The organism is Microvirga lupini (genome assembly GCF_014191055.1).
Lineage (GTDB): Bacteria > Pseudomonadota > Alphaproteobacteria > Rhizobiales > Beijerinckiaceae > Microvirga > Microvirga lupini_A.
Genome location: NZ_JACHWB010000001.1, coordinates 946594 through 1003365 on the forward strand (window position 1 = coordinate 946594; position 56772 = coordinate 1003365).

48 protein-coding genes and 1 tRNA gene (2 of these 49 cut by a window edge) are annotated in these 56772 nt (G+C 63.7%); 23 read left to right on the top strand and 26 right to left on the bottom strand.

The genetic code is table 11. The annotated features are described in order from the left end of the window. On the bottom strand, positions 1-1703 hold the 5' portion of the coding sequence (locus FHR70_RS04800) for a calcium-binding protein (RefSeq protein ID WP_183447599.1). It extends 289 nt beyond the left edge of the window; 1703 of the gene's 1992 nt are visible here — the first part of the coding sequence; its start codon is at positions 1701-1703; its stop codon lies beyond the left edge, outside the window. Between the two features lie 344 nt (positions 1704-2047). Between FHR70_RS04800 and FHR70_RS04805 the strand changes: the two genes are divergently transcribed. Next, positions 2048-2521 (top strand): DUF992 domain-containing protein, encoded by a 474-nt coding sequence (locus tag FHR70_RS04805; protein WP_183447601.1) that lies wholly within the window; start codon positions 2048-2050, stop codon positions 2519-2521. Between the two features lie 49 nt (positions 2522-2570). Here the strand turns inward: FHR70_RS04805 and FHR70_RS04810 are convergent, their stop codons facing one another. Beyond that, positions 2571-5090: a calcium-binding protein gene (locus FHR70_RS04810; RefSeq protein ID WP_183447603.1), complete on the bottom strand. Its 2520-nt coding sequence runs from the start codon at positions 5088-5090 to the stop codon at positions 2571-2573. A 260-nt stretch (positions 5091-5350) separates the two neighbouring features. On the opposite strand from FHR70_RS04810, the gene FHR70_RS04815 reads away from it, so the two are divergent. Both FHR70_RS04815 and FHR70_RS04820 read left to right on the top strand, forming a co-directional pair. Then, positions 5351-7390: an elongation factor G gene (locus FHR70_RS04815; RefSeq protein ID WP_183447605.1), complete on the top strand. Its 2040-nt coding sequence runs from the start codon at positions 5351-5353 to the stop codon at positions 7388-7390. A 144-nt stretch (positions 7391-7534) separates the two neighbouring features. Beyond that, a complete protein-coding gene (locus FHR70_RS04820) occupies positions 7535-9271 on the top strand; it encodes an AMP-binding protein (RefSeq protein ID WP_183448510.1) in 1737 nt (578 codons plus the stop codon). 277 nt (positions 9272-9548) lie between these two features. On the opposite strand, the gene FHR70_RS04825 is transcribed toward FHR70_RS04820, so the two are convergent. From FHR70_RS04825 to FHR70_RS04835, 3 genes are all read right to left on the bottom strand, one after another. Beyond that, a complete protein-coding gene (locus FHR70_RS04825) occupies positions 9549-10439 on the bottom strand; it encodes a LysR substrate-binding domain-containing protein (protein WP_183447607.1) in 891 nt (296 codons plus the stop codon). A 228-nt stretch (positions 10440-10667) separates the two neighbouring features. Further along, positions 10668-11630 (bottom strand): thioredoxin-disulfide reductase, encoded by a 963-nt coding sequence (trxB, locus tag FHR70_RS04830; protein ID WP_183447609.1) that lies wholly within the window; start codon positions 11628-11630, stop codon positions 10668-10670. Further along, a complete protein-coding gene (locus tag FHR70_RS04835; RefSeq protein WP_183447611.1) occupies positions 11630-12643 on the bottom strand; it encodes a mitochondrial fission ELM1 family protein in 1014 nt (337 codons plus the stop codon). The genes trxB and FHR70_RS04835 overlap by 1 nt, the downstream gene beginning before the upstream one ends. Positions 12644-12817: 174 nt before the next feature. Here FHR70_RS04835 and FHR70_RS04840 point away from each other — a divergent pair, with 174 nt between their 5' ends. Continuing rightward, on the top strand, positions 12818-13303 hold the full coding sequence (locus tag FHR70_RS04840) for a winged helix-turn-helix transcriptional regulator (protein WP_183448512.1): 486 nt from the start codon (positions 12818-12820) through the stop codon (positions 13301-13303). An 11-nt stretch (positions 13304-13314) separates the two neighbouring features. On the opposite strand, the gene FHR70_RS04845 is transcribed toward FHR70_RS04840, so the two are convergent. The 3 genes from FHR70_RS04845 to carB all read right to left on the bottom strand — a co-directional run bounded on the left by FHR70_RS04845 (position 13315) and on the right by carB (position 17906). After that, entirely contained in the window at positions 13315-13818 is a 504-nt protein-coding gene (locus tag FHR70_RS04845; protein ID WP_183447613.1) for a twin-arginine translocation signal domain-containing protein, read from the bottom strand. Between the two features lie 34 nt (positions 13819-13852). Then, complete coding sequence (gene greA / locus FHR70_RS04850) at positions 13853-14329, bottom strand: transcription elongation factor GreA (RefSeq protein ID WP_173945637.1); 477 nt, start codon at positions 14327-14329, stop codon at positions 13853-13855. A gap of 106 nt (positions 14330-14435) precedes the next feature. After that, entirely contained in the window at positions 14436-17906 is a 3471-nt protein-coding gene (gene carB / locus FHR70_RS04855; protein WP_183447622.1) for a carbamoyl-phosphate synthase large subunit, read from the bottom strand. Positions 17907-18112: 206 nt separating this feature from the next. Between carB and FHR70_RS04860 the strand changes: the two genes are divergently transcribed. The 3 genes from FHR70_RS04860 (at position 18113) to FHR70_RS04870 (ending at position 20746) form a co-directional block, all read left to right on the top strand. Next, positions 18113-18898, top strand: a complete 786-nt coding sequence (locus tag FHR70_RS04860; protein ID WP_183447624.1) for an SDR family NAD(P)-dependent oxidoreductase — start codon at positions 18113-18115, stop codon at positions 18896-18898. 31 nt (positions 18899-18929) lie between these two features. Then, positions 18930-19325: a GtrA family protein gene (locus tag FHR70_RS04865; RefSeq protein WP_183447626.1), complete on the top strand. Its 396-nt coding sequence runs from the start codon at positions 18930-18932 to the stop codon at positions 19323-19325. A gap of 179 nt (positions 19326-19504) precedes the next feature. Next, entirely contained in the window at positions 19505-20746 is a 1242-nt protein-coding gene (locus FHR70_RS04870) for an MFS transporter (protein WP_425487845.1), read from the top strand. On the opposite strand, the gene FHR70_RS04875 is transcribed toward FHR70_RS04870, so the two are convergent. Both FHR70_RS04875 and FHR70_RS04880 read right to left on the bottom strand, forming a co-directional pair. Then, positions 20707-21432: a class I SAM-dependent methyltransferase gene (locus FHR70_RS04875; RefSeq protein WP_183447630.1), complete on the bottom strand. Its 726-nt coding sequence runs from the start codon at positions 21430-21432 to the stop codon at positions 20707-20709. The two genes, FHR70_RS04870 and FHR70_RS04875, sit on opposite strands and share 40 nt — an antisense overlap. Positions 21433-21455: 23 nt before the next feature. Then, entirely contained in the window at positions 21456-21917 is a 462-nt protein-coding gene (locus FHR70_RS04880) for a MarR family winged helix-turn-helix transcriptional regulator (RefSeq protein WP_183447632.1), read from the bottom strand. Between the two features lie 152 nt (positions 21918-22069). On the opposite strand from FHR70_RS04880, the gene FHR70_RS04885 reads away from it, so the two are divergent. Further along, the gene (locus FHR70_RS04885; RefSeq protein WP_183447634.1) at positions 22070-22489 is read left to right on the top strand and encodes an organic hydroperoxide resistance protein; all 420 of its coding nucleotides are present in this window, start codon (positions 22070-22072) and stop codon (positions 22487-22489) included. Positions 22490-22553: 64 nt separating this feature from the next. Here the strand turns inward: FHR70_RS04885 and FHR70_RS04890 are convergent, their stop codons facing one another. The 3 genes from FHR70_RS04890 to carA form a co-directional block, all read right to left on the bottom strand. Further along, positions 22554-23102, bottom strand: a complete 549-nt coding sequence (locus FHR70_RS04890; protein ID WP_183447636.1) for a cupin domain-containing protein — start codon at positions 23100-23102, stop codon at positions 22554-22556. Between the two features lie 74 nt (positions 23103-23176). Further along, entirely contained in the window at positions 23177-23551 is a 375-nt protein-coding gene (locus tag FHR70_RS04895) for a hypothetical protein (protein ID WP_183447638.1), read from the bottom strand. A gap of 124 nt (positions 23552-23675) precedes the next feature. Continuing rightward, on the bottom strand, positions 23676-24875 hold the full coding sequence (gene carA / locus FHR70_RS04900) for a glutamine-hydrolyzing carbamoyl-phosphate synthase small subunit (RefSeq protein WP_183447645.1): 1200 nt from the start codon (positions 24873-24875) through the stop codon (positions 23676-23678). Positions 24876-25018: 143 nt separating this feature from the next. Between carA and FHR70_RS04905 the strand changes: the two genes are divergently transcribed. Then, on the top strand, positions 25019-25477 hold the full coding sequence (locus tag FHR70_RS04905; RefSeq protein ID WP_183447647.1) for a GatB/YqeY domain-containing protein: 459 nt from the start codon (positions 25019-25021) through the stop codon (positions 25475-25477). Position 25478: 1 nt separating this feature from the next. Here the strand turns inward: FHR70_RS04905 and FHR70_RS04910 are convergent, their stop codons facing one another. After that, positions 25479-26057 carry a cysteine hydrolase family protein gene (locus FHR70_RS04910; protein WP_183447649.1) on the bottom strand — a complete coding sequence of 193 codons (579 nt, stop codon included), beginning with the start codon at positions 26055-26057 and terminating at the stop codon, positions 25479-25481. A gap of 116 nt (positions 26058-26173) precedes the next feature. Here FHR70_RS04910 and FHR70_RS04915 point away from each other — a divergent pair, with 116 nt between their 5' ends. Then, entirely contained in the window at positions 26174-26608 is a 435-nt protein-coding gene (locus FHR70_RS04915) for an Lrp/AsnC family transcriptional regulator (RefSeq protein WP_183447651.1), read from the top strand. Between the two features lie 572 nt (positions 26609-27180). Here the strand turns inward: FHR70_RS04915 and FHR70_RS04920 are convergent. Next, the gene (locus tag FHR70_RS04920) at positions 27181-27948 is read right to left on the bottom strand and encodes an invasion associated locus B family protein (RefSeq protein ID WP_183447653.1); all 768 of its coding nucleotides are present in this window, start codon (positions 27946-27948) and stop codon (positions 27181-27183) included. 294 nt (positions 27949-28242) lie between these two features. Between FHR70_RS04920 and FHR70_RS04925 the strand changes: the two genes are divergently transcribed. Next, positions 28243-28485 carry a hypothetical protein gene (locus FHR70_RS04925; RefSeq protein WP_183447655.1) on the top strand — a complete coding sequence of 81 codons (243 nt, stop codon included), beginning with the start codon at positions 28243-28245 and terminating at the stop codon, positions 28483-28485. A 206-nt stretch (positions 28486-28691) separates the two neighbouring features. Beyond that, positions 28692-30851: a PAS domain-containing sensor histidine kinase gene (locus FHR70_RS04930; protein WP_183447657.1), complete on the top strand. Its 2160-nt coding sequence runs from the start codon at positions 28692-28694 to the stop codon at positions 30849-30851. A gap of 249 nt (positions 30852-31100) precedes the next feature. On the opposite strand, the gene FHR70_RS24275 is transcribed toward FHR70_RS04930, so the two are convergent. Continuing rightward, a complete protein-coding gene (locus FHR70_RS24275; protein ID WP_183447659.1) occupies positions 31101-33182 on the bottom strand; it encodes a M10 family metallopeptidase C-terminal domain-containing protein in 2082 nt (693 codons plus the stop codon). A gap of 308 nt (positions 33183-33490) precedes the next feature. Between FHR70_RS24275 and dnaG the strand changes: the two genes are divergently transcribed. Then, a complete protein-coding gene (gene dnaG, locus FHR70_RS04940) occupies positions 33491-35383 on the top strand; it encodes a DNA primase (RefSeq protein WP_183447661.1) in 1893 nt (630 codons plus the stop codon). A 195-nt stretch (positions 35384-35578) separates the two neighbouring features. Then, entirely contained in the window at positions 35579-37576 is a 1998-nt protein-coding gene (gene rpoD, locus FHR70_RS04945; protein ID WP_183447663.1) for an RNA polymerase sigma factor RpoD, read from the top strand. Positions 37577-37615: 39 nt separating this feature from the next. Here the strand turns inward: rpoD and FHR70_RS04950 are convergent, their stop codons facing one another. Next, positions 37616-38875, bottom strand: coding sequence for an MgtC/SapB family protein (locus FHR70_RS04950; RefSeq protein WP_183447665.1), 1260 nt, complete (start codon positions 38873-38875; stop codon positions 37616-37618). Between the two features lie 150 nt (positions 38876-39025). Here FHR70_RS04950 and FHR70_RS04955 point away from each other — a divergent pair, with 150 nt between their 5' ends. Beyond that, on the top strand, positions 39026-39424 hold the full coding sequence (locus tag FHR70_RS04955; protein ID WP_183447667.1) for a CidA/LrgA family protein: 399 nt from the start codon (positions 39026-39028) through the stop codon (positions 39422-39424). Continuing rightward, complete coding sequence (locus FHR70_RS04960; protein ID WP_183447669.1) at positions 39417-40139, top strand: LrgB family protein; 723 nt, start codon at positions 39417-39419, stop codon at positions 40137-40139. The genes FHR70_RS04955 and FHR70_RS04960 overlap by 8 nt, the downstream gene beginning before the upstream one ends. Here FHR70_RS04960 and FHR70_RS04965 read toward each other — a convergent pair whose 3' ends face one another. Beyond that, positions 40140-41192, bottom strand: a complete 1053-nt coding sequence (locus FHR70_RS04965) for a serine hydrolase domain-containing protein (RefSeq protein WP_246407796.1) — start codon at positions 41190-41192, stop codon at positions 40140-40142. 245 nt (positions 41193-41437) lie between these two features. Between FHR70_RS04965 and FHR70_RS04970 the strand changes: the two genes are divergently transcribed. Next, positions 41438-42712, top strand: a complete 1275-nt coding sequence (locus FHR70_RS04970; protein WP_183447672.1) for a dicarboxylate/amino acid:cation symporter — start codon at positions 41438-41440, stop codon at positions 42710-42712. A 69-nt stretch (positions 42713-42781) separates the two neighbouring features. Here FHR70_RS04970 and FHR70_RS04975 read toward each other — a convergent pair whose 3' ends face one another. Beyond that, on the bottom strand, positions 42782-43906 hold the full coding sequence (locus FHR70_RS04975; protein WP_183447674.1) for a CAP domain-containing protein: 1125 nt from the start codon (positions 43904-43906) through the stop codon (positions 42782-42784). Between the two features lie 293 nt (positions 43907-44199). Between FHR70_RS04975 and FHR70_RS04980 the strand changes: the two genes are divergently transcribed. After that, positions 44200-45399, top strand: coding sequence for an MFS transporter (locus FHR70_RS04980; RefSeq protein WP_246407879.1), 1200 nt, complete (start codon positions 44200-44202; stop codon positions 45397-45399). Positions 45400-45503: 104 nt separating this feature from the next. Here the strand turns inward: FHR70_RS04980 and FHR70_RS04985 are convergent, their stop codons facing one another. From FHR70_RS04985 to FHR70_RS05000, 4 genes are read right to left on the bottom strand one after another with little or no spacing between them, the layout of a single operon-like run. Continuing rightward, positions 45504-46268: an isocitrate lyase/PEP mutase family protein gene (locus FHR70_RS04985; RefSeq protein ID WP_183447677.1), complete on the bottom strand. Its 765-nt coding sequence runs from the start codon at positions 46266-46268 to the stop codon at positions 45504-45506. A gap of 8 nt (positions 46269-46276) precedes the next feature. After that, entirely contained in the window at positions 46277-47332 is a 1056-nt protein-coding gene (locus tag FHR70_RS04990; RefSeq protein ID WP_183448514.1) for a bifunctional transcriptional activator/DNA repair enzyme AdaA, read from the bottom strand. A gap of 56 nt (positions 47333-47388) precedes the next feature. Next, on the bottom strand, positions 47389-48732 hold the full coding sequence (locus FHR70_RS04995) for a cytochrome c peroxidase (RefSeq protein ID WP_183447679.1): 1344 nt from the start codon (positions 48730-48732) through the stop codon (positions 47389-47391). Positions 48733-48737: 5 nt separating this feature from the next. Beyond that, positions 48738-49598, bottom strand: coding sequence for a hypothetical protein (locus tag FHR70_RS05000; RefSeq protein ID WP_183447681.1), 861 nt, complete (start codon positions 49596-49598; stop codon positions 48738-48740). Between the two features lie 124 nt (positions 49599-49722). Between FHR70_RS05000 and FHR70_RS05005 the strand changes: the two genes are divergently transcribed. After that, positions 49723-50382 carry a Fe2+-dependent dioxygenase gene (locus tag FHR70_RS05005; protein WP_183447684.1) on the top strand — a complete coding sequence of 220 codons (660 nt, stop codon included), beginning with the start codon at positions 49723-49725 and terminating at the stop codon, positions 50380-50382. Positions 50383-50385: 3 nt separating this feature from the next. On the opposite strand, the gene FHR70_RS05010 is transcribed toward FHR70_RS05005, so the two are convergent. Then, positions 50386-51006: a TIGR02466 family protein gene (locus FHR70_RS05010; RefSeq protein ID WP_183447685.1), complete on the bottom strand. Its 621-nt coding sequence runs from the start codon at positions 51004-51006 to the stop codon at positions 50386-50388. Between the two features lie 127 nt (positions 51007-51133). On the opposite strand from FHR70_RS05010, the gene FHR70_RS05015 reads away from it, so the two are divergent. Next, on the top strand, positions 51134-52354 hold the full coding sequence (locus FHR70_RS05015) for an adenylate/guanylate cyclase domain-containing protein (protein ID WP_425487838.1): 1221 nt from the start codon (positions 51134-51136) through the stop codon (positions 52352-52354). Here FHR70_RS05015 and FHR70_RS05020 read toward each other — a convergent pair. Beyond that, complete coding sequence (locus FHR70_RS05020; RefSeq protein WP_183447687.1) at positions 52342-53328, bottom strand: glutathione S-transferase family protein; 987 nt, start codon at positions 53326-53328, stop codon at positions 52342-52344. The genes FHR70_RS05015 and FHR70_RS05020 overlap by 13 nt on opposite strands. A 228-nt stretch (positions 53329-53556) precedes the next feature. Between FHR70_RS05020 and FHR70_RS05025 the strand changes: the two genes are divergently transcribed. From FHR70_RS05025 to FHR70_RS05035, 3 genes are all read left to right on the top strand, one after another. After that, positions 53557-53632 (top strand) — tRNA-Ile (locus tag FHR70_RS05025). A gap of 208 nt (positions 53633-53840) precedes the next feature. Next, a complete protein-coding gene (locus FHR70_RS05030; protein ID WP_183447689.1) occupies positions 53841-54335 on the top strand; it encodes a GAF domain-containing protein in 495 nt (164 codons plus the stop codon). 14 nt (positions 54336-54349) lie between these two features. Next, the gene (locus FHR70_RS05035) at positions 54350-55417 is read left to right on the top strand and encodes a patatin-like phospholipase family protein (protein ID WP_183447691.1); all 1068 of its coding nucleotides are present in this window, start codon (positions 54350-54352) and stop codon (positions 55415-55417) included. Positions 55418-55489: 72 nt separating this feature from the next. On the opposite strand, the gene FHR70_RS05040 is transcribed toward FHR70_RS05035, so the two are convergent. Continuing rightward, positions 55490-56772 carry the 3' portion of an ABC transporter substrate-binding protein gene (locus tag FHR70_RS05040; RefSeq protein WP_246407880.1) on the bottom strand. It continues 421 nt past the right edge of the window, so 1283 of the gene's 1704 nt are visible here — the last part of the coding sequence; its start codon lies beyond the right edge, outside the window; it ends in the stop codon at positions 55490-55492.

Sequence of the window (56772 nt, forward strand, 5' to 3'; positions counted from 1 at the left end):
CTGTCGTCGAACGCGAATGTATCGCGCCCTGAGCCGCCGGTCAGACTGTCCTTGCCGAGGCCGCCGACGAGGCGGTCGTTGCCGGAGCTTGCCGAGAGCTTGTCGGCTCCTCGGTTTCCGGTCAGCGTGTTGTGTAAGCTGTTGCCGGTCAGCGTCACCCCGGCCGGCCCTGTTGCCGTCAGGTTCTCCACATTCGCCGTCAGGGTGAGGCTCATCGAAGTCAGGACCGTGTCGATGCCTGCGTTCGCCGCTTCCGTGACCTGATCCTGGCGGGTGTCGATCACGTAAGTGTCGTTGCCGCCGCCTCCCAGCATGATGTCGATGCCCGCACCTCCATCGAGCCGGTCGTTGCCGTCGCGTCCCATGAGTGTGTTGGATAAGGCATCGCCCGTGAGAATGTCGTCTCCCGCTCCGCCCGAAAGGGTATCGGACAGAAAGACGTTCCGGTTCATCGTGCCCGAGGCGAGGTCGATGGTGTAAGGGACGGTCCAGGATTGAGCCCCTTCATAGACCGTCACGGTGGCCGCTTTGGCGCCGGCGGTGGCATAGGTGTGGCTGAAGAATGCCATTCCACCTGACGGCGTCAGGTTGACGCTCGATCCGTCACCCCAATCGACCGTAACACTGAAGGCTGCGCCGACAGCGAGCGTTGTCTCTACATAGCGGCCCTCAGCGATGGCTGCGGCATAGGGATGATAGCGCAGGTCGACAAGGAAGATGTCGTTCTCACCATTCGTGTCGCCGGGCACCAGATTGCCGGCTTGGCTTGTGAACACCACAAAGTGCCCGTCCGCGCTGATCTGGGCATTAAAGCTTCCATTTCCTTCCGCCTGTTCTCCGGTCGCGGTGGTCGAGATGCGCGTGATGGCGCCGGTGACCAGATCTTTGCGGAAGACGTCTTCCGCGTTATTCGTATCGCCGGGCACCAGGTTGCTGGCCGCACTTTCGAACACCACGTAGCGCCCATCAGTGCTGATGTGGGGCGCGGAGCTTCCAGACCCTGCCTGTTCTCCGGCTGCAGTGGTCGAGATACGTGTAATGGCACCGGTGACCAAGTTTTTAAGGAAGATGTCCCTGCTGCTGTTCGTGTCGCCGGGCACCAGGTTGTTGGCCTCGCTTGCGAACACCACGTAGCGCCCATCGGTACTGATTTCGTGATTATAACTAATTCCTCCTTCCGCCTGTTCTCCGGTCGCGGTGGTCGAGATGCGCGTGATGGCGCCGGTGACCAGATCTTTGCGGAAGATGTCCACTTGGTTATTCGTGTCGCCGGGCACCAGGTTGCTGGCCGCGCTTTCAAACACCACGTAGCGCCCATCAGTGCTGAAACGCGGACTGTAGGTACTTCCTCCTTCCGCCTGCTCTCCGTTTGCAGTGGTCGAGATGCGCGTGATGGCGCCGGTGACCAGATCTTTGCGGAAGACGTCTTCCGCGTTATTCGTATCGCCGGGCACCAGGTTGCTGGCCGCACTTTCGAACACCACGTAGCGCCCATCAGTGCTGATGTGGGGCGCGGAGCTTCCAGACCCTGCCTGTTCTCCGGCTGCAGTGGTCGAGATACGTGTAATGGCACCGGTGACCAAGTTTTTAAGGAAGATGTCCCTGCTGCTGTTCGTGTCGCCGGGCACTAGGTTGTTAGCGTAGCTTACGAACACCACATAGCTTCCGTCAGGGCTGATTTGGGCATAATAGCTGGCATGCAACCCCTGCACCCCATTAGCAACCATTGAAACTCGGCTCACAACGTCCGCACTCGTCGGACGAAAGAATGACTGCACTTGCAGGACCATGGTGAAGACTCCCGAGAGCTTAGCAAACTCTTGCAGTTGCTCGATTTTGCAGCCATCAAGGAGGATCAGTTTCCCATTCGCAACTCTCTGAACAGAGGGGATCGATCGGAAAAGGCGATGGTCCCTAGACCACCGCCAAGCAGTCCCCTCTTGCGGCACGGGATGAGCAGGGCCTTGCCGATTAACCTGCTCCCCATGGAACGCCGCCGCCGTCTGCGCCGTTGATCGCTAAGCTTGACCAAGCTGAGGAGATCACCATGCGCCGTGCCGCTTTCTCCGTTGCCGCTCTCGCCCTTCTTGCGTCTCTTGGTGCCACGGAAGCCCAGGCTCAGAACCGGGGGCGGGTCGGGGTTCTGTCCTGTGCCGTATCGGGCGGGATCGGCCTCATCGTCACCTCACAGAAGACCACGCTCTGCACGTTCAATCCGCGGCGCGGTCCGAACGAGGCCTATGTGGGCGTGATCCGGCGGTTCGGGCTCGATATCGGCGCCACGCAAAGGGGGATTCTGACCTGGGCCGTATTCTCGCGCGGCAGCGTGGCGCCGGGATCGCTCGCCGGCAGCTATGTCGGCGGTGCCGCCGAGGCGACGGTGGGACCCGGCATCGGTGCGAATGTTCTGGTCGGCGGCTCGAACCGCAGCATCTCCCTCCAGCCGCTCTCCGTCAGCGGCCAGACCGGCTTCAACTTCGCCCTCGGCGTCGCCGATTTCGAGTTGCGCCCGGCGCGCTGAACGAAAGCGCCCCCCGTCGGGCGGGGGCGCTTCCCGAGGTCTCGCTGCTTTATAGTACGAACCAGCCTTTCTGGAGGTCCAGCGCACCTTTCAGCCTGATCACGGCCTCGGCGGCCTTGTCGCTGTCGGTGTTGAGGTAAATGTAGGTTTCCTTCTTCGTCTTCTCGAAGCGCACCTGACCCGCTTTGGTGAATTCCTTCTCGCCGATGAAGGAGAACTTCTGGTCGCCTTTCTTTCCGATGCTTGCATCCATTGCCTTCAGATCGATGCGGTCACCCTTGCGGCCAGTAAAATCGATGATGATGTCGGCCTTGGAACGGGACGATGCCGTCTCCTTGTCGTCAAAGCTGAACACATCCCGTCCCGCACCGCCGGTGAGGCTGTCCTGGCCTGCGCCGCCGCTGAGACGGTCGTTGCCGAGGCCGGCCAGCAGCTTGTCCTTGCCACCTGCACCGGATAGCAGGTCATCGCCACCGAGACCGGACAACGTGTTCGTCGCGTTGTTGCCGAGAATCGTGTTGGCGGAACTGTTGCCGGTCAGATTGATCGCCCCGGCCGTTGGATCGGCCTCGATGCCTTCAATGGCGGAGGCTTCGTTAAGAATGAAGTTCGCCTTGATCTGAATGACGTCGAACCCGCCGCTCGCGCTACCGATGACATGGTCCTGATCGGCGTTGACATAGGTATTGCGTCCGGCTCCGCCTTCGAGAATGTCGATGCCGCCGCCGCCATCGAGCGTATCGTCGCCATTGCCGCCGATGAGGTGATCGCTTCCCTCCCCGCCGATCAGGTGATCGTTGCCTTCGCCGCCGACGAGGGTGTTGTTCGAACTATCGCCGATGAGAGTATCGCCAAAATTTGAACCAGTGAGATTCTGGATCGCTTGATAGGTGTCGCCGGCGGCCTCGCCGGTGTTAACGCCTGAGCTTTGAAGGCTGGCCGTCACGCGGCCGGCTGCCTCGGCATAGCTCGCGACGTTGATCCCGGTCCCTCCGTCGATGACATCCGCTCCCTCGCCGCCCATCAGGACATCGTCATCCTCGCCGCCGATGAGCGTGTCGGCCCCGCCTGCTCCCATAAGGAGATCGTCGCCAGCCCCACCTTGAAATTCGTGAGCGTCGTCGTTGCCGATCAACTGATCGTTGTGAGCGGACCCTACGATGACTTCGATATTCTTGAAGGTATCGCCGGCGGCATGGCCGGCATTGAATTGCGGATGGGCCAGCAGGATGATGACGCCGCTCTCGGCAGCCTGGTAGGTTGCCGTATCTCGTCCGCCGAGCCCATCGATCAAACCTCTGACCTTCGTTCCGTCGAGGATGTTGTCGCCTGCATCTCCGATGAGCGTGTCCGGCACCGGAACAGGTCCGGGTGGCGGGTTTTCAGGGGTCGGCGGCGTGCCGAAAACTTGCGCGCGCGTGCTCAGGTCCTGATCCGTCCAGCTGACGACGAACCGGCCGTCCTTGAGGGCTGCGAGCGATGGATCGGTCTGGTTGCCGGCTGAGCTTCCCTTCGCAAGGAAGTCGTCGCCCCTGCGGCCGCCGTCGGCATTGAAAGTTGCAACGCGGATATCGTGATCCGTCCCTAGCCGCGACACGAATGCGATCACGAAACCGCCGTCGGAAAGAGCCTCGATGACCGGTGAGTGTTGATAGCCAGCCTTTGTCGTGTTGACGAGAATTTCGCCCGTCATCGGCTTTCCAAGTCCTGTGAAGATGCGTGCTTTGACGCAGCTGCCGGACCCGTCTGCCGCGGTGTTTTCATCCGTCCAGACGAAGACGACGTTCCCGTTCGATAGAGTGACCGCGGAAACCTGGTGCTGATCGCCATCGGTGGAAACGTTGACCCTGCCATGCTCAGAGATGTAGGTGTCGCGACCGTCCCTGTAAAAGTTCATATAGATGGATTTGCCTGATCCATCGGAATAGGACGATGTGTCCAGCACCGTTACAGCCTGGGCATAGCCTCCGTTCTTCAGGCCGGTGACATCGCCTCCGGCAGACTTGTATTCCATGTCAATAGCGGCGAGGATGTTGAGGCTGCCGGTACTGCTGTAACGATAAGCGAGATGGCGGGAGTCGAAGGAATTTTCGGCCCGGTCGTACCAGGCGATCATGAATTCGCCATTGGCCAGAGCCGTAAGCCGTGGGATTTCGTCGACACCCGATCCAAGGATGCCTGCTCCAGAGAATGCTCCGCCAATCTTGGCGCCGTCAGATGTCAAGAGCTGAGCGGCGATGTCCGTTTCCTGAATTTCATACTGTGTCCTGGGAATATTCGTCTTGTCCCACGCGACGAGAATCCTGCCATCAGTGAGGACCGTCACATCGGGGTTCCCGACCTTGGTATTCATCGTCGGGTCGGTGAGGGCAATCTCGCTGCCGCGCATCGTTCCATCGGCGTTGTAAATCTGGGCTTGGATCGATTCGCCGGTTGAGCCAAAGCGATGCCATACGGCGATGAAACTGCCATCCTGCAGACCGACGATCTTCGTGTGCTGCTCTCTAAGGTAAACACCAGGGATTCCGTTGATTCTGAATTCGCTACCTGAACGGGCCGGTTGGGACATGGGAGAAATCCTTTGGATGTGCTCGAAGCAATAGGGATATTTTATAATATTGCATATATTGCTTTTTCCTTCCAAGACTCAACCGCGAGGCCATGGTGCATTCCATTGATCCGCACACGCTTTGGTTGCGAATTCGACAACCTTCGCCCGCAAGAGATGTCCGCAAAACCCACTTGCCATTCCGCAACGACAGGCAGAGCATCGGGGTAACGCGTCCGTGAAGAGCGCGTCAGCAGCGGGGGCAGGGAGGATGAGATCCTATGGCACCCAACGGCAGACTAGCGGCGGGCCCGCGATGCATTGCGATCGTCGGCCCGTTTCAGAGCGGCAAGACCACGCTTCTCGAGGCCATCCTGGAGCGGACCGGAGCTGTCTCGCGGGCAGGCCGCGTGGCGAGCGGGGACAGTGTGGGGGATGCGAGCGCCGAGGCCCGCGCCCATGCCATGAGCATCGAGCCCAATGTGGCCACCGTGAACTTCCTGGGCGAGAGCCTGACCTTCGTCGACTGCCCCGGCTCCACGGAATTCCTGCACGAAATGCGTAACATCACGCCCGTTTGCGATGCGGCGATCGTGGTCTGCGAGGCGGATGAGCGCAAGGTTCCGGCGCTCGAGATCATCCTGCGAGAGCTTGAGGAAGCCGACATTCCGCGCTTCCTGTTCATCAACAAAATCGACACCGCCACCCAGCGCATCCGCGAGACGCTCGCAATCCTGCAGGAAGCCTCGCGCACACCGCTGCTCCTGCGCCAGATCCCGCTCTGGAAGGACGGCATTGCCGTGGGGTTCATCGATCTCGCGCTCGAACGCGCCTTCATCTACCGCGAGCATGCGCCGAGCGAAGTCGTCGATCTGCCCGAGGGCGAATTGCCGCGCGAAAAGGAAGCACGGTTTGCGATGCTGGAGCGGCTGGCCGATTACGACGACGAACTCATGGAGGAGTTGATTTCGGAGATCGAGCCGCCGCGCGATCAGATCTTCGACGATCTGTCGAAGGAGCTGAGGGAGAGGCACGTGGTGCCGGCGCTCATCGGCTCGGCGGAGCGCGGCAATGGCGTCACGCGGCTTCTCAAGGCGTTGCGCCACGAGGCGCCGGGGCTTACGCAGACAAGGGCGCGGCTCGGCATTTCCGAAGAGGGCGCGCCGCTGGCGCAGGCCATGAAGACCCTGCACCAGGGGCAGGGCGGCAAGCTCTCCCTAGCCCGCGTCATGCGCGGCACCTTCCGCGAGGGTGACACGGTGGTGGGGTCCCGTGGCGGCGAGAGCCGGATCGGAAGCCTCCTGACCATGATCGGCACCACCACGACCCGGAAAGGCGAGGCCGTCGCCGGCGACACGGTGGGCTTCGGTCGCCTTGATGGGATCGCCACCGGCGACAGCTTCGCGGCCAACAAGACAAGGCCCGAGGCCATCCTGTCGGTGGCGCCGCCGGAGCCCGTCTATGCGATGGCCCTCAAGGTGAAGGACCGCAAGGACGATGTGCGCCTCTCAAGCGCCCTCGCCAAGATCACCGAGGAGGACCCGTCCCTCGTGGTGGAGACGCGGCCCGAGATGGGCGAGATCCGGCTCCACGGCCAGGGTGAGATGCATCTGCGGGTGGCGGTCGAAAAGCTCGCCTCGCGCTTCCAGGTGGGTGTCGAGACCGCCAAGCCCAAGGTGGCCTATTGCGAGACCATCAAGCTGCCGGCGGCCGCCCGGGGGCGGCACCGCAAGCAGACCGGCGGCCATGGCCAGTTCGGCGACGTGATGATCGAGATCAAGCCGCTGCCACGGGGCGAGGGCTTCGCCTTCCAAGACCAGATCACCGGCGGCGTGGTGCCGCGCCAGTATATCCCGTCCGTGGAGACGGGCGTGCGCGATGCGCTCAAATGCGGCCCGCTCGGCTTTCCCGTAGTGGATCTCGCCGTGACCCTGACGGACGGCTCCTACCACACGGTGGATTCCTCGGACGCCGCCTTCCAGGCCGCCGCCAGGCTGGCCCTGGCGGAGGCGCTGCCGAAGGCCAAGCCCGTGCTGCTGGAGCCTGTGCTGTCGGTGGAGATCACGATTCCCTCGGAGGCGCTCTCCAAGGCCACAGCCTTGGTGACCGGCAGAAGGGGGCAGATCCTCGGTTATGACGAGCGGCCCGGCTGGAACGGCTGGCAGGTTCTCAGCGCATCGATCCCGGAATCCGAGATCGGCGATCTCATCGTCGAGCTGCGCTCCGCGACAGCGGGCGTCGGAACCTTCTCGACCCGGTTCGACCACATGGCAGAACTGAGCGGCCGCCCGGCAGAGATGGTGCTGCAGAAGGCGCATTGATGGAGATCGGACCTGAACGATCCAAGGTGATCGTTCAGGTCTAAACTATTTCCATCGACAAAAGAGGTCTTCCGCGCCAAGTTACGCTTTGACGGAGACGCCATCTCCCATGAAGCAAGATACGCCGCGAAGCGGAGGACGATGATGAATGCCACGACCCCGGCGCCTGCCACCGCAGGCGCTCAGGACCTTTCTGAAACCCGCCCCTGGCTCAAATCCTATCCCGCAAGCGTCCCGCCGACGATCGATGAGGCCCGGATCGGCACGCTCAACGACATCTTCCGGGATGCGTTGACCCAATACCCGAACCGTCCGGCCGCCGAGAGCTTCGGCAAGCGCGTGACCTATGCCGAATTGGGGCGCCAAGCGGATGCCGTCGCTTCCTGGCTCCAGGCGCAGGGGCTGAGGAAGGGCGATCGGGTCGCCATCATGATGCCGAACGTGATGGCCTATCCGGCGGTCCTGTTCGGGGTTCTCATGGCCGGCGGCACGGTGGTGAACGTCAACCCGCTCTACACCCCGCGCGAGCTGACCTATCAGCTCAACGATTCCGGCGCCCGCTTCCTCTTCGTGCTGGAGAACTTCGGCGCGACGGTTCAGGAGGCACTGCCGGAGATCAAGCTGGATCGGATCGTCCTCGTGACGCCCGGCGATCTGCTCGGCCTGAAGGGCGCGATCGTCAATCTCGTCTCGCGTCATGTGAAGAAGGCCGTGAAGCCCTTCAGCCTGCCGCAGGCCGTCGCCTTTAAGGCTGTCATGGCCGAGGGAGCGCGCAAGAAGCCACAGCCGGTCACCGTTTCGCCGGATGACATCGCCTTCCTGCAATATACGGGCGGAACGACGGGGGTTGCGAAGGGGGCCACGCTGCTCCACCGCAACGTGACAGCCAACGTCCTGCAGCTTGAGGCCTGGATGGCTCCGTTCTTCGGCGACAGGGAGGATCACGTGATGGTGACGGCACTGCCGCTCTATCACATCTTTGCCCTGACGGTGTGCGGCCTGCTGATGACGAAGCTGGGCGGCTGCCAGTTGCTGATCGCCAACCCGCGCGACATTCCGGGCTTCGTCAAGACCCTGCAGAAGAGCCGGATCACGCTCATGTCCGGCCTGAACACCCTCTACAATGCCCTGGCCCACGCGCCGGGCATCGAGAAGGTGGATTTCTCGCAGCTGGTGCTTGCCGTCTCAGGCGGCATGGCGACCCAGGAGGCCGTGGCCAAGAAGTGGAAGCAGGTGACCGGACAGCCGATCGTCGAAGGATACGGCCTTTCTGAGACCTCGCCCGTGGTTTGCGCCAACCGCCTCGACATCGAGGAGTTCACCGGCACCATCGGCTATCCGCTGCCCTCGACGGAGGTCTCCGTGCGCGGCAGCGATGGCTCCGACTTGCCTCCCGGTGAGCGGGGCGAGCTGTGCGTGAAGGGTCCGCAGGTGATGGCGGGATATTGGAATCGGCCCGACGAGACCGCGAAGGTCATGACTCCGGATGGCTGGTTCCGCACCGGAGACGTGGCGATCGTCCTGCCCGACGGTCAGGTCAAGATCGTGGACCGCATGAAGGACATGGTCCTCGTCTCAGGCTTCAACGTCTATCCGAACGAGGTCGAGGACGTGCTCGCCAAGCATCCTGGCGTCATGGAATCGGCGGTCATCGGCCTGCCCGACGAGCACTCGGGCGAGGCGGTGGTGGCCTATGTGGTTCGCAAGGACCCAAACCTCACGGCCGACGAGCTGCGCCAGTTCTGCCGGGAGCAGATGACCGGCTACAAGGTGCCACGTCGGATCGAATTCCGGGAGACGCTGCCGAAGACCAATGTGGGCAAGGTTCTGCGCCGTGCCTTGAAGGAGGAGGTGGAGCAGTCCCACGTTCGCTGGAACTGACGGCAGACACGCTTGAAAAGAAAAAAGCCGGGCCAAAGGCCCGGCGAAAGTAGAGGTCCGACAAATAAGTCAAAACCTTCCAGAGGGAACGGCCGACACGGCAGCGCCGGGAGGAAGAAAGCGATGCCGCGTTGAAATCAGCCACCGCTCATATCGGCCGCATCATGCCTCTTTGCAATGCAACATGCCTCATGAAAGGGCTGCAAGGAACGCATGGCTCCTGTCATAGGGGTGACAAAGTTCAACGAGCCATCGAGCTTGGCCGGAACGAAACCGGTTAGAAGGTCCAGCGCTGGGCCTTGGAGATCAGGAAATCGCGGAAGGCCTGGACGCGCGCGACGGATCGCATCTCCTCGGCATAGACCAGATAGCTGTCGAGGGAGGGCATCTCCACATCGCGCAGGATCTGGACGAGATCCGGGTTGCCCACCACGGCATAATCCGGCAGCACCGCGATGCCGGCGCCGGTCTCGACGGCCAGCTTCAGGGCCGTGATGTTGTTGACAACATAATGGTACTGGCGCGGCTCGCGTCCCTCGCGTCCGGCCGTAGCCAGCCAGTGCACGGCCATGAGGTAGGAGGGCTGCTGGCCGCCGAAGGACACGATCCGGTGCTCGTCCAGATCCTCCAGGGTCTTGGGCTCGCCGAACCGCTTGATGTAGTCGGCCGAGGCATAGACGTGGAAGTGGATGGTGAAGAGACGCCGCTGGATCAGGTCGGGCTGCGCCGGGCGGCGCAGGCGGATGGCGACATCCGCCTCGCGCATGGCGAGATCGAGTTCCTCGTTGGACAGGATCAGCTCGACCCGGACATCCGGGTAGAGATCCAGGAATTCCGCGATGCGTTGCGCCAGCCAGATCGACCCGAGGCCGACGGTGGTGGTCACCTTCAGCTCGCCCGAGGGGCGTTCGCTGGTCTCGACGAGGCGGGCCTTCGTGGTCTCGAGCCGCATGCGCATGTCGCGCGCGGCCCGGAACAGGAGGTCGCCCTGCTCGGTGAGGATCAGGCCTCTGGCATGACGGTGGAACAGCGGGGCCTTCAGTTCGCGCTCAAGCGCGCTGATCTGGCGGCTGACGGCGGACTGGCTCAGGCCCAGATCGTCACCGGCGCGCGTGAAGCTGCCCGCTTCCGCGACGGTGTAAAAAATCCGGATCTTGTCCCAATCCACGGCATTCCCCTACAGCATCGGACCCAAAAGTGGATTGCACTTTTGGGATCGGATCCGATGCTTCCTTCTTGGATAAAAGCATCGTTGACGCGGAAAACCGGATCCACTTTTCCGCACGATGCCCTAAGCCTCGCATGTTCCTGATGCAAGGCAGCCTCTATCTCTTATGAGCTGCGGGCTCGATGCAACAGGAAATCGGCCAGAGGGCTAAAGGGTTGTTAACAAATCCTATTCGGCGGCTTCCTGGGTCACTTCCACGGCTGCGAGATAGCGCTCCGCATCGAGAGCAGCCATGCAGCCCATTCCTGCCGATGTGACCGCCTGACGGTAGATATCATCCGTCACGTCGCCGGCAGCGAAGACACCCGGAATGTTGGTGTCCGTCGAGCCCGGCTTCGTCACCAGATAGCCGCCCGATTTCATGTCGAGTTGACCGACGAACAGTTCCGTCGAGGGCTTGTGGCCGATGGCGATGAACACGCCGTCGGTCTTGAAGTCCGAGGTCTCGCCCGAGACGAGATTCTTGAGCCGCACATGGGTAACCGAGGAGGGGTTCTCCGAGCCGCAGATCTCCTCGACGGCGGAGTTCCAGACCACGTCGATCTTGGGGTGCTTGAACAGGCGATCCTGCAGGATGCGCTCGGCGCGCAGGGAGTCCCGGCGGTGGACCAGGGTCACCTTGGAGGCGAGGTTTGCGAGATATAGAGCTTCCTCGACGGCGGTGTTTCCGCCGCCCACCACCACGACCTCCTTGCCGCGATAGAAGAAGCCGTCGCAGGTGGCGCAGGCCGAGACTCCGAAGCCCTGGAACTGGCCCTCGGAGGGCAGGCCCAGCCACTTGGCCTGGGCGCCGGTCGCGACGATGAGCGCATCGCAGGTATAGGTGTCGCCGGAATCGCCTTCGAGGCGGAAGGGGCGCTGCTTCAGGTCGACCTTGGTGATGTGATCGGCAATCATCTTGGTGCCCACATGCTCGGCCTGCAGGCGCATCTGTTCCATGAGCCAGGGGCCCTGGATCACGTCGGCGAAGCCCGGATAGTTCTCCACATCCGTGGTGATCATGAGTTGCCCGCCGGGCTGGAAGCCGGAGATCATCACCGGTTCGAGGAGCGCGCGCGCCGCATAGATCGCCGCCGTATAGCCGGCCGGCCCAGAGCCGATGATGATGAGCTTGGCGTGAGAATGGGCCATCAGGGGGTCTCCAGTGAAAAGGCGATGTCCGGCATGCCGAGAGCGCGGCGGTGGCGGCTGAAGCCTTCAGCGATCGCCTTCGCGACCTTGGGTGTTGAATTTAAGGGTTCGTAGGGCTGTCCTTCAAGGCGGCCCTCGAAGGGATGCACAATTCCATGTCTTTTAAGCTCGCTCATGTAAACATCCAGTTTCGGATGCCCACCGGCGGGCTCGAAAGCCAGGATCGGCCGCCCCGTGGCAGCGGCCTCGCCGATCATGTTGAAGGAATCCGCCGTCGCCACGATGAAGTCGGCCAGCGCCAGCAGGTCCACGTAGGGGTTCTCGCCGCTTCCGTCCCAGAAGAAGCCGCCATGCCGGGAGGTGAGGGCTGTCAGGGCGTCCCTTAGGGCCATAGGGGTGCGGCGCGAGGCCGTGACCATCAGCCCGGCTCCGGCCTCGGCGATGGCGGTCAGGTGCCGCATGAAGCGGGCGATGTCCTCGTCCGTGAAACGGTGATGCCGGCTGTTGCCTCCGGCGAGTACCGCAACCCGAGGAGGCGGCAGGTGGATGAGGCGCGGGTCGGGTTGCGCACGGGCGGCTTCGATCCGCTGTGCCGAGACCCTGTGCGGCGGGGTGAGGGTGGTGAGGACGTTCGGCCCACGCAGTCGGTCGTAGCTCGGCGACCAGATGAAGTCGGCGGTCTTCGGCCCGGTGCGCGGATCCTTCAGGAACACCGTAAAGGTCCGTCCGCCGGATGCCCGCTTGATGTGGCGCAGATAGGCCACGGCCCGGCGGCCGGAGCCGAAGAGAAGATCGGGAAAGGGCGGGGCGATGGGGCTGCCGCGAGCGCCCGGCCGCTCGCGCGGGTCAATGGGTCCCCATGGCATCAGCCATGTGAAGGGCGGCTTCGGCATCACCCTGCGGATCTCAGGCGCCAAGCCCAGCGCCTCGGCCACGCTCAGGGCCTGGAGCTCGTCCCCAGCCTTGCCGTCCGTCAGCACCCAGGTGATGAGGCCAGTTCCGTCACGCAACATTCGATCAATGAGCCTGTGGAGTTCATGAAGTTCGTTGCGACTTAATCGCCCGTCCTCCTTGTGCGGATCCTTTATACGGTCTAGTCAGCCAAGACGAGATTTTTTGACCTGATCTTGCATGATCCGGACGACAGGCCGGTTTTCGCCCGTCCCGACCATGCCTACGGAGTTACCGTGCGCGGACGCCTCGATTCCATCGACTGGGCCATTCTGAAAGAGCTTCAGGCCGACGGCAGCATCACCAATGTGGAACTCGCCCGCCGGGTCGGCCTGTCGGCTCCCCCTTGCCTGCGCCGGGTGCGGGCGCTGGAGAGCGCCGGCATCATCAAGGCCTACCGGGCGATCCTGGATCCGAAGAACCTCGGCTTCGAGATCGTTTGCTTCGCCATGGTGCAGCTCGACATCCAGGGCAAGAAGGAGCTGCAGGAGTTCCAGCAGCGGGTGAAGGACTGGTCCATGGTCCGCGAGTGCTGGACGCTGTCGGGCGACATCGACTTCATCATGAAATGCGTTGCCCCGAACCTCGCCTCCTTTCAGGGCCTCGTGTCCGAACTGACCAGCTTGCCGAACGTGCGCAACGTCCGCACGGCGCTCACCCTCGACCTCATCAAGGACGAGCCTCTGGTGCCGATCGAGGACGTGGCGGCTGTCGAAGGCTGAGTAGCCGCGACTTAGATCTGCCGCCTGAGCCAGCGGACCCAATGCTGGGTCACAGCGACGGTGCGGCCCTGCTCGTTGGGAGCGACGCTGGGGGCATGGGCGCTGAGCGCGGCCAGCATCGGGTGCCGTGCGAAGATCTCGCCCCGGCGGCCGACAGCCAAGGCTTCGCCTTCCACCGTATCGTCTCCCCCACCGTCACCGCCGCGCCAGCGGGAGCCGCCACTCCCTCCAGGGAAGGGAGTCAAGTAAACGCTGGTCAGCCGGACGACGAGCCGCGGGCCTCGCGGGTCCAGTCTGTCGGCGAAGGAACGCTGCAACTCGTCGAGCGCGGCAGCTCCCACGAAATCGGCATAGGGCCCGAGACCCTTGGCCTTCAGGACGTCCACATCCACCGCGAAGGAGGAGAACGCTTGAGGGAAGCCCTGCGCTTGAGCAGGCACGGAAAAACCTGCGCCGGCGAGGCCGGCACAGGCGAGGGCTTTCAGAAGAGAGCGGCGGGAGAGAGGGGACGTCATCGGATGTCTCACTGTTGAAGCCCCCTTCTTCGCATCAGGCGCCGAACTGGACGCCGACAACCTCATAGGATTTGCCGCCGCCGGGGGTCGAAACCTCGACCGTGTCACCGATGGTCTTGCCCATCAGGGCGCGGGCGATGGGGGAGGCGACCGAGACGCGGCCCGAGCGCACGTCGGCTTCGGGCTCACCCACGATCTGATAGGTTTTCTCCTCCTCGGTGTCCTCGTCGACGAGCTTCACGGTGGCGCCGAACTTGATCCGGTCGCCCGACAGTTTGGCGATGTCGATCACCTCGGCACGGGAGATCAGGCTCTCAAGCTCAAGGATCCGGCCTTCGTTGAGGGATTGGGCTTCCTTGGCGGCATGGTATTCGGCGTTTTCCGACAGGTCGCCAAGCGCGCGGGCTTCGGCAATCGCCTGGATGATCCGGGGGCGTTCCACCTGCTGCCGCTGCTTGAGCTCTTCCTCGAGCGCCGCAAAACCCTTGATCGTCAGAGGGACCTTGTCCATCGTTTGTCTCGTCCAAAAAGAGGTACGAGGCCGCTGTTGCCAGCGCCCTCGCATGTCAACGAAAACTTACCAGAAGCTTCGCAGTTCCAATGTGAGGCCGGATGCCTCAGGCAAAGTATTCCTGAAGCGCCCGGACTTCGAGATCGCCGCTGAGGTATGCGTTGATGCCCTCGGCCGCGGCGATCGCTCCTGCAAGAGTGGTGTAGTAAGGTATCTTATGCAAGAGGGCAGCCTGTCGTAAAGACCGGGAATCCGACAGGGCGCCGGCCCCTTCGGTGGTATTGAAGACGAGCTGGATGTCGCCGTTCTTCATGGCGTCGACCACGTGCGGACGGCCTTCGAGCACTTTGTTGATGCGCTTCGCCTTGACGCCCTGCTCCTCGAGATACCGCTGGGTGCCGGCGGTCGCCACGATCTGGAACCCGGCTTCCTCCAGCATCTTCACCGCCGGCAGGATGCGCGGCTTGTCGGAATCACGGATCGACACGAACAGGGTGCCGGTCTTCGGCAGCTGGCTTCCGGCGCCGAGCTGGCTCTTGGCAAACGCCACCCCGAAGCCCCGGTCGAGGCCGATGACCTCGCCGGTCGAGCGCATCTCGGGCCCGAGCAGCACGTCCACGCCCGGGAAGCGGTTGAAGGGGAACACGGCCTCCTTGACGCCGATATGCGGCAGTTCCTTCGGAGCGAGGCCGAACTTGGCCAGGCTCTCGCCGGCCATGATACGGGCCGCGATCTTGGCGATGGGCTCACCGATCACCTTGGCCACGAAGGGGACCGTGCGCGAGGCGCGGGGGTTCACCTCCAGCACATAGATCGTGCCGTCCTTGATGGCGTATTGCACGTTCATCAGGCCGCCGACTTCCAGAGCGAGGGCGAGAGCCTTGGTCTGGCGCTCCAGCTCGGCGATGATCTCCGGCGACAGCGAGCGGGGCGGTAACGAGCAGGCGGAATCGCCCGAATGGATGCCCGCCTCCTCGATATGCTCCATGATGCCGGCGATGAAGCTGTCCTTGCCGTCGCAGAGGCAGTCCACGTCCACCTCGATGGCGTCCGAGAGGTAGCGGTCGAAGAGCAGCGGGTTCTTGCCCAGAACCGTGTTGATCTGCCCGGTCTTGTCGTTGGGGTAGCGGGCCTTGATATCGGACGGGATCAGGCTCGGAAGCGTCCCGAGCAGGTAATCCTCGAACTGGGCCTCATCGCGGATGATCGCCATGGCACGGCCGCCGAGCACGTAGGACGGGCGCACCACGAAGGGCAGGCCGAGTTCGGCGGCGATCAGGCGAGCCTGCTCCACCGAATAGGCGATGCCGTTCTTCGGCTGCTTGAGGTGCAACTTGTCGAGGAGGCGCTTGAACCGGTCCCGATCCTCCGCGAGGTCGATGGCCTCCGGCGAAGTGCCGAGGATCGGCACGTCGGCTTCTTCCAGGGCGCGGGCGAGCTTGAGCGGGGTCTGGCCGCCGAACTGCACGATCACGCCGTGGAGCGTGCCCTTGGAGCGCTCGGTTTCGATGATCTCCAGCACGTCCTCCTGCGTCAGCGGCTCGAAATAGAGCCGGTCGGAGGTGTCGTAGTCGGTCGAGACCGTCTCCGGGTTGCAGTTGATCATGATGGTCTCATAGCCCGCGTCTTTCAGCGCGAAGCAGGCATGACAGCAGCAGTAATCGAACTCGATGCCCTGGCCGATACGGTTCGGGCCGCCACCGAGGATGATGACCTTCTTGGCGTCGGACGGATTGGACTCGTCGGCTGGGTTGCCGGCGAACGGGGCCGTATAGGTCGAGTACATGTAGGCGGTGGGCGAGGCGAACTCCGCCGCGCAGGTGTCGATGCGCTTGTAGACCGGGCGCACGGAAAGCGAACGGCGCAGCTCGCGGACTTCCGCTTCGGACTTGTGCGCCAAGACCGCAAGGCGTGCATCCGAGAAGCCGAGGCTCTTGAGCTGCCGGAAGGCGCCGGGCGTCTGCGGCAGGCCATGGGCCTTCACCTTGGCCTCCATGTCGACGATGTCCTGGAGCTGCTCCAGGAACCAGCGGTCGATCTTGCAGCTGTCATAGACCTCGTCGTGGCTGACGCCGAGGCGCAGGGCCTGGGCCACTTTGAGGATCCGGTCAGGCGTGGGGGTGCCGATGGCAGCCTTGATGGCGTTCTTGTCGTCGCCCTTGCCGAGGCCCTCGATCTCGATCTCGTCGAGGCCGGTGAGGCCGGTCTCCAGCGAGCGCAGCGCCTTCTGCAGCGATTCCGGGAAGGAGCGGCCGATGGCCATGGCTTCGCCCACGGATTTCATCGCCGTGGTCAGGGTCGGCTCGGCGCCGGGGAACTTCTCGAAGGCGAAGCGCGGGATCTTGGTGACCACGTAGTCGATGGTCGGCTCGAAGGAGGCCGGGGTCGCGCCGCCGGTGATGTCGTTGGCGATCTCGTCGAGCGTATAGCCGACGGCGAGCTTCGCCGCGACCTTGGCGATGGGGAAGCCCGTGGCCTTGGAGGCGAGCGCCGAGGAGCGCGACACGCGCGGGTTCATCTCGATCACGATCATGCGCCCATTCTCCGGGTTGATCGCGAACTGCACGTTCGAGCCGCCGGTCTCGACGCCGATCTCGCGCAGCACCGCCAGCGAGGCGTCGCGCATGATCTGGTATTCCTTGTCGGTGAGCGTGAGCGCCGGAGCGACGGTGATCGAGTCGCCCGTGTGCACGCCCATCGGGTCGAAGTTCTCGATGGAGCAGATGATGATGCAGTTGTCCGCCTTGTCGCGGACGACCTCCATCTCGTACTCCTTCCAGCCGAGCACGCTCTCCTCGATCAGCACCTCGTTGGTCGGGGAGGCATCCAAGCCCCGCTCCACGATGTCGAGGAACTCCTCGCGATTGTAGGCGATGCCACCGCCGGTGCCGCCCATGGTGAAGGAGGGGCGGAGAATGGCCGGCAGGCCCACCTCGGCGAGCGCCAGCAGGGCCTCGCCCATGGCGTGCTCCTGGTAGCGCTTGCGCCGCTCGTTCTCGCCTGCGTCCCATTTGAGCTTGTAGGCGGCGATCATCCGCTTCTTGTCGCCCGGATGGATGTCGAGCGCTTCCATGCGGGCGAGCTCGGCCAGATAGGCGTCGCGGTCGGCCTTCTTGAGGGCAGAGGCATTGGCGAGGCGGGATTTGGGCGTATCGAGGCCGATCTTGGTCATGGCCTCGCGGAAGAGCTGCCGGTCCTCGGCCTTGTCGATAGCCTCGGCCGTGGCGCCGATCATCTCCACGTTGAACTTGTCGAGCACGCCCATCTTCTTCAGCGACAGGGCGCAGTTCAGCGCCGTCTGGCCGCCCATGGTCGGCAGGATCGCGTCGGGGCGCTCCTTCTCGATGATCTTGGCGACGATCTCCGGGGTGATCGGCTCCACATAGGTGGCATCCGCCAGATCCGGATCCGTCATGATCGTTGCGGGGTTCGAGTTCACCAGGATGATGCGATAGCCTTCCTCCTTCAGGGCCTTCACGGCCTGGGTGCCCGAATAATCGAACTCCACGGCTTGGCCGATGATGATCGGACCGGCGCCGACGATGAGAATGGAGGAGATGTCTGTCCGCTTTGGCATTGGGCCACCCAGGCGTGTCCAGCCGCGCGGCCGTAAAGCTACGGCGCTTCAAGCGCAGCCGGGATATGATCGGATTGTAGGTTGAGGGAGGCTCTTACACGCACCTTGGGCAAATTCAAAGGCCTGAACCATGATTTAGACAGCCAATGCCCATGCGATACGATCGGTCGAAAGCGAGTCGGCAACGGAGTTGGGAAAACATGGCCATGGCAGGGGAACCGCGCTGGACCATCGTGACGGGAGCCTCCAGCGGGATCGGCGCGGATCTGGCCAGGGTCTTTGCAGCCCGAGGCTACCCGCTGGTCCTCACCGCCCGGCGGCATGAGCGGCTGGAGGCGCTGGCCGACGAGATCCGCAGGGCGCATGGCGTATCGGTTGAGGTGGTGGCCCTCGACCTTGCGGACCGCGAAGCAGCTCAGGATCTGCATGACATGCTGCGGGAGCGGGGGATCGCGGTCCATACTCTGGTCAACAATGCCGGGTTCGGCCTGCGGGGGTATTTCGCTTCGCTTCCCCACGAGCAGCAGTTGGCGATGATCGACCTCAACGTCACGGCCCTGACCTCCCTGTGCCGCCTGATGCTGCCGGGTATGATCGAGCGCCGGCGGGGTGGAATCCTGAACGTCGCCTCCGTGGCATCCTTTCAGGCCGGGCCCTACATGGCCGTCTATTACGCCACGAAAGCCTTTGTTCTCTCCCTGTCCGAGGCCCTGCACGATGAGGCGAAGCCCCATGGCGTGACCGTGACGGCTCTCTGCCCAGGCCCTACCGAAAGCGAGTTTTCCGATACGGCAGGCCTGAAGGATTCCCGGCTCTTCGATGCCGGCGTCATGACCTCGGTGGAGGTCGCCCGCATTGCGGTCGAGGGTTATGAGGCGGGCCGGGCCATCGTCATTCCGGGTGCCAAGAACAGGGCCGGCGCCATCGGGGCCAAGTTCATGCCGCGCTTCGTGTCGCGCCGGATTGCCGGGCTCCTGCAGGGAATGAAGTGACGGGCAGGGCAGAAGCCGCTATCGAAGCATCGTGACCGCCTCTCGTCCCCTCCATCGCCTCGCCCGCCAGTTCACCGCCTTTTTCGGCGTGGGCCTTGTCGCGGCCGTTATCCATTACGGGCTTCTGATCGGCCTTGTGGAGGGCGGGAGCATGCATCCGGTTCCGGCGACCCTTGCCGGCTATGTCGCCGGAGGGCTGGTATCCTACGTGCTCAACCGCCGTCACACCTATGGCAGCGAGCGGCCGCACCGGGAGGCGACATGGCGCTTTGCCGTCGTGGCCCTCGTAGGCTTTCTCGTGACCTGGTTCCTGATGCACGCCTTCACAATCTGGCTCGAAGGGCCTTACCTGCCCTCGCAGGTCATCACCACAGGCGTCGTGATGGTGTGGAGCTTCATGGCGCACAAGGTTTGGACATTTGCCTAAAGTTTGGGACTTTCGGTAAACAGTGCCGAAGTTCCAAGCATGCAACGCAGCCCAGGGCTGCATTCGGGCGGGTCGCACATCTTTTTGCGGTGCAATATAGGCGTCATGAGAATGCGAGATCCGTCTCGGACCGTGTTCAATCACCGCATCGCCGAAACTCTGGAAGCCTCATGTCCGACATGGCCATTGCCGAGGAAGCCTGTCTTGCTGCGAAGGACAAGGCTCCCGCCGTTCCCCGCTCCCGCCTTGCGGTGGCCCTGATCGAGCTGGCGCTCGCCGTCGGCAGCTTCGGCATCGGCACCGGCGAGTTCGCCATCATGGGCCTTTTGCCGAACGTGGCTCAGGAATTCGGCGTCACCACCCCGGAGGCTGGCTACGCGATCAGCGCCTACGCCCTCGGCGTCGTGGTGGGCGCTCCCATCATCGCTGTCTTGGCGGCAAAGCTGGCTCGCCAGACGCTGCTGCTTCTCCTGATGGCAATCTTCGCCGTCGGCAATGTGGTGAGCGCCGTCGCGCCGAGCTTCGAATCGTTTGTGCTTTTGCGCTTCCTCACGGGTCTGCCGCACGGAGCCTATTTCGGCGTGGCGGCGTTGGTCGCCGCGTCCCTGGTCCCTCCCAACAAGCGCACCCAGGCGGTCGCCCGCGTCATGCTGGGCCTGACTGTAGCGACCCTGCTCGGGACGCCGGTGGCGACCTTCTTCGGACAGGCCCTGAGCTGGCGCATCGCCTTCGGGGCTGTGGGCGTCATGGGCGCGCTGACCGTGCTGCTGATCTGGCTGTTCCTGCCGAAGGACAAGGTGCAGGAGGGGGCAAGCCCCATGCGTGAGCTCGGCGCCTTCAAACGCAAACAGGTCTGGTTCACCCTCGGCATCGGGGCCGTAGGCTTCGGCGGCCTGTTTTCCGTCTTCTCCTATATCGCGTCGACAGCCACCCAGGTGGCCGGGATGCCCGAAAACGCCGTTCCGATCATGATGGCCTTGTTCGGTTCCGGTATGATCGTGGGCAATCTCGTGGGCGGATGGCTTGCCGACAAGAACCTGATGGCGACCATCGGCGGCACGCTCGCCGGCAGCGTGGTGGTGATGACGGCGCTCTGGCTCACCGCCGAAAACCCTTACCTGTTGTCGGCGTGCGTCTTCCTCGTGGGCTGCAGTGTCGCCATCGGTCCTGCTCTGCAGACCCGGCTCATGGATGTGGCGGCAGACGCCCAGACGCTTGCCGCGGCCCTCAACCACTCCGCCTTCAACATCGCCAATGCGCTCGGCGCCTGGCTCGGCGGCCTCGCCATCGCGGCCGGCTACGGCTTCGAATCGACCGGATGGGTGGGCGCGGTTCTGGCAGTCGCGGGCCTCATCGTCTTCGGCCTGTCGCTGGCGAGCGATCAGCGCTCCGTCAGATCGTCCTTGATCTCGCGAGCCTGAGCGGGACGTCCCACGAAGGTCATCCGTGCCTGATTGTGCCCGAGATTGCGGAGCGATCGCTCCGGCCTGAACCCGGCATCTTCCAGGAGGTCGACGATCTCCTCCTCGCTGTATTGCGCCAGCCCGACCTCTTCGCGGATCTTCCGATAATCGGAGAAGGCCGTGCGGGCGAGGCCGGTGAGCGCGGAGCGCAGGAAGCCGCCCTGCCACGCGAAGGAGAGCAGCGCCCTGGCATCCGTAACAGGGCTGATGTCGGGCGGGATGATGTCGCCGAGGATCAGCCGGCCGTCATCCTTCAGCTTGTCGTGCGCGAGCTTTAGGAGGGCGCGGAACTCATCGAGGGAGAGGTACTGGACGAGGGAGTTGACCACGACGAGATCGAACGAAGCGTCCGGCAGATCGGCGACGTCGTCCGTCGACAGCACCGTGATCCTCTCATTGATCTTGAACCGCTCGTTCAGTCGTTCGCGCACCAGCGGGGCGGCATCGCTCAGGATCAGACGGGCGCATTTCGCCGCGATCTTGTCGGCGAAAAGCGCCTCGCCGCAGCCATAGTCGAGCACCGCCGCGTCGGGGGAGGGGATCAGGCCGATGATGTCGTTGGCGATCAGGCGGTAATGCAGCACTTTGTGCCGCTCGCCTGTGTAGATCGGCGTGTCCTGGTTCCAGTAGTCGCGCCAGTTCATCAGAGAACCTCTCCCCACCCAATTCAGGACTTCGCCGAGAGCGAGGCCGAGTCATGGAGCCTGCCGCGCAGTTTCGCAACCTGCTCGGTCAGAGCCCGGATCTCTTCGAGGGGCAGGCCCAGCACGCAGCCGACCTGCTTCGGGATCTCCTTGGCCTTAGCCTGGAGGGCGCGGCCGCTGTCGGTGAGCGAGATCCTGACCTGCCGCTCATCCTTCTTGTCCCGCGCCCGGCGGACATGCCCTGCGCTTTCGAGCCGTTTCAGCAGCGGCGTCAGGGTGCCTGAATCGAGGAAGAGCCTGTCCCCGATTTCCTTCACGGTGAGATCGTCCTGCTCCCAGAGCACCAGCAGAACCACGTATTGCGGATAGGTGAGGCCGAGCGGGTCCAGAAACTGGCGGTACGCCCGGTTGAAGGCATGGGAGACGGAATAGAAGGCGAAGCACAGATGCTGGCTGAGCGCCAATGTCCCACGTTCTGTCGTCATCGCCACCTCCATCTGCAAACATCTTATGAAAGAAATAGGTTGCGCACAATCTAATTCGAGTTTATCTTTCCTTTTAGATTGCTCGCAATTAAATCGATAGCGATCGATCTAGAAGTCTGACGATCAGGTGTGACAATCCAAGGAGCTTTCCGATGACCCCTCTCTATACAGCCCATGCCTCGGCTCAGGGCGGACGCGAAGGCGTTGCCGCTTCGAACGATGGAAAGCTGGAGGTTCGCCTCTCCACACCGAAGGAGCTCGGCGGCGCGGGCGGCGAGGGGACAAACCCGGAGCAGCTTTTCGCGGCCGGCTATTCGGCCTGCTTCCTTAGCGCGCTGAAGTTCGTGGCGGCCCAGAACAAAGTCGCTCTCCCGGCCAATACCCATGTCGAGGCCAAGGTCGGGATCGGCAAGCGGGACGACGGCGCGGGTTTCGGCCTGGTGGTCGAGCTGAGGGCCAACCTGCCGGGTCTGGCCGAAGAGCAGGCCACGGACCTTCTGCACAAGGCCGACGTGGTGTGCCCCTATTCGCACGCCATCCGCGGCAACGTGCAGGTCACGCTGTCCGTCTAAGCCTCAGCAATAATGCCGTAGGGGCGAGGGCCTCCTGCTCACCGGGCAGGAGGCCTTTTTATGGTCAGGTCCACAGCTTCATGAGTGGACCATCCGCGCCGTCCACTGGGTCGGCGTCCGGCAGGGGCACCTGGGCGATTCGCTGCTGCGAGGTGGCCAGCGCCTTGGGATCGTCGCGGACGGTGTCGTAATCGGACCCGTTCGGATAGGCGCCGACAACAGCGAAGTCGTCGCTCGCGTTGATCAGCGCATGCGCAACGCCGGCCGGGATGACCACCACGTCGCCGGCGCTCACAGCAACCAGATCGCCATCCTCACCGCCGAAGCGAACCGACCCTGAACCCGATACGATGCCGAGCACCTCATGGGTGTTGGGGTGGTAGTGATGGTAATCGTGGATGCTGTCGAGCCAGGCATTCGTCCAGCCGTTCTTGGCGAAGGTCGCCTTGAAGGCCTTGGTCGGATCATCCTGAGAGGGCGGGATCGCCCCGCGGCGGACGATCAGCGGCAGCGATGAATTCGGCACGATGCCGTTGCTGCGGAAGACGTATGTTTCCGTTCCGAGCGGTGCGTTGTAGCCCCGCGGATCACCGTATCCTTTCGCCTGCGCCATGAATCTCTCCCTTCAATGCGGGGAGGGAACGCTTGGTGCAGGCGAAAGATCGAGCGCGGCCGTTAAACCTGTCGTTACATGCCGATGAGCATGGCCGCGACGGCGCGGTCGATGGACAGGTAGAACATGCCGAAGGCCACCAGGGCGGCGATGGCGAACTCGATGATCTGGTTCTTGAAGATGCGGAACTGGGCGAAGAGGTTCTGGCCGAAAATCGAGATCAGCCAGGCCGTGGTGAGCACCACCGGGAAGATGAAGAGATAGGACCAGGTGCTCTCGACCGGGCCCACATTGGTCGGGTCGATCAGGGGGCGGATGTTGCGCACCCACGGCGCATAGAGAGCGGCATAGAGCGAGGTCAGCCAGGAGAGCGTGACGGCGATGCCGAGGTGAAACGTGAACAGGTTGTGCAGCCGACTGAATTCGCCGGAATCGTCATCGAAATCCATGGATGAAATACCCCCAAATCAAGGCCCAGAATCATTTTGTTTTTATGGTTAATGATCGGTTACCGTGATTTGGGCGGCTGGCGCAACCGACCCGTTTGTCGCGGCGCCAGCCTTCACATGGTTGTCAGACCTGCGCCTTCTTCTGATCCATCAGCTGCACGAAGCGGTCGAACAGGTAATGGCTGTCCTGCGGGCCGGGGGAGGCCTCCGGGTGGTACTGCACGGAGAAGGCGGGGCGGTCGGTGAGCGAGATGCCGCAATTGGAGCCGTCGAACAGGGATACGTGGGTCTCCACGGCGTTCTGCGGCAGTGTCTCCGGATCCACCGCGAAGCCGTGGTTCATGGAGGTGATCTCCACCTTTCCGGTCGTCCTGTCCTTCACCGGATGGTTCGCCCCGTGATGGCCCTGGTGCATCTTCTTGGTCTTGGCGCCCACGGCCAGGCTCAGCATCTGGTGGCCGAGGCAGATGCCGAAGGTGGGGATCTTCTCATCCAGCACCTTGCGGATGACTGGCACGGCATACTCGCCGGTGGCGGCAGGGTCGCCGGGGCCGTTGGAGAGGAAAACGCCGTCAGGCTTGAGGGCCAGCACGTCCTCGGCCGTGGCGGTGGCGGGCACCACCGTGACCTTGCAGCCGGCGCGGGCGAGCAGGCGCAGGATGTTGCGCTTCACGCCATAATCGATGGCGACCACGTGGTGCTTAGGGGAGCCGTCCTGGTGGCCGTAGCCTTCGCCCCGATTCCAGGTTGTCTCGTCCCAGTCGAAGCGCTGTCCGCTGGTCACCAGCGGCACGAGGTCCTGGCCGTCCATGGACGGGAGGGCGGCGGCCTTGGCCTTCAAGGCGTCGATGTCGAAGCGGCCCTCGGGGTCGTGGGCGATGACTGCATTGGGCATACCCCGGTCGCGGATCAGGGCCGTGAGCGCCCGCGTGTCGACCCCCGTGAGGCCCACGATCTGGCGGGCCTTCAGCCAGGCGTCGAGGTCGCGGGAGGCGCGCCAGTTGGACGGCTCGGTGATCGAGGCCGCCAGCACGACGCCGCGCACGCCGGAGGACGAGGCGGCGTTGACGCTCTCGATGTCTTCCTCGTTGGTGCCCACATTGCCGATATGCGGGAAGGTGAAGGTAATGATCTGGCCGGCATAGGACGGGTCCGTCAGGATCTCCTGGTAGCCGGTCATGGCGGTGTTGAAGCAGACCTCGCCGGTCGCCTCGCCCACGGCGCCGATGCCGAAGCCCTCGAGAACCGTGCCGTCCTGGAGCACGAGAACGGCCGTCGCGCGCGGCTCGGTCCAGCCACTCGCCGTGTCTTTGTCTTGCAGCATCGTCATGATCTCTTGTAAGTCCGGGGCCAACGGGCCGTGCTTGAGCGGGCCGCATCCGGGCCGCCCTTGAACTGTCCTGCGTGACTTAAGGGGCCGTTCGCCGTCCGTCAACGCTCAAGCGGCCGAAAACCAAGGAGATATCCATGCTGCGCGAACGTTTCACCGCCGACATGAAGGAGGCCATGAAGGCCGGGGAAAAGGGCAAGCTCGGTGCCATCCGGTTGATCCAGGCCGCCCTCAAGGACAAGGACATCGAGGCGAGGGGCAACGGCAAGGAGCCTCTGTCCGACGAGGAGATCCTGGCCCTCCTGCAGAAGATGGTGAAGCAGCGCCAGGAATCGATCACCATGTACGAGCAGGGCGGCCGCACGGAGCTCGCCCAGCAGGAGAAGGACGAGGTCACGGTCATCTCCTCCTACCTGCCGCAGCAGATGGACGAGGCCGAGACGAAGGCGGCCATCGAGGCCGCCATCGCCGAGACCGGTGCCGCCTCCATGAAGGACATGGGCAAGGTCGTCGGCGCCCTGCGCGCCAAGTATGCCGGCCGCATGGACTTCGCCAAGGCGAGCGGCCTCGTGAAGGACATGCTGCCGAAGGGCTAATTCAGGCAGCGGCTGCGCTGGCCTCTGCCAGCGCAGCCAGCATCTCCGCCGTCGCGACCACCCTGGCGAACTCGAAGCCGAGCGTCGCCACGTGGACCTGATGGCTCACCCTCGCCGGGATCGTGCCGCCTTGCCCGTCGGGCAGGTCGAAGCAGTCGCAGGCATCCTCCACGAGGATCATCTCGTAGCCGAGATTGGCTCCAGTGCGCACGGTGGTCGACACGCACATGTCGGTGGTGATGCCGAACACCACGACCCTGCGGATGCCGAGCCGCTTCAGGCGAAGGTCGAGATCGGTGCCGATGAAGGCGGAATTGACGCTCTTTGCAACGACAGGCTCGCCCGCACGCGGCTCGAAGCCCGGACGGAACGCATTGCCGCCCTGATCCGGGGCCAGGGTCGAGCCCGGCTCGACCGAGTCGTGCTTCACATGGATGATCGGCAGGCTCCGAGCCCGCCACGCGCTCAGAATGGCCTGGCCGTTGCGGTCGACGGCGTCGTTCCAACGGCCGGGCCAGGAGGGGCTGTCGAAGGCCTGCTGCATGTCGACGGGCAGAAGAATGGTCTGGGCGAAGGTCATGGGGCATCTCCTTGTCCCTCATGTCTTCGCGCGTTCAAGTGCCGGATTCACTAGACAAGATGACCGGCTGACCGGCTAAGTGTCGGCCAAAGTGGGTCACAGGACGGTTTCGGGGCATGGTGCTGGACGAGAAAGACAAGATCCTGATCGCGGCCCTGCGGAAGAATGCCCGCGAGAGCCTCGTCGGTCTTGCCCGCAGCGTAGGCCTGTCGCGCAGCGCCACCCAGGAGCGGATGCGTCGCCTGGAGCGGGAGGGCGTCATCAGGGCCTATACGGTGGAGCTGGCCTCGGCTCAGGATCCCGCCGTCAGGGCCATGATCGCAGTCGCCTTCGAGCCGGGTTTCCGCTGCAAGCAGGTGGTGCCCCACCTCGCGGGCATTCCGGAGGTCGTCGCCTGCCACTCCCTGACGGGCTCCATCGACCTGATGGTCAACGTGGCCTGCGATTCCAACGCCACGCTCAACCGTATCCGGGACATCGTCGCCTCCGTGCGCGGCGTGGCCACCGCCACGACCCATATCGTTCTCGCGACGGAGTGGGCGCGGGAATAGGCCGGGTCCATGTGTCCCAGGCGTGGACATCGCGGTTCGTTCGACGTTTCAAACAGCCAGCGCCTTCGGGCCCGCAGCGGGTGGGCTGCGAGCCGTCAGGTGAGATCGAGGGAGGCGTGCTGGGCAGCCCGGCTCGATGGGTGTGGTGAGAAGTGAAGAGCCGGACCTGCTCGTCACGCGCGGTTTGTTTCAGCGGACCTGGATCTGCGCCAGGATCGGCCACCCGCGATCACAGGCGTGCGAGACCTGCGGCGGGACCGCGCCTCGTCCCGCATCTGCGACGCCTCGCGAGCGCGCCCCTCTGTGGACGAGGATGAACCATGATATAGCCCAGCTTAGGACCAAAGTCAAGAACAAAGTGAGAACAAGACGTAGCCTCACACCCGTAGCCCACATCCTGAGGAGGTCGCCTAGGCGACCGTCTCGAAGGAGGCTCCAGAGGGTGCTGGACGATCCTTCGAGACGCAGCTTCGCTGCTCCTCAGGATGAGGCTGGAGAGATGGACAGCAGAGACAGAAATCCCCGGGACGTGCCCGGGGATGATGTAGAGGAAATGAGCGGCGGCGAAGCCGTTACGGCTTGACCTCGGGGGCTCCGGCGCTGGCCTCGGGGGCCTGACCGGGGTTGCCGAAATTGCCCATCCGGCGGCTGCGCTGCTCTTCCGCCTGCTTCTGGAACTCCTCCTGAATCTTCTTCTGCTGCTCGGCCAGGACCTGCGGATCGACCGGCGGCCCATCGAAGGCCTTGCCGAAACCCTCCGTCGGCACGGTGAAGGTCACTTCCCTGCCGGCCTGGTTCCGGGTGCTGATGTTCAGGGTCGTGCCCTTCTTGAGGGCGCTGACGAGCTCATCCTTCACCACTGCTTCGGCGAAGCACCCATGCGGAACGCACATCGAGTAGCGTCCGGCCACAGGCTGGCTTTTCTCGGCCATGATCCGGATGCCCGGCGGCACGAGCATGCCGAGCGGCATAAGGATGCGGATGGTCTTCTGCACCGTCTTGGCCTTCACATCATAGAGGGCCACGGCAACGATGCGCTGCCCCTTCTCGGTCACGAAATCGCGTGTGGTGTAACAGATCTCGGCATTTGCACGCTCATCCTTGGCGCAGACCTTCGTCCATTCCGGCTGCGACGGCGATGCCTTGAGTGGGACCACCACGGGAGCGGCGGCAGGAGGCTGGGCTGTCGGAGCGGGCTGCGCCTTGGGGGCAGGCTGTTCTTTCGGAGCGGGCTGCTTCGGCTTCGGGGCCTGTCCTGAGGTCTGCGCGAAGCCCGGCAGGGGGCTGAGCGCCAGCAGGGCGGCGATCACAGCCCCAGGAAGGCGGAGTGTCATAGGCATTTCGGGAGTTTTCCTCTCGTTGAAACGGATCGTCATGGGCCGGCTCTCCCTGAAGCTGAGTGATGCTCGCCTGGAACCCACCTTGGGGATCGGCCGTCTATCGGGGAGGTTGATGTCAGAATTTGGATGGTGAGTCAGAGCATCGGACCCAAAAGTGGAACCCACTTTTGGGATAAATCCGATGCTTCGATCAAGAGCGCATCGTGTGGACCGGAAAACCGGAGCCACTTTTCGCTGGCGCGGCCCGCTGGCTCCGCACGATGCGCTGAGACCCATCTGCAGGAGAATGCGCGAATGAACAAGGGATTTGGTGTAACCGTCACGGTGCCGCAGCCGGATGGCCAGGAGCCCAAGACGGCCCCTCTGGTGGTCGTCGCCCGGGACGAGCGCGATGCCGAGTTGGTGGCCGCACTGGCAGCGGGGCCGCAGGCCTCCGCCGAAACCCTGCGCGAACTCACGGACGAAGAGGTTCTGGCCTATGATCTTGATCTCCAGGCGCATGGCAGCGCGAAGGTCCTGCCCATCCTAAACCTGTAGAGCTCCCGAAATCGGGGCGAAGCGCCGCAGCGACCCGCACCATCGTCTGATGTTCAAGATTCGGCTTTGCTGCTAGGCAGATTCGAGACCCTCCTGACCTTTCCCATGCCTTCGCAGCCCATCATCGCAGCGTGCCTGACCCTTCAACCGACCTGGTACCGTTACCGGAGCGAAGCGATGCCGGAATGGCCATTCAGGAGACGTTGATGCACGGTCAGCCGGACCCTTTCATGCATTCTCCGGGAGATGCTCCGACGGACCGTCTGCGTCTCTTTTTTCAGCAGGCTCCGGGGATAATCGCCATCGTCAGCGGGCCCGATCACGTTTTCGAGTTCGCCAACACGGCTTATCTCGATCTCGTCGGCCGGCGCGAGGTTGTCGGCCAGCGGGTGCGCGATGTGCTCCCGGAGCTGGACGAGCAGGGCACCGTGGCGCTCCTCGATAACGTGTACGCGACCGGGGAACCGTGCATCGGACGACGCATGCCCGTCGCTTTCCGGCGGCACGCGAACGCTTCGGCGGAAACCCGGTACATGGATTTCGTGTACCAGCCGGTCTTGGACGAACAGGGGCGGGTAACCGGCATCTTCGCCCAAGGCTTCGATGTCACCCGGCAGGTCGAGACCGAAACAGCCTTCAGCGAGAGCGAGGCGCGGTACCGGCTCTTTTCGGAAGAGACGCGGGAAGGCGTGGTCATCCACAATGGCGAAGTCATTCTCGACTGCAACCCGGCCTATGCCCGCATCTTCGGCTACGCCGATGTCGCCGAGGTGATCGGGTTGCCCAGTGCGGCCTGCGTGACGCCCAGAAGCGCAGCCCTCCTTCAGGAGAAAAGAGCCCTTAACAGCGAAGAGCCCTACGAAATCGAGGCCATCCGCAAGGACGGCTCCGTCTTCCCGGCCGAGTTCGTGGGACGCGTGGCCACATGGAAGGGCGAGAAGGTCCGCATCGGGCTGGCCCGCGACTTGACGGAGCGCAAACGGCGCGAGGCGGCGCTGCGCGTGAGCGAGGCGCACTTCGCCGCGATCTTCGACCAATCCGCCGCCGGGTTCGCGGAATCCGACCTGACGGGACGCTTTCTTCGGGTGAACGACCGCTTCTGCGACATTACCGGCTATTCCCGCGAGGAACTCGTGAATATGCGGCGCATGCAGGACATCACCCATCCCGATGACCTGCCCGGAAACCTCGTCCTCTTCCAGAAGGCCGTCGAGGCCGGCGAGCCGTTCGAAATCGAAAAGCGCTACATTCGACCGGACGGTTCGGAGATCTGGGTCAGCAATACCGTGACCCTGATCCATGACGAAGCAGGGCGGCCGCAATCGATCGCATCCGTCAGCCTCGACCTCACGGCCCGTCGCGAGGCCGAGGCCGCCCTGCGCCAGAGCGAGTCCCGCCTGCGGCTGGCGCTCGATGCCGGCCGGATGGCCGTGTGGGAGAGCGACACGCGCACCAACTCCGTGACGATCTCTCCCGAACTCAACCGTCTTCTTGGCTTTTCCGACGATGAGACGCCCAGCATCGAGGAGATCAGAGCCCGTTACGCGCCCGGGTCTCAGGACCGGCTCCGGGCCGCCGCGGTCGCGGCGATCGGACGGGGTGAGCGCTATGCCGAGGAAGAGCTTGAGGTGATCTGGTTGGACGGCTCCCGTCACTGGCTGCTTCTCAGGGCCGACCTGGAAGTCACCCCCGGAGAGGGAGGGGCCGTTTTCGTCAAAGCAACCGGTGTTGCCTTCGACATCACCGAACGCAAGCTGTGGGAGGAGCGTCAGCGCCTGCTGATCAACGAGTTGAACCACCGGGTGAAGAACACGCTTGCCACCGTGCAATCGCTGGCGGCGCAGAGTTTCCGCGAAACAGGAGCAGCCGGCGGGCCGAACTTCACGGCTTTCCAGGAACGCCTTTTCGCCCTGGCCCGCGCGCATGACGTTCTCACCCGCGACAACTGGGAGGGAGCCGAGCTTCGCGAGATCATCGGCGAGGTGATCGAACCCTATTGCCGCCGATCCAGCGGGCGCTGCGACATCGATGGACCTCGTGTCCGGCTGACGCCGAGCATGGCGCTCGCCCTGTCCATGGCCGTTCACGAGCTTGCGACCAATGCGGCGAAGTATGGGGCTTTGTCGGCGGCGGAAGGGCAGGTGTCGATCTCGTGGTCCGTCATGCCCGGCAACCCGAGACAGCTGATCCTGTGCTGGCAGGAGCGGGGAGGCCCTGCCGTTGCGTTTCCTCAGCGCAAGGGTTTCGGCACGCGGCTGATCGAGCGCAGCCTAGCGCAGGAACTCGCAGGCGAGGTGAGCCTGGCCTACGTTCCCACGGGCGTCGTCTGCACGATCAAGGCTCCGCTGCCGGAGAGCATGGCTTAAATCTTCAATGGCTCAGGAGCGCGGCTTGGGGATCGGCGTTGAATGCCGTGGCTTGGGAGCCTCCACGAGCCGAAACCGCACGGGTGCGGATGTCCAGCTGGAGGGCGGCCGCAGAGGGACCTCGCACGCGGTGAACAGGCTTTGTCCTTCGGCATTCGTGACCTCAAAGACGTAGCCGGGCCGCGCGAGCCGCGGGCATTCCTGCCACCGATCGAAATCAATCCACTCGCTCATTTCGACCCGTCCAGCCTAGAGATGGAAGTCGCCCTTGCTCATTGTAGAGAGCCCCGCCACTTTGACCTGGAAATCGGCAACCTGATCGCCGTTCACATCACCTGAGAGCGTGCCGCTTACGAACTGAAGCTGCCCGGCCTTCCCGCTGAAGGCGGATTTGCCGATGAAGGTGAAGGCCTGATTGCCATCGACCTTGCTGTTCGCATCGATGCCGCGCAGGTCGATGCGATCGCTGCCGCGTACGAAGTCTCTGATCGTGTCGATATGCGAGCCGCGGGAATGACTTACGGCCGTGAACACGAACCTATCTGCATTGCCGCCGCCGTACAGCACGTCCTTGCCGGGGCCGCCGACCAGGATATCCTTCCCTGCGCCGCCATAAAGGATATCGTTGCCGCTCTGGCCGTAAAGCCTGTCATCGCCTGCGCCGCCTTTGATCGTGTTGTGGCCGCTGTTGCCGATGAGCTTGTCGGTGTGGGCGCTGCCGATGAGGCCCTCAATGCTCGCGTAGGCATCGCCGGCAGCGTCGCCCCGGTTCGCCGATGGCGAGGTCAGGCTAGCGACCACTCCTGTCGAGGCACTGGCATAGCTTGCATGGTCGATCCCGCTGCCGCCGCTGAGATAGTCCCCGCCTGCCCCGCCGAGCAGGGTGTCGCCGCCGCCCCTGCCGTAGAGCTTATCGCTGCCCGCGCCGCCATAAAGCGTGTCCTTGCCGTCGGTGCCCGGCACCGTGAGATCAGCAGGCCTGGGCTCTGCCGGAGTGGGAGAAACGACCACCGGGGTGTTGACTGCGGGCTCCTGGGTGACGGGCTCGAAGCCTGTGAGGCCTGTTGTGCTGATCGTCTCGGAAGAGGAACCTGTTCCGAGCTCAGCAACGTCGTACAATCTGTCGGCGAACTGGAACAGCTCGATACTCGAGGCACTATCCAGGCCATCGGGCGCACCGGAGCGCAAGTCGGTGATCTGAACGGATCCATCGGCCTTCCAAAGAAGGGCGTATTGCGACCGCTTCCCGCTGTAGATCACCGTGTCGTTCCCGGCACTCCCATCCAGCGTGTCGTTGCCCTCGGCGCCGGTGAGCCTGTCGTTTCCGGCATTGCCCTTGAGCGTATTCGCAGCTTGGTTGCCGACAATCACATCCGCGCCCGTTCCGCCGATCGCATTCTCGATGAGCGAGCGCGTGTCGCCCTGATGGAGCAGGGCGTTGGCGATGTTGCCGGCAGCCAACCGCGAGCCGTCGTAGCGCAGTTTGGCGAGCTGGCCCGTGGCCGTGGTGGTCCAGCCTCCCGGCCGAAGGTCGACCTTCAGGTTCGTGCCGTAATTCGAGAAATTGTAGCTGTCGTTGCCGCCGCCGTCCCAGACCGTGAGCAGGATCCTGTTGCCCCCGGGGGCTCCCTGGCCGGCGCCGTCGATGAACATCTCGCCGGTGGTGGCGCTCCAGGTATAGACCGTGCTGCCGCTGTTGGTGTTGTAGTTGGCGCCGTAGAGATGCTGCAGGGCCGCGATGTCGAGCATCATCAGCGATTGGGCATAGCCCCAGGTTTCGTTGCCGTAGCCACCTGTCGTCGAGGCGCCGATGTAAGAGCGATAGCTCATGACCGTGTACTCCATGGAGTCACGGTCGGCCGGCAGGCCGGACTCGTGCGGATGCTCCAGCCCGAGGGCATGCCCGATCTCGTGGATGAAGGTCAGGAAGGCGTAGTTGCCCTTCACGGGTTTGCTGTAGGCGCCGCTCGATTTGTTGAACCAGGAATCGCCGCCTTCAGCTGCGGTGCTGGGGTAGTAGGCCCAGGCCGTTCCGGGCACGTCCGACAGGCCGAACCTCAGGTTCGCATGGGTGGTTGCCGTCTCGGTGATTTCGGCGAAGGTGAGGTTCGCCACCGAGGCCATCGCCGACAGGGCCGTGCGGGCGGTCGCCTGCTGAAGGGCGTTCAGAGCCCCGAAGCTGGCGGTCTCCCCTTCACCATAAGATATGCCGTAGAGAGAGGCATTCGTCGGGAAGCTGTAGGTGAAGTCAGTGGCGGCCCATTTCAGGTTTCCAAGCAGTCCATCGATGTAAGCATCGCCAATCGAACCAATTGTCGTAACAGCGGGCATCGCCCCTAGCTCCAAAAATTATTTCGTAATGATATTCGCAATACTGAAATGCTGGCACTCGGCCGTTAATAATCTTGAAACAAGCTACGCGAGGTCTACAGAACCCGGCTCCCGCACGGCAGCCGAATCACGAGACTAAGCGGTCGGATGACCCTTGGGAAGACGCCTTCCAAGGCTCTGAAAGGGGATTGGCTTCGGGTCGAAAAGGCCACCCTGTGGATTATGGGCACAGAAAAGCTTGACCGTTCCGTTTTTCGCTCCCCGCCCGCCGCCCTAGGTTATGCAACATGTTTGGAGACTGACGCCTCTTGCGCTACCCGCCCCAAATTCTCGAAGAGATCCGCGCCCGGCTGCCGGTTTCCGCCGTCGTGGGCAAGCGCGTGCGTCTTAAAAAAGCGGGCCGGGAGTGGAAGGGGTTGTCGCCTTTCAATGCGGAGAAGACGCCGAGCTTCTACGTGAACGACCAGAAGCAGTTCTACCATTGCTTCTCCTCCGGCAAGCACGGGGACATCTTCACTTTCCTGATGGAGACCGAGGGGCTGTCGTTTCCCGAGGCCGTCGAGCGGCTGGCGGGCGAAGCGGGGGTGCCCCTGCCCAAGCTGTCCCAGGAGGACCGGCAGGAGGAGGTCAAGCGCAAGAGCCTCTACGACGTCATGGAGCTGGCGGCGTCGTTCTTCGAGACCTCATTGCAGGACAGGGTCGGGGCCAAGGCACGCGACTATCTGGCTGGCCGCACCTTGAGCCGGGACACGCAGGCGCGGTTCCGCATCGGCTATGCGCCGCCCGAGCGGTTTGCCCTGCGGGACCACCTCGCCGGCAAGGGCGTGCCCATCGACATGATGGTGGAGGCCGGACTCCTGATCGCCGGCGAGGATGTGAAGGTTCCTTATGATCGCTTCCGCGACCGGGTGATGTTCCCGATCTGCGACCTGCGCGGCCGGGTGATCGCCTTCGGGGGGCGGGCCATGAGCGCCGACGTGCCGGCCAAGTACCTGAACTCCCCCGACACGCCGCTCTTCAACAAGGGGCGGCTCCTCTACAACTACCATCTCGCCCGCCAGCCGGCCCATGACCGGGGCACCGTGATCGCGGTGGAAGGCTATGTGGACGTGATCTCGCTCAGCGTCGCAGGGTTCCCCCATGCGGTGGCGCCGCTCGGCACGGCGCTCACGGAGGACCAGCTCACGCTGCTCTGGCGCCTCGCCGAGGAGCCGATCCTCTGCTTCGACGGCGACAAGGCCGGCCAGCGGGCGGCCTACCGGGCTCTCGATGTGGCGCTGCCGAACCTGATGCCGGGCAAATCCCTGCGCTTTGCCATGCTGCCCGAGGGGCAGGATCCGGACGACCTCGCTCGCGGCGGAGGGCCTGTGGCCGTGGAGCGGGTGCTCTCCGCAGCCCGACCCCTGGTGGACGTGCTCTGGACCCGGGAGTTCGAGGCCGGCCCCCTCGATACGCCTGAGCGGCGGGCGGCCCTGGAACGGCGCCTGCGCGAATCACTTGGCCTGATTCGCGACGAGACCCTGAAGAAATACTACCGGGAGGACTTGGAAAGCCGCCTCGCGGCCTTGAGCCCCGACACCCGGCCGAACCGCTTCAACCGCCAGGGCGGGGGTCCGCGTCGAGACTTTCAGAAGCCGCAGCCGACGACGCCGAGCTCGCGCCTGAGCGTTTCTCCGATGCTCGCCCGGAGTGCGCTCTTTGCCGGCGGAACGGCCGAGTCGCCCCGGGAGGCGATGATCCTCTGCACCTTCCTGGTTCACCCGGAACTCCTTCAAAATCATGCGGAAACCCTTGCAGATCTTGAACTTGAGCGCCGCTCCACCCAAATGGTACGAAGTCTCCTGCTCGATGGAGCGGCGAGCGGCGAACCTGCCGACCTGACGGTCATGAGGGCCCGCCTCGAGCGGGCCGGCCTGACGGCCGAGGCCGACAGGCTGACGGCTCTGGTCCGTCCTGGCGATCGGTGGATGCTGGATCCTCACGCGGATCCCTTGCGTCTTGAGGACGCATTGAGGCAAGCCATCACCTTGCATCGCCGCGCCCGCACGTTACATAGCGAACTTCGAGCAGCCGAGCGCGCACTCGCCGAAGAGGACAATGAGGCCAATCTCGCCTGGCTGCGGGAGGTCCAGAACCAGCTGTCTTCCGTCGAGGGTGCCGAGGCCGACATGGATGATGCAGGGATCCCCGGGGGTCACTGATGGTCTGGATTTCAAAAGTGCGGCAGGTCGGGCGGCTGCCACAGTTTGAGCAGGAGATGGTTAACGGTTAGTCAGCGACTCACTGTTTATAATCGGGAATGAATTTCGGGTGGCGGAGCCTTCAAGGCTGGCCGCCCTTTCGCGCAGCGCAGGTCCTGTAGGGGGGACAGGCGGGGCGCTGGAGTTGAGCAAAGCATGGCAACGAAGACAACCGGCGGCGACGAAGGCGATACCACGACCACCGAGCAGCAGACCGATGGGCCTCTGCTCGACCTGAGCGATGCCGCCGTCAAGCGGATGATCAAGCTCGCGAAGAAGCGCGGGTATGTGACTTATGACGAGCTGAACGAGGTCCTGCCTCCCGAGGAATTCAACTCGGAGCAGATCGAGGACGTGCTCGGCCAGCTCTCCGAGATGGGCATCAACGTCGTCGAGTCTGAAGAAGCGGACGAGGGCGAGAAGCCCGAGGCCGAGGAAGAGGAAGCCGAGGGCGGCGATCTCGTCGAGGCATCCCAGACCCGGGCCGTTGCCGTCCGCGAGACCACGGCCAAGGAGCCGACCGACCGCACGGACGATCCGGTGCGCATGTACCTGCGCGAGATGGGCTCGGTGGAGCTTCTGTCGCGCGAGGGTGAAATCGCGATCGCCAAGCGCATCGAGGCCGGCCGCGAGGCCATGATCGCAGGCCTCTGCGAGAGCCCGCTGACCTTCCAGGCCATCATCATCTGGCGCGACGAGCTCGTCGAAGGCCGGGTGCTCCTGCGCGACATCATCGACCTCGAGGCCACCTATGCGGGCCCCGACGGCAAGGGCGCGCCCAAGGTGGATGGCCTGAGCGAGGGCGAGGCGGAGGAAGAAACGCCTGAGACCGAGGAGGGGATGACCCCGCCCGAGGGCGATCTCGACGACGACGACATGGAGAACAACGTGTCGCTCTCGGCCATGGAGGCCGAGCTGAAGCCGCGCGTTCTCGAGACCTTCGACTCCATCGCCGACAACTACAAGAAGCTGCGCCGCCTGCAGGTCGAGCATGTGGAACAGCGCATGCAGAACAAGCAGCTGACGCCTGCCCAGGAGCGCAAGTACAAGGAGCTCAAGTCGGATATCGTCGCGTCGGTGAAGTCGCTGTCGCTGAACAACAACCGTATCGAGGCCCTGGTCGAGCAGCTCTACGACATCAACAAGCGCCTCATCTCCCATGAGGGCCGCCTGATGCGTCTGGCCGAGAGCCACGGCGTCGCCCGCGAGGAGTTCCTCAAGCATTACCAGGGCTGGGAGCTCGACCCGAAATGGGTGCTGCGCGTCTCCAAGCTCGGCGGCAAGGGCTGGAAGGACTTCGTCGCCAAGGCGAAGGACGGCATCCACGACCTGCGCGAGAACATCCACAATCTGGCGAGCGAGACCGGCCTGGAGATCCAGGAATTCCGCCGCATCGTCATGATGGTGCAGAAGGGCGAGCGCGAGGCCCGTCAGGCCAAGAAGGAAATGATCGAGGCGAACCTGCGCCTCGTGATCTCCATCGCCAAGAAGTACACGAACCGCGGCCTGCAGTTCCTGGACCTGATCCAGGAAGGCAATATCGGCCTCATGAAGGCGGTCGACAAGTTCGAGTACCGGCGCGGCTACAAGTTCTCGACCTACGCCACCTGGTGGATCCGGCAGGCGATCACGCGTTCCATCGCGGATCAGGCCCGCACGATCCGCATTCCGGTGCACATGATCGAGACGATCAACAAGATCGTCCGCACCTCGCGCCAGATGCTGCACGAGATCGGCCGCGAGCCGACCCCGGAGGAACTGGCCGAGAAGCTCGCCATGCCGCTGGAGAAGGTGCGCAAGGTCCTCAAGATCGCCAAGGAGCCGATCTCCCTCGAGACGCCGATCGGCGACGAGGAGGATTCGCACCTCGGCGACTTCATTGAGGACAAGAACGCGATCCTGCCCATCGACGCGGCGATCCAGTCGAACCTGCGCGAGACCACGACGCGCGTGCTCGCGTCGCTCACGCCGCGCGAGGAGCGCGTGCTGCGCATGCGCTTCGGCATCGGCATGAACACCGACCACACCCTCGAGGAGGTCGGCCAGCAGTTCTCGGTGACCCGCGAGCGTATCCGCCAGATCGAGGCGAAGGCGCTGCGCAAGCTGAAGCATCCGTCGCGGAGCCGGAAGCTCAGAAGCTTCCTGGACAACTAAACGAATTGAAAAGGCGGGCTTCGGCCCGCCTTTCTCGTCTTAGCCGAACAGCACCAAGGCCGCGCCGCCTGTCGCGATGGCCGCTGCACTCGCCCCCGAGACGATCCAACCCGCCTTTGCTGTCCCCAGGCTGAAGGTCATGGTGGCCTTCACGGCCGTATTGACCGCTACCGCAAGGCCGATGCCCAGCGCCGCCGTTGCGATGGCGAGCCCGTCCTTCGACAGGCGCGCGAAGGACAGGGTAATGGCGTCCACGTCCGCCAGCCCGGAGAGGGCGGCGAGCATGATCAGGCCGGCACCGCCCACAGAGGCGGTGATCACCTTCGCCAGGAGGCTGATGATGGCGATGAGCCCGGCGAGCTTCAGGGCCGTTCCGAGGTCGAAGGGGCTCTTCATGGTCAGGTTGGGATGCTCCTCGCTTGCCTTGCCGAACCTGAGCAGGAGCAGGCCCGCCACACCTGCCAGCACGAGCCCTGCCGCACCCAGAGGCCATGCGAGCGGGAGCAGGAGATCCCTGTTGAGGGCGCTCGCCACCACAACCACGCGGGCCAGCATCACGACCCCGGACAGAAGGATGCCGCCGGCGAGCACGGGGCTCGCAGTCGGATGCTCGCGCGCCATGCGGGCCAGGGTCACGGTGGTGGCCGTCGAGGAGGCCAGTCCTCCGGCGAGCGCCGCCATGGCGACCCCGGCCTGACTGCCCATGGCCCTGATCGCGACATAGCCTGCGAATGAAATCGCCGCGATGATGATGGCGAGCAGCCAGATCTCCGCTGGGTTGACCGCATCCCAGGGGTCGATGGTCCGATTCGGCAGCAGCGGCAGTGCCAGGAACGTCATGGCGAGCAGGATGAGCGCCGAGCGGATCTCCAGCCAGGTCAGGCGACGCAGCCATTCGTGCAGTGGCCGCTTCAACGCCAGGATGAGGGTAACGACGACACCGGCTGCGATCGCGATCTGAAGGTCGCCGAGAACCGCATAGGCGCCCAGCGCGAAGGTGATAAGCCCCGCGACGACCCCTGTGACGCTGAAGTCCCGCTCCGCCTTGGCCTCGAGCCACGAGAACGCGCTGAAGGCGATGGAGAAGCCCAGGAACGACAGGGCCAGAAACATCGCATGGGTGGCGTTCGACAGAACCGCCGAGAGGGCGCCAAGCAGGGCGACCAGCGTATAGGTTCGCAAGCCGGCAGTGCGCTCGCCTTCAGCCTCGTCACGTCGTTGCCAGCCGCGCTCGAGGCCGATGAGGAGCCCGATGGCCAGGGCGACGGCGAGACGGAGCAGGAGAGAGACGTCGTTCATCGGCTTTCGACATAAGGGCGGTCAGGGTTGGTCCTAGCACGGCCAAGCTCGCGGTCACAACGACACTCGGCCGAATGCCTAAAGGCTACGCTTTGCAGCGGCCCTGTACCGTTCTACCTGTGACTGGCGTCTGAGCGCACGAGGTTCTTCATGATTGTCAGCCTGACCCTGATCCTTCTCTGTCAGCTCCTGGGCGAGGTGGTCGCCCGCGGGTTTGGCTGGCCGCTGCCGGGGCCGGTGCTCGGCATGCTGTTCCTCCTCGTGGTCCTGAGCCTGCGCGGACGCTTTCGGAAGAGTGTGCCGGAGTTCGGCCGGTCGCTCGACTCCACGGGCAAAGGTTTGCTCGCCCATCTCTCGCTGCTGTTCATTCCGGCGAGCGTCGGCGTGGTGCAGCGGCTCGATGTGGTGGCGGAGTATGGCGTGGGTCTTGGGATCGCACTCGTGGTCTCGACCTTCGTGACGCTCGTCGTGACGGTCGTCACCTTCGTGGTGGTGTCGCGCCTCAGCGGTTCCTCCATGGAGGCCGAGGAGGGCCAGACCCATGACTGACCAAGCCTTCTCCCTCTGGGTCTATCTTTCGCAGACGCCGCTGCTCTGGCTTGTCGTGACGCTTGGCGCCTATGTGATCGCGGACCGCATTTCGCTCGCTTTCAAGCGACACCCCTTGTGCAATCCTGTGCTGATGTCTGTCGTGGCCGTCGCGCTCGTGCTGTGGGGCACGGGCACGTCCTACCCGGTCTATTTCGATGGAGCGAAGTTCGTACACTTCCTGCTCGGTCCCGCGACCGTTGCGCTCGCCATTCCGCTCTACGAGAACCGCCGCATCGTGCTGCGCTCCATCGTGCCGATGGTGGCGGCGCTGGTGGTGGGCTCGGTGACGGCCATCGTGTCGGCCGTCTCTGTCGCGCAGCTCTTCGGCATTCCCGATCCCATCCTCATCGCGCTCGCGCCGAAATCCGTCACTGCTCCGGTGGGCATGGGCATCACGGAAACCCTGGGCGGCGATCCGGCGCTCACCGCCATTCTCATCATGCTCACCGGCGTTGCCGGCTCGATCATGGTGACGCCCCTGATGAATGCGTTGCGCATGAAGGACTGGCGGGCGCGCGGCTTCGCGGTGGGCTTGGCCTCGCACGGCATCGGCACCGCGCGCGCCTTTCAGGTCAATTCGCTCGCCGGCACCTTCGCGGGCATCGCCATGGGGTTGAACGCGCTGGTGACCGCGCTGCTTCTGCCGTTCGTGCTGAGGCTGCTGCTGGATTGATCAGGGGCTTGGTGCCTGCTCGCCCGATCCGATGCTGCCGGTCGTGTCTTCCTGTTTCGGCAGAAGAGCCGGGACGATGCCGTCCGCGACGAGCGCGTGGAGCTGGCCGATATAATTGTCCTCGCGTGAGGGCTCCGTCGGGTCGGACGTCATGGTGACCGTCAATCCGAGGCTCGGGATCACGTAGAGCATCTGCCCGCCGAAACCCCAGGCGTAATGGGCCGTGTGCCCGCGCATGTCGCGCATGAACCAGCCGTAGCCGTAACGATCACCGGTGAAGGGCGAGGAGGTGCGCGGCGTCCAGGATTCCCTGATCCAGCTCTCCGGCACCACGCGCTTGCCGTCGATGGTGCCGCCCTGGCGATACATCTCGCCGAAGCGGTGAAGCGCGCGGGGCGAGAGCGCCATCTCGTTGCCGCCGAGATAGATGCCCTGCGGATCGCGGGTCCAGGGCGCGACGTCGATCTCCAGCGGCTCACCGAGCCAGTCGCGGGCCAGCTCCAGGGTGCTTTGCTTGGAGGCGCGCGTGAGCGCCGCGGAGAGAAGATGCGTGCTGCCGGTCGAATAGAGCATGCGTCCGCCGGGCTCGTCCACGAACGGCCGCGAGAGCGCGTCGCGCACCCAGTTGCCGCTGCTGATCCAGGCCCCGTAGTTGCGCCCCGAGGTGCGCTCCAGTCCGGCCTGCATGGAAAGCAGATGCCCGATGGTGATCTGCCTCACGCGCGGATCGGTGTCCGACGGGATGCTCTGGTCGAGGATCGCCGCCACCGGCTGGTCCACGCCTCGCAGGATTCCGCGCTCGATGGCGATGCCGACCAGCGCCGACATGATGGTCTTGGAGGCTGACTTGATGTTCGTCGGACGATCCAGCCTCGCGCCGCCGAGCGCCTGCTTGGTCAGAATGGTTCCGTTGTGAGAGACGATGAGCGAACGGAGATTGGGCAGGCTTTTGGCGCGTTCGACGGTCTCCTCGATCAGCCGGGTGTCAGGGGTAACCGGCGCAGGGGAGGCGGGCTGGGCTACAGCACCGACGCTGCCTACGACCAGAAGCAAGAGCGACAATCCAGTCTTTCGGAAGCCGAGATGAAGACAACAGGGCATGGTCAATTTGGATATCCCGTTACCGTCGGACAAAACCCAAGATGGGACCCCGTTCCTCATGCTCAACGCCGCCACACACCATTGTGAGGCGCAGCTATCCATGCGCTCGGTCAGCCTCAGCCCTGCGCCTGCGACATTTGCTCTCCGCTCGACTGCCTATTATTTGCACACATTATCGTAAATATAAGGCAATTCACATGTTGCAATCGTGGTTTACCCGGCCGCTCTGGCAGCGGGTCGCGGTGGGCTTTGCCCTCGGCATTGTCGCGGGCGTCCTCGCCGGCGAGCAGGCGGCCGTCTGGTTCAAGCCGCTCGGCGACATCTACCTGAACCTCGTGCGGATGATCGTGATCCCGCTCGTGTTCTTCACCATCACGTCCAGCGTGGCAAAGCTCGCGGAAGCCGGCAACGTGGCGCGCTTGGGCCTGCGCACCCTGTTCTGGTTCGTCGCCACCTCGGCGATTGCCGTGCTGGTGGGCATCGCGTTCGGCCACCTGATCGATCCAGGTATCGGCCTGTCGAACCTGCCGCTCGGCGAGGTGAAGCCGCGCACGATCCCGACCCCGCTCGAGGTGCTCATCGGCATCGTGCCGACGAACCCCATCAAGGCCATGGCCGACACCAACGTGCTGCAGGTGCTGTTCTTTTCCGGCATCGTCGGCGCTGCCCTCGTGTCGCTCGGCGAGAAGACCGCGGGCATCCGTAATCTCGTCGATCAGGGTGCGACGCTCGTCTTCCGCATCACCCGCTGGGTGCTGCAGCTCACACCCATCGGCACCTTCGGGCTGATCGCCTGGGTGGTCGGACGCTACGGCCTGTCGTCGCTGCTGCCGCTGGGCAAGTTCATCGCCGCCATGTATCTCGCCTGCCTGTTCCACATCATCGTGGTCTATGGCGGCCTGTTGAAGCTGCACGGTCTGAGGGCCGGGCGCTTCTTCCGCGGCGCAGCGCCTGCCATGCAGATGGCTTTCGCCACCTCGTCGAGCCTCGCCACGCTGCCGATGTCCCTGCGTGTTGCCGTCGAGAAGCTCGGCGTGCCGCAGAGCTATGCGAGCTTCGCGGTGCCGCTCGGCGCCAATGTGAAGATGGACGGCTGCGGGGCGATCTATCCGGCCATCGCGTCGATCTTCATCGCGCAGTATTTTGGGCTCGATCTCACGGTCACGCAGTATGTGCTCATCGGCCTCACGGCGGTGCTCGGCTCGCTCGGCACGGCGGGCGTGCCCGGCACCTCGATCGTGATGCTGACGCTCACCTTGAGCACCGCCGGCCTGCCGCTCGAGGGCATCGGCTACATCATCGCCATCGACCGCGTGGTCGACATGATGCGCACCATGACCAACGTCACCGGCCAGGTGCTTGTGCCCGTTCTCGTGGCGAAGGAGGAGGGCGTTCTGGATCAGGCCGTCTATGACGGGGCCATCGAGACGCGTGAGCCTGCCCGAGAGACGGTTCTCGTCGCGGCCGAGTAAGGCTCACGTCATGTAATCAGCAAAAAGGCGGGCCCAAAGCCCGCCTTTTCTTTGTCCGCAAAGGTGCATTCAGAACAGGAAGTCGGAGGCGCCGATCAGCGAGAGCTTTACGTTGAGCAGCGCGATCGACTGACCGTCGGCCTTGACGATCACGTCGTCCACCTTGCCATCGCTATCGCCGTTACCTCGTGTGATGCTGAGTTCGCGGAAGCTCAAGTCATTGCCGCGCAGGTCGATACGGTCCACGCCGTTGGTGAAGTCCGTGATCTTGTCTGCACCCCACTTGCCCGTGAAGCGGAACGTATCGGCCCCCGTGCCACCGGAGAGAAGGTCGTTGCCGCTCTCGCCTGCAAGGAAATCGCGGCCAGTTCCGCCATAGAGCTTGTCGTTACCTGCACGTCCATAAAGTGTGTCGTTGCCGCCCAACCCCTTGATCGTGTTAGCAGCGGCTGTGCCATAGATGGTGTTGTTGCCGGACGTGCCCCTGGCTGGATCGATCAAGTCGAGCTTCACGTTCGAGGACCCGACACTCACCTGCTTGGTGACGGAGGAATACCCGCCGCCTGAGAACGTGACTTTGTAGGTGCCGGAGTCCAAAGCCAGATTATAGCCGCCTGCGCTGCCCGTCGTGGTGGTGTACTTGGCTCCGGTTGCGCTGACCGCCGTGACCGTGAGGCTGCCAAGCCCTTCGCCGATGTCGTAGAACCGGTCGCCGTCCTTGTCGTCCATGGTGACGCCGGTCAGGAAGACCTTGCTTCCCGAACGCGCGAAGTTCTGCGTGACGAAGGCCGCATCCCAGGTCTGATAGCCACCTGTCTGAAAGCCGATGCCGATTTCCTGGAAGCTGCCGTTGAGGATATTGGCCTTGTGGCCAGGGCTTTTCATCAGATTCGCGTGCAGGAGTTCCACCTCGTCCTGCAGGCCGGCCGGCCCCCGCAGGCTTGCCCAGGCGATGTTCTCACCCGAGGTCCAGGATCCGGTGAAGCTGTAGCCCGCGTTGATCATGCGCTGGTGCGGAGACGAGCCTCCCAATCCCGTGTGGTTGAAGACATCCGTCGCAATCATCCAGTTGCTGTGCTGGTCCGCCGAATCGTTGAGGTTGCCATTGAAGGCGAGTGGCTGTGCCCCGGTCTTCGCGCGTTCCCGGTTTACCAGTTCGAGCATCAATTGCTCGTAGGCCGTGGCCTGAGACATGAATACCCCTTCTTAAAAGTCACTGTCCCGGTTGCCGGGCTTATTGCTTGGGTCTTGTCGTTAGAGCCCAAATGGGAAAAAGTTGTGACTCTTGTGGAACCCTGTTTCGATGGCGCCGATGCCCAGCAGGAAGAGGAATTTTGCCCTGCCTGCGCCGTAGCCCTGGATTGCAGGATGGGCAGGGGATCCAAAGCTCATTCTAGGCTATAGGAGGAGCGGAAACGCCGCCGGAAGCAAGCTCCGGGCTTGATGCCACAACAAAAGAACCCTCGATGGACACCAAATCACCCGTCATGCCCGCTGCCCCCCTCCAGACTTCGGCGGAGAGGATCGCGGTGCCCATCCTCGCCGCCATCAGCGTGTCGCACATGCTGAACGACCTGATCCAGTCGCTTCTTCCGGCGATCTACCCGATCCTGAAGGACAATTACCGTCTCGACTTCGGCCAGATCGGTCTGCTGACGCTCACTTTCCAGATGAGTGCATCGCTGCTGCAGCCGCTCGTCGGAACGTTCACGGACCGCAGGCCGCAGCCCTTTTCCCTCGTGGTCGGCATGGGCTTTACCCTCATCGGCCTGCTGACGCTCTCGCAGGCGCATTCCTATCCGATGCTGCTCCTCGGCGCGGCGCTGGTGGGCATGGGCTCGTCGGTCTTCCATCCGGAATCCTCGCGAGTCGCCCGCATGGCCTCGGGTGGACGCCATGGGCTGGCGCAGTCGGTGTTCCAGGTCGGCGGCAATGCGGGCACGGCCCTGGGGCCGCTGCTCGCGGCCTTCATCGTCGTGCCATTTGGACAGGGCAGCATTGCCTGGTTCTCCGCCGTGGCGCTGCTCGCGATGCTGATCCTGTTCGCGGTCGGACGCTGGTACCGGGACAGGCTGGTGGAGTTGAGGGCGAAGCCGAAGGTGGCGCAGAAAACCTCACCCGTGTCGCGCCGGCGCATCGCCCTATCGATCACGATCCTGATGCTGCTGGTCTTCTCGAAGAACTTCTACATGGCCGGCCTCACCAGCTACTACACCTTCTACCTGATCTCGAAGTTCCAAGTGTCGGTGCAGGATGCGCAGGTCTACCTGTTCATCTTCCTCGGAGCCGTGGCGGCCGGAACGCTGCTCGGCGGTCCGGTCGGCGACAGAATCGGCCGGCGCTACGTGATCTGGATCTCGATCCTCGGTGTGCTGCCCTTCACGCTCCTGCTGCCCTATGCCGGCCTGTTCTGGACCGCGGTGCTGAGCGTCATCATCGGCCTCGTGCTCGCCTCCGCGTTCTCGGCCATCCTGGTCTATGCGACCGAGCTCGTACCCGGCCGTGTCGGCACGATCGCCGGCCTGTTCTTCGGCCTGTCCTTCGGCATGGGTGGCTTAGGGGCCGCAGCCCTGGGGCAGCTCGCCGACGCGACGAGCATCGAGACCGTCTACAAGGTCTGCTCGTTCCTGCCGGCCATCGGGCTGCTCGCCTATTTCCTGCCGAAGATCGAGAAGGCGCGGGCTTAAGCCGCTTCGCGCATCTTTCCGTTCTGTCCTCATCCTGAGGAGGTCGCTTGAGCGACCTCCTCAGGATGAGGGCTTGTGAGTGTACCGATGTTGGAAGTGAGTGCTCAGAGCAGGGCTTCTCTTGCAGCGTTCTCAAGCGCCTTCATCATCATCCGGTACGGTCCGGGCCCATGGCTGATGCGCGCGACGCCGAGCTCTGCGAGGCGCGCAGCCGGGGGAGCCGAAGCGCTCGCCATGATGTTGACCGGCAGAGGCGAGGCTTCGACGACGCGGGCGATCAGGGCCTCGTTCACGAGGCCCGGGACGAAGAAGCCGTCCGCGCCCGCATCGGCATAGGCACGTCCGCGGTCGATGGCCTCCGCAACGAGGCCTTCATGGGAGTCGGCCGGGGCGATGAGAAACACGTCGGTGCGCGCGTTGAGGAATGCGGGAATGCCCAGTCGCTCGGCTGCGTGGCGGGCCCCTGTGAGCCGCGCCGCCTGTTCCGAGACCGCGCGCAAAGGTCCGGACTCGCGCGCGCTGTCCTCGAGGTTGCACCCGATGGCGCCGGCCTCCACCGCACGGGCGACGGTCATGCCGACACCATCGGGCGTCGCGCCGTACCCGCTTTCCAGGTCGATCGTCACCGGCAGATCGGTGGCGGCCGTGATGCGCTCCAGATTGGCCAGCGCGAGATCGAAGGGCATGAACTCGCCGTCGTCGAAGCCATGCGCCGCCGCAACCGACCAGCTGCCGGTCGCGAGCGCCTTCGCGCCGCTTGCCGCAACGGCTTTCGCGGTGCCGGCATCCCAGACGTTGAACAGGATGATCGGATTGCCCGGAACGTGGAGCGCCTTGAACGCTTGGGCCTTCGTGACTTGATCGGACATCCGTAACCTCAAAGCTGCGATTGTGATTGTGCCATGCGCTGCTCGTGATTGAGCAGCCATTGCTTGCGCCAGATCTTGCCGCCGTAGCCAGTCATGGATCCGTCGGCGCCGATGACACGATGACAGGGGACGATGATGGCCACCTGATTGGCGCCGTTCGCTCGTGCCACCGCCCGTACCGCGTTGGGGCATTCCATCGCAGCCGCGAGGGCGCCGTAGCTGCGTGTCTGGCCGACCGGGATGTGCTGCAAAGCATTCCAGACGTTCGCCTCAAAAGCCGTGCCTTTCTGAACGAGCGGTACGGTGAATGCGGTCAGCTGTCCTGAGAAGTATCGCTCCAGTTCACAAGCGAGGAGGTCGAGCATCGCGTGGCTCCCGAAGCGGATCGGCCCGGTCCGCTCGTGCAGCCGCTTGATCTCGTTGGGAAGCGCCTTGCGTTCCGCGAATTCCAGCAGGTGCACGCCCGCATCGTCCACCACGGCGAGCATCGCGCCGATAGGCGTGTCGAGCCATTGCGCCGTGAGGATCTGGTGCGCCGTCATGCGGGTCGGCGCATCGCCTATGAGCCTGCTGATGGCCTCGCGAAAGCCGCTGCCGGATTCATAGCCCGCGTCGAGCTGGGCATCCATCACCGTGCCGCCCTGCTGCAGGGTGCCGACCGCAAGCCCCAGCCGCTGGGAGCGTGCATATTGCGCGAAGGTGACGCCGTATTTGCGCTGGAAGGCGCGACGCACGGTCGAGGGATCGTAGCCCAGCGCCTTCAGGTCTCCCGCGCTCCACCGCCTGTCGGGCTCCGCCTTGATCCGATCTCTCAAGATATGGAGAGCCTCGCTCGCAGGCGGCTTGATGTCGAGGGGCCTGCAGCGCAGGCAGGGGCGAAAGCCCGCCTCCTGGGCCGTGTCCCGGCAGTCGAAGAACACGACGTTGGTGCGCTTCGGCTTGCGGGCCGGGCAGGTCAGGCGGCAGAAGATGCCGGTGGTCTTCACGCCCACATAGGCGAACCCCTCGTAGGAAGGATCGCGGGCGATGAGAGCCGCAAAGAGAGTGTCGTCGTCACGGAGCATTGGCATGCCGTTGTTCTAGCGCAATTGCCGGGACCCTGTCGCCGGAAACGAGGCGTCTATTTTTTGCCAGACGAGGAGACTTGGGCCACATCCACGCTGAGCCGCATTTGAGGATGAATGCCGCAGATCACATCGTAATGGCCGGGCTGATCGAAGCCGATGGTCACGGTATCGCCCGGGTTCTGAGCATCCGAGTTGAAGCTCGTGCCGGGGCCGTCGACGCGCACGTTGTGAACCCGCGTGTCGTCATTGAGAATGCGCAATGCCTCGCCCGTCTTCAGCACGACGGCGCCCGGCGAGAAGCGCCGATCCTTCTGGCTGATGGTGGACGCTGCAACCGCCTCTGCGCCAACACCCGCCACCATGGCTTTGGCGGGAAGACTTGCCGGTCGCGGGGGATCGTTGCTGGACAGTGTATTGAGGAAGGCGACGAGTTGCCCGCGCTCCGTGGCGCTGAGTTCGATGCGCTGCGGCAGGTCGGCCGAAAGGGTGGGGCGCTTCACGATGCGGTCGGCGTAGTGGTCGACCACATCCTCAAATGTGGCGAGGGAGCCGTCATGCATGTAGGGCGCGGACCAGACCCGCTCGCGCAGGCTCGGCGTTTTGAAGGCATGGTTCGCCGCGCTCACCCCGAGCACGGGTCCGCGTCCCTTGTCGGGGCTCGGCAGCCCGATGTCGTGGAAGGCTTCATCAGTGAAGCGCCAGCCCTGGTGGCAGGCGACGCATCCGCCCTTGCCGACAAAGAGCGAGAAGCCCGCAAGTTCATCCGGCTCCAAGGCCTTGTCGTCACCCTTCACCCATTGGTCGAATCGGGTCTCGGGCGAAACGAGCGTTCGCTGGAACGCCGCCAGGGCCTTCGCCAGATTGTCTCGCGAGACGGCAGGATCGTCTGGAAAAGCGGCCGCAAACGCCCTGCGCATCTGCGGATCGGACGAAAGTTCGCGCAGGGACGTTTGCAGATCGCCCGCCATTTCCCGCACATTCTCGATCGGCACCATGGCCTGGGTTTCCAGGCTCGAGGCCCGGCCGTCCCAGAAGAAGGACAGGCCCCAGGCCAAGTTCCACAGGGGTGGCGTGCGGCGGTCGAGAGGCTGCCCGTCATGGCCTACATGCCGGTCGACGCCGTCGGAGAAGGAGAGATCAGCCTGATGGCAAGTCGAACAGGCAGTCATGCCATCGCCCGACAGGCGTGTGTCGTCGAACAGTTTTGCGCCGAGCGCCACTTTCTCCGTCGTGGCCGGATTGTTCGGCGGCGTGGGCGTATGATCGGGACGCGCGAAAACCTTGCGCCAGTGCTCGGCATCGAGCGGAGCGGGCTTGTCGGCCGCACCGCCGACCAGGCTTGCGAGCACGAGGCCCGCAAGCACCCGGCCGGCTTTGGCGAGGCCTTCGCGCGTCATGAGCGTTAGCGCAGGTTCCCGAGCTGCAGCTCGAACTTCGCGATGGTGCTCAGAAATTCGCCGGAATCCTTGACGGCCTGCTTGGGCGGCGTCACGGCCGGGAAGACAGCCTTGAGATCGTTGAGGCTTGCCTGCACGGCCTTGGCGGCGTCGGCGTTCTTGGCGGAAGCGGCCGGCATGACCGTTCCGACGAGGCGGTCCACTTCCATTACGAAGCCGCGCGCATCCTGGTACTCGACCACATTGGCGATGCGGCCCTTCTCAACAGCTTCCGCATATTCGTCGGCCGCCTGCTGCAGCACCTCGAGAGCGGTCTCAAGCGTGAAGTAGGTGCCGTTCTCCTCCTTGGCCTTCACGGCGGTCTCGGCGGCAGACAGACGCTCGTCGAGGGCCGCGCGGGCGCGGGCGTAGGCTTCCTTGTTCTTGGCCTTCACGGTCTGGGAGAGCGACTTCAGGGCGACCTGGAAGGGCGCGATGCTGAAGGTCTTCAGATCGTCGCGAATGCTGGCGTAGATCTCTTCCTCCGGGTGCAGGAAGTGCGGCAGCGCATCGGCCCAGCGGCCGGCATCGATCAACTCTCCGCCGACCAGGAGATGACCGCGGATCATCTCGATGCCGCGATAGAGGTGCAGCGCCGGGGGAAGCTGCGCGGCGCCGGCCCCGCCCTCGTCACCTTCTCCGCCCGAGGTTGCTGCCGGAGCCGCAGCTCCGTGGCCCTGATGCTGGGCGAGATGAATCAGGGGCTGGTCCGCCTTGGCTTCAATCTGGGACTGTGTCTGCGTAGGCGTAAAAGATGCCTGTGATGCTGCCGGTGTCGCGACCAGAACCGCGGTGCTCAGCCCCGCCCAGATCTTCCGTCTCTTCATGCTGTTCCCCTTCGATGGGCCAAGCCATCGGCGCACAGTTTAGAACTTCTAAAAACTACTTGCCTTTACAATGACTTAGCTACTGAATATGGGGTGCCCTTGCAAGCCTGAAAGTGCCTCATCCATGCTGATCACCATTGCAGATATCCTGTCCCCGGCCGAGCTGGAAGAGGTTCGTGCCATGCTTGGATCCATGCGTTTCGAGGATGGCCGCGCGACGGCGGGATGGAGCGCCAAGCTCGTGAAGGACAATGAACAAGCGCGCGAGGGTGCTGCCCTGACCCTGATCCGGGAAAAGGTGACGAAGGCCGTCATGGGAAACGAGGTCTTCAGCCTCGCTGTTCGCCCGAAGGCTCTGACGCCCCTGATCTTCGCTCGCTACGGCCAAGGCAAGGAATACGGCTCCCACGTGGACAATCCGCTGATGAACGGCATTCGCACGGATGTGTCCTTCACGCTCTTTCTGGCCGATCCGGCCTCCTATGACGGCGGCGAACTGGTGATCGAATCCGTCTCGGGGGAGGAGGAGGTGAAGCTGCCGGCGGGCCATCTGGTCGCCTATGATTCGACGAGTCTGCACCGGGTGGCTCCCGTCACGCGGGGCGAGCGCATGGTAATGGTGGGCTGGGCGCAGAGCTTTGTGCGCGACAGTGCCAAGCGCGAGCTCCTCTTCGATCTGGAGACCGCCAAGCGAGGCCTCTTCGCCCAGGCCGGAAAGACACCGGAATTCGACCTGCTGGCGAAGAGCAGCGCCAATCTCTTCCGGATGTGGGCGGAGGTTTAGGTCCTACTGCCAGGCGTAGTTGAAGCTGATGCTGATGCGCTCGGATTCGGCCTCGTTCAGGGGCACCTCGTGGCGCAGCCAGCTTTCCCATAACAGCACCGTGCCGGGAACGGGCTTCATATAGGCGAACTGCCGATTCTCCGGCTTGGCCTTGGCCTTGCGGGGCGGGGCCGCCATCATGAAGCCGAGGCGCGGATCCTCCAGCTTGAGGGCGCTCGCTCCTTCCGGGATCGTCACGTAATAGGTGCCGCTGATCACCGAATGCGGGTGGATGTGCGAGGTGTGGATGCCGCCCGGCGGCAGGATGTTGATCCACAGGCTGTCCATGACGAGCTTGCGGCCCTGGAGGTCGTATTCCAGCTCCTTGGCGAAGGCCGCCACGTGCTTGTCGATCTCCTTCAGGAGGTCGCCGAAGACCGGAACGCGCCAGGGCAGGTCGTTGAGGGACGCATAGGACGTATAGCCCGGATAGCCGTGCTTGGCGCACCAGCGCTGGCCGGCCTCGTCGTCCTCGGCGATGGACAGGCTTGCTGCCTCAAGCTCGGCATTGCGCTGTTCGGCCTTGGAGCCTGTCAGCTCGGCGCGGTAGACTTTGGTGACGAAAAGCGTATCGATGCTTGCCATGGCTCGGCTCTGTTACAGGGGCTGGCCCCTTGTCAAAATGATTGCCCGATTGAGGCGCATAGCAGCTTTCCCGGGCGAACGCCTCCCCTGACTTGAAGGTTTCACGGGGACACCACACCTTGGCCTTATGATGCTTCCTCCCGCCATAGCCTTCTCGGACGATCTCCTGACCATGGCCAAGAGCCTGGACACGGAGAGCCTGTCGCGCGTCATCGCCCTGCGGGACTGGATCGTCACCAGCGGGGCCCGGATGGAGGATTCGAACGAGGTCCTGACCGGCTTCCTCAACCGGCTGATCGATCTGGGGCTGCCCATCGACCGGGCCGTCTCGGCCATCGAGGCGCTCCATTCCGAATATGCCGGCATCGGCCGGTTCTGGACCCGGGAGGAAGGCACCGTCGTGCGCTACCTGCCGCACGGCGACCGCCGCGAGGACGTCTACCAAGCCAGCCCCTTCGCCTATGTGAACCGTACCGGCGAATGGCTCATCCTCGATCTGGACGAGACCCCCGATGATCTCTTCCCGATCATTCCGGAGCTGAAGGAGGCCGGCTACCGGCAATACGTCACGGTTCCGATCTTGTTCACCAACGGGGCCGAGAACGCGATCTCGTTCGCGACCCGGACGCCGGGCGGGTTCGGCCAGCGGGAACTCACGATCCTGCGCATGGCCATGCCGTCGTTTGCCCTCGTCACCGAGCTGCGCGCGACGAGCAATCGCCTCGACCAGGTGCTACGCATCTATGTGGGCGACGACCCGCACAAGGCGATCCTGTCCGGGGCCATCCAGCGCGGGCAGGTGACGCGCATCCGCTCGGCCATTCTGTTCGCCGACATGCGCGACTACACGCATATCTCGTCGACGCTGAGCCCCGAGAGCGCGGTGGAGCTACTGAATACCTATTTCGACTGCCTCGTCCCACCCATCGAAGACGAAGGCGGTGAGGTTCTGAAATATCTGGGCGACGGTGTGCTCGCGATCATGCGCGACAAAGGCGACGATACAGGCGGCGCGGCACAATCGGCGCTCACGGCCGCCACCAATGCGCTGCGGCGCATCGAGGCGGCGAACAGCGAGGGGCGCTTTCCCGTGCCGATCAGCGTGGGTTTCGCTCTGCATCACGGCGACGCGGCCTATGGCAATGTGGGCTCCGGCCAGCGCCTCGACTTCACGGTAATCGGGCGCGACGTCAATCTCGCAAGCCGCATCGCCGAGTTGAACAAGCGGCTGGGTGAGCCGCTGCTCATGTCAAAGCCCTTCGTGGAGCACCTGTGGGGCAATCCTTCTCCCCTCGGAGCCCATGCGGTGGAAGGCTTCGCGGAAGCCATCGAAGTCTACCGCCCCTGAATCCCCTCGCGGCCGTGAGGCGCATCGAGATTCAAGGTGGGCCCAACCGGAACGATGCCGGTCGGATTGATGGTCTTGTGGCTCTCGTAATAATGCCCCTTGATGTGAGCCATGTTCACGGTCCCGGCGATGCCGCCGGTCTGGTAGAGATCGCGCAGATAGCCGGACAGGTGCGGGTAGTCGGCGATCCGGCGCAGGTTGCATTTGAAGTGCCCGACATAGACCGGATCGAAGCGCACCAGCGTGGTGAACAGCCGGATATCGGCCTCGGTGAGCCTGCTGCCGCAAAGATAGCGGCGTGAGGACAGGCGCTCGTCGAGTTCATCCAGAGTCTCGAAGAGCGGACGTACGGCCTCTTCATAGGCCTGCTGCGTCGTGGCGAAGCCCGCCTTGTAGACGCCGTTGTTGATATGATCGTAGATGCGCGCGTTAAGAGCCTCGATCTCAGGCCGGAGATCCGCAGGGTAGTAGTCGCCGGGCTTTGCCCCGATGCCGTCGAAGGCCGCGTTCAGCATGCGGATGATCTCGGCGGATTCATTGCTGACGATGGTGCCTTTCGCCTTGTCCCAGAGCACCGGCACCGTCACGCGCCCCGAATAGTCGGGCTTGGCGGCGGTGTAGACCTGATGCAGGTAGCGGGCGCCGTGGATGGGATCTGGGACGACACCGGGGCCGTCCTCGAAGGTCCAGCCGTGTTCCAACATGCGCCAATGAACGACGGAGACACCGATCATCGCCTCCAGACCTTTGAGCCGGCGCATGATCAGGGTGCGGTGCGCCCAGGGGCAGGCCAGCGACACATAGAGGTGATAGCGCCCGCTTTCGGCTTTGAACCCGTCTTCGCCAGTCGGGCCCGGGGAGCCATCCGTCGTGACCCAGTGGCGGAAGACCGCGTTCGTCCGCACGAAGCGGCCGCCCGTACTCTTGGTGTCGTACCACCGGTCCTGCCAGATCCCGTCGACAAGCAGCCCCATCTCTTCCTCCCATTGTCCTGAAATCAGACAGATGGTCGAATCCCGCAAGGATCAAGAGCCTCCCCGGCAGCAGGCCGTGCGACAGCCGGAACCGAAGCCTCATGGCAGAACCGGCTTGACGGGAGAAGCGATGTATTACAGGAACATGAGAGGATGTCGGGATGCTCCGGCGCCGGCCAGGAGGAACCTTTTCCTTCCTGGCAGAAGGTGACCCTCCCTTCCCTGGAAGGGCCTGTAGCTCAATGGTTAGAGCCGGCCGCTCATAACGGTCTGGTTGCAGGTTCGAGTCCTGCCGGGCCCACCAATTCTTTCAATGACTTAAAGCGGTTGCGCCTGTTCCGGGGGCGTTTCCACCAGTCAAATCACCAACCATTGACGGGGCAAAACTGGACGAGCGTGATCAAAGAATGAGCGATCTCCTGGTTTACAAGGGAGATGCCGTTGCCATCGCTTCTCCGCTAAGATAAGTCGCCCGAGCCGTCTGGATCGCATCAAATCATTAGGACAACGGAATGCCAGATATTCTTGAGATCGTAATGGATGTGCAGAAGGCTTGGTCTGAGCCGCACCAGCCTGGTGCGACCTTGGACGCTGCCGGTGAAGCATTCGCAAAAACTGTCGGGCATCGTCTCTACACAGTGACGCGTATGCTGAGAGGCGGGCTTGAGGTTGAGCGCATCTACTCCACGAATGTTGCCGCCTATGCCGTTGGTGGGCGCAAGCCTGTCCTGCCTAACGCGTATACCCAGCGCGTCCGTGGCGAGATGAAGCCGTTCTTAGCAAGAACGGTTGCAGAGTTCGCACCGCTCTTTCCTGATTACGAGACGATCGTAGGTCTTGGTTTGGGAAGCGTGATGAACTTGCCGGTGGTTTTTAATGGAGTTGTGCTCGGAACTGTGAACCTTCTGGACCGGGAAGGCGCTTACAACGAGCAGCATGTGGATCAGGCAATGCTGATAGCACGGCAACTCCTGCCCGTACTCCTCGAAACCAGCACGCAAACATAAGCTTTCAATCTTCGATGACCGGACGAGCCGAGAAGACCAGCCACCTTGTCCGCGGACTGAGGAGCCCGGACGCCAAGAAATCGGTTTCGCTCGCCTTGCAGGGCGGTGGGGCTCATGGTGCATTTACCTGGGGCGTTCTCGACTATCTGCTCGAGGATGGCCGCCTTGCCATCGAGGCGATCACGGGCGCCAGTGCCGGATCCATGAACGCGGTGGTCCTGTTCGAGGGCTGGCTCGAGGGCGGGCGGGACGGCGCGCGCGAGCAGCTGCGCACATTCTGGAAGCGTGTCAGCCTGGATGGCGTCCTGTCCCCTGTGCAGCGCTCGCTCTTCGACCGCATGCTGAGCTTCTGGAGCGTCGGCGGGGCCACGACGCATCTGTGGCTCGATGCCTGGTCGCGGGTGGCGAGCCCTTACGATCTGAACCCGCTCGACATCAATCCCTTGCGGGATGCTCTCAACGAGCTGATCGATTTTGAACGCGTGCGCGCCTGCCAGGATGCAAAGCTCTTCATCGCGGCGACCAATGTCTGGTCCGGAAAGATCCGGATTTTCAACGGTCCCGAACTAACCGTCGATCATGTTCTCGCCTCGGCCTGCCTGCCCATGATCTTCAAGGCCGTCGAGATCGATGGCGAGCCCTATTGGGATGGAGGCTATACCGGCAATCCTGCGCTGTTCCCGCTGTATTACGAGACGCAGGCCGACGACATCGTGCTCGTCCAGATCAATCCGATCGAACGCCGCTCGACGCCGCAGACCGCGCGGGAGATCCAGAACCGCCTCACCGAGATCACGTTCAATGCCAATCTGCTGCAGCAATTGCGGTCTATTGATTTTGTCACGCGCCTGATCGACGAGGGCAAGCTGTCAACACAGGATTACAAGCGGGTGCTGATGCACCGGATCCACGGCGGCGAGAAGCTCGACGAATTCACCGCCGCCTCGCGCTTGAGCGCCAAATGGGAGTTCTTCGAGACGCTGAGGGATCTGGGCCGGGAGGCTGCCCGGAACTGGCTCGCGGAGAATTACCGGAATGTCGGACAGAGAAGCACGGTCGATTTGCGCAACGCCTATTCCTGACCTGCCGCGGGAGGACGCTGCGTTCCCCATTGAGAAAAAGGCCCCGCTGTTGTCAGCGGGGCCTCTCGTTGATCAGCTGCGCTTCGGCGGGTTGGCCGGCCAGCTCTTGATGAGCGTGTCGTAGTCGACCGTCTCACCCTTCGGCTTCTCGTTCGCCAGCTTGCGCTGCGGCGCGATGGTGCCGGCGGCTTCGGCTTTCTTGAACCATTCCTCGGCCGAGGTCTTGGGGTTCAGCTTCGGGCCGCATTCACCCTGCACATTGGCGCGCTCGAGACGTCCGAGCACATCGTCCTGTGCCGCGGCGAGCGAATCCATCGCCTGCTGCGGGGTCTTGGCGCCGGAGGCCGCATCACCGATGTTCTGCCACCAGAGCTGCGCGAGCTTCGGGTAGTCCGGGATGTTGTTGCCGGTCGGCGTCCACTGCACGCGCGCGGGCGAGCGGTAGAACTCGACGAGGCCGCCGAGCTGCGGCGCACGGTCCGTCATGGACTTATGCCAGATGTCGCTTTCGCGGATGAAGGTGAGGCCCACATGGCTCTTCTTCAGCGAGACCGACTTGGAGGTCACGAACTGGGCATAGAGCCAGGCCGCCTTGCGGCGGTCTACCGGTGTGGACTTGAGCAGCGTCCACGAACCCGCGTCCTGGTAGCCAAGCTTCATGCCCTCCTTCCAGTAGGAACCGTGAGGCGAGGGTGCCATGCGCCATTTCGGCGTGTTGTCCGCGTTCATTACAGGCAAGCCGGGCTTCACCATGTCGGCCGTGAAGGCCGTGTACCAGAACATCTGCTGAGCGATGTTGCCCTGCGCCGGCACCGGGCCCGACTCGGAGAAGGTCATGCCTGCTGCCTGAGGCGGGGAATACTTCTTCAGCCACTCGAGATATTTGGTAATGGCGTAGACCGCTGCAGGTCCATTGGTGTCGCCGCCGCGCTCAATGGACGAGCCGACCGGGCGGCAGCCCTCCATGCGGATGCCCCATTCGTCGACGGGCAGGCCGTTCGGAATGCCCTTGTCGCCATTGCCGGCCATGGACAGCCACGCATCGGTGAAGCGCCAGCCCAGCGACGGGTCCTTCTTGCCGTAATCCATGTGGCCATAGACCTTGACGCCGTCGATCTCCTTCACGTCGTTGGTGAAGAATTCCGCGATGTCCTCGTAGGCCGACCAGTTCACCGGCACGCCGAGATCGTAGCCGTACTTGGCCTTGAACTTCTCCTTGATGTCGGGGCGCTGGAACCAATCGTAGCGGAACCAGTACACGTTCGCGAATTGCTGGTCCGGCAGCTGGTACATCTTGCCGTCTGGCGCCGTGGTGAAGGACTTGCCGATGAAGTCGTTGATGTCCAGAGTCGGCG

Bases quoted from the DNA above. Each gene is read 5' to 3' on its own strand.
- FHR70_RS04805 (WP_183447601.1), top strand. From the start codon at position 2,048: ATGCGCCGTGCCGCTTTCTCCGTTGCCGCTCTCGCCCTTCTTGCGTCT.
- FHR70_RS04810 (WP_183447603.1), bottom strand. From the start codon at position 5,090: ATGTCCCAACCGGCCCGTTCAGGTAGCGAATTCAGAATCAACGGAATC.
- FHR70_RS04815 (WP_183447605.1), top strand. From the start codon at position 5,351: ATGGCACCCAACGGCAGACTAGCGGCGGGCCCGCGATGCATTGCGATC.
- FHR70_RS04820 (WP_183448510.1), top strand. From the start codon at position 7,535: ATGAATGCCACGACCCCGGCGCCTGCCACCGCAGGCGCTCAGGACCTT.
- trxB (WP_183447609.1), bottom strand. From the start codon at position 11,630: ATGGCCCATTCTCACGCCAAGCTCATCATCATCGGCTCTGGGCCGGCC.
- FHR70_RS04835 (WP_183447611.1), bottom strand. From the start codon at position 12,643: ATGTTGCGTGACGGAACTGGCCTCATCACCTGGGTGCTGACGGACGGC.
- FHR70_RS04845 (WP_183447613.1), bottom strand. From the start codon at position 13,818: ATGACGTCCCCTCTCTCCCGCCGCTCTCTTCTGAAAGCCCTCGCCTGT.
- greA (WP_173945637.1), bottom strand. From the start codon at position 14,329: ATGGACAAGGTCCCTCTGACGATCAAGGGTTTTGCGGCGCTCGAGGAA.
- carB (WP_183447622.1), bottom strand. From the start codon at position 17,906: ATGCCAAAGCGGACAGACATCTCCTCCATTCTCATCGTCGGCGCCGGT.
- FHR70_RS04860 (WP_183447624.1), top strand. From the start codon at position 18,113: ATGGCAGGGGAACCGCGCTGGACCATCGTGACGGGAGCCTCCAGCGGG.
- FHR70_RS04870 (WP_425487845.1), top strand. From the start codon at position 19,505: ATGGCCATTGCCGAGGAAGCCTGTCTTGCTGCGAAGGACAAGGCTCCC.
- FHR70_RS04875 (WP_183447630.1), bottom strand. From the start codon at position 21,432: ATGAACTGGCGCGACTACTGGAACCAGGACACGCCGATCTACACAGGC.
- FHR70_RS04880 (WP_183447632.1), bottom strand. From the start codon at position 21,917: ATGACGACAGAACGTGGGACATTGGCGCTCAGCCAGCATCTGTGCTTC.
- FHR70_RS04885 (WP_183447634.1), top strand. From the start codon at position 22,070: ATGACCCCTCTCTATACAGCCCATGCCTCGGCTCAGGGCGGACGCGAA.
- FHR70_RS04890 (WP_183447636.1), bottom strand. From the start codon at position 23,102: ATGGCGCAGGCGAAAGGATACGGTGATCCGCGGGGCTACAACGCACCG.
- FHR70_RS04895 (WP_183447638.1), bottom strand. From the start codon at position 23,551: ATGGATTTCGATGACGATTCCGGCGAATTCAGTCGGCTGCACAACCTG.
- carA (WP_183447645.1), bottom strand. From the start codon at position 24,875: ATGCTGCAAGACAAAGACACGGCGAGTGGCTGGACCGAGCCGCGCGCG.
- FHR70_RS04905 (WP_183447647.1), top strand. From the start codon at position 25,019: ATGCTGCGCGAACGTTTCACCGCCGACATGAAGGAGGCCATGAAGGCC.
- FHR70_RS04910 (WP_183447649.1), bottom strand. From the start codon at position 26,057: ATGACCTTCGCCCAGACCATTCTTCTGCCCGTCGACATGCAGCAGGCC.
- FHR70_RS04915 (WP_183447651.1), top strand. From the start codon at position 26,174: ATGGTGCTGGACGAGAAAGACAAGATCCTGATCGCGGCCCTGCGGAAG.
- FHR70_RS04920 (WP_183447653.1), bottom strand. From the start codon at position 27,948: ATGCCTATGACACTCCGCCTTCCTGGGGCTGTGATCGCCGCCCTGCTG.
- FHR70_RS04925 (WP_183447655.1), top strand. From the start codon at position 28,243: ATGAACAAGGGATTTGGTGTAACCGTCACGGTGCCGCAGCCGGATGGC.
- FHR70_RS04930 (WP_183447657.1), top strand. From the start codon at position 28,692: ATGCACGGTCAGCCGGACCCTTTCATGCATTCTCCGGGAGATGCTCCG.
- FHR70_RS24275 (WP_183447659.1), bottom strand. From the start codon at position 33,182: ATGCCCGCTGTTACGACAATTGGTTCGATTGGCGATGCTTACATCGAT.
- rpoD (WP_183447663.1), top strand. From the start codon at position 35,579: ATGGCAACGAAGACAACCGGCGGCGACGAAGGCGATACCACGACCACC.
- FHR70_RS04950 (WP_183447665.1), bottom strand. From the start codon at position 38,875: ATGAACGACGTCTCTCTCCTGCTCCGTCTCGCCGTCGCCCTGGCCATC.
- FHR70_RS04955 (WP_183447667.1), top strand. From the start codon at position 39,026: ATGATTGTCAGCCTGACCCTGATCCTTCTCTGTCAGCTCCTGGGCGAG.
- FHR70_RS04960 (WP_183447669.1), top strand. From the start codon at position 39,417: ATGACTGACCAAGCCTTCTCCCTCTGGGTCTATCTTTCGCAGACGCCG.
- FHR70_RS04970 (WP_183447672.1), top strand. From the start codon at position 41,438: ATGTTGCAATCGTGGTTTACCCGGCCGCTCTGGCAGCGGGTCGCGGTG.
- FHR70_RS04975 (WP_183447674.1), bottom strand. From the start codon at position 43,906: ATGTCTCAGGCCACGGCCTACGAGCAATTGATGCTCGAACTGGTAAAC.
- FHR70_RS04980 (WP_246407879.1), top strand. From the start codon at position 44,200: ATGCCCGCTGCCCCCCTCCAGACTTCGGCGGAGAGGATCGCGGTGCCC.
- FHR70_RS04985 (WP_183447677.1), bottom strand. From the start codon at position 46,268: ATGTCCGATCAAGTCACGAAGGCCCAAGCGTTCAAGGCGCTCCACGTT.
- FHR70_RS04990 (WP_183448514.1), bottom strand. From the start codon at position 47,332: ATGCTCCGTGACGACGACACTCTCTTTGCGGCTCTCATCGCCCGCGAT.
- FHR70_RS04995 (WP_183447679.1), bottom strand. From the start codon at position 48,732: ATGACGCGCGAAGGCCTCGCCAAAGCCGGCCGGGTGCTTGCGGGCCTC.
- FHR70_RS05000 (WP_183447681.1), bottom strand. From the start codon at position 49,598: ATGAAGAGACGGAAGATCTGGGCGGGGCTGAGCACCGCGGTTCTGGTC.
- FHR70_RS05005 (WP_183447684.1), top strand. From the start codon at position 49,723: ATGCTGATCACCATTGCAGATATCCTGTCCCCGGCCGAGCTGGAAGAG.
- FHR70_RS05010 (WP_183447685.1), bottom strand. From the start codon at position 51,006: ATGGCAAGCATCGATACGCTTTTCGTCACCAAAGTCTACCGCGCCGAG.
- FHR70_RS05015 (WP_425487838.1), top strand. From the start codon at position 51,134: ATGATGCTTCCTCCCGCCATAGCCTTCTCGGACGATCTCCTGACCATG.
- FHR70_RS05020 (WP_183447687.1), bottom strand. From the start codon at position 53,328: ATGGGGCTGCTTGTCGACGGGATCTGGCAGGACCGGTGGTACGACACC.
- FHR70_RS05030 (WP_183447689.1), top strand. From the start codon at position 53,841: ATGCCAGATATTCTTGAGATCGTAATGGATGTGCAGAAGGCTTGGTCT.
- FHR70_RS05035 (WP_183447691.1), top strand. From the start codon at position 54,350: ATGACCGGACGAGCCGAGAAGACCAGCCACCTTGTCCGCGGACTGAGG.